The sequence below is a fragment of the Streptomyces sp. Isolate_45 genome (assembly GCF_024721315.2).
Classification (GTDB): Bacteria; Actinomycetota; Actinomycetes; order Streptomycetales; family Streptomycetaceae; genus Streptomyces.
In genome coordinates, this window is sequence record NZ_JANFAK020000002.1 from 113,132 (window position 1) to 154,739 (window position 41,608).

Here is a 41,608-nt window from a genome sequence, read left to right on the forward strand (position 1 = left end):
TGCCAGGTACCCGCGTACGAAGCCGTGCCGGCGTCGCCGAAGTCGATGCCGATTTCGGTCCCCTCCACCTTGTAGGGGCGTCCGCCCGCCTGCCAGATCAGGCTGGTCGTGGCGCCGGCGTCGCCGGTGTCGTTCGTGATGTAGAGCTTCGGGTCCGCCTTGTGCAGGGCGCGCGCCGCTTCGACGTACTCGTCCCACGTGGTGGGGACGGCGACGCCGTGCCGGTCGAAGACCTTCTTGTTGTAGAACAGTGCCATCGGCCCGGAGTCCATGGGGAGGGCGTAGATCCCCTTGCCGTACTTGACCGCGCTCCAGGGACCGGTGGTGAAGGCCTGGTCGTGGGCGGACGCGCCGTAGGGGGAGAGTTCCTCCAGGGATTTGCCGATGGCGAACTGGCCGATGGCGTAGTACTCGACCTGGGCCACGTCCGGGGCTCCCGAACCGGCGGCGACGGCGTTCTGGAGCGCGGTGTACTGCTTGTTGTTCGTGCCTGCGTTGACGAGCTCGATGTCCACCTTCGGATACTTCTTCTCGAAGTCGGCGGCCACCTTCTTCAGGGTGGGTTCCCACGCCCACACCGTCACCTTGCCCCCGGCTTCGAGCGCTGACGCCACGTCCTTCGCGGAACTGTCGGGCCCGGGGTCCGGTGACCCGCAGGAGGTGGCGCCGAGGGTCAGGGCGCACGTCGCGGCGACGGCGGCGAGGATCCGGCGGCGGCTGTTCGTTCTCATCGGTGGTGCTCCTGGTTCGGTGTGGGGATGAGGTGGACGGGGGTCGGGACGAGGGGCGGAGCCGGGCGCGTCACTCCTTGACGCTGCCGGCGGCCAGACCTGACTGCCAGTAGCGCTGGAGCAGAAGGAACACACCGACGATCGGCGCGATGGTGAGCAGCGATCCGGTGATGATGAGGTCGAAGACGGGCTCGCCCCCCGCGGTCCTGGCCTGGGCGCTCCACGCGTTCAGACCGAGAGTGAGCGGGTACCAGTCCGGATCCTTGATCATGATCAGCGGCAGGAAGTAGTTGTTCCAGGTCGCGACCATGGAGAAGAGCAGTACCGTCACCGTTCCCGGCATCAGCAGGGGCAGGGCGATCCTGAAGAAGATGCGCAGTTCGCCCGCACCGTCGATGCGGGCGGCTTCGAGCAGTTCGGGAGGCACCGCTTCGGAGGTGAACACCCACATCAGGTAGAGCCCGAAGGGCGAGATGAGGGAGGGGATGATCACCGCCCAAGGGGTGTTGGCCAGGCCCATGCCGCTGAACATCAGGAACGTGGGGACGGCGAGGGCCGTGCCGGGGACGGCCACGGCCCCGATGACGACGGCGAACACGGCTCTGCGGCCCGGGAACTCGTACACGGCCAGCGCGTATCCGCCGAGGACGGCGAGCAGCGTCGCACCGCCCGCGCCAGCGGCGACGTACAGCAGCGTGTTCATCGTCCAGCGGACGAAGGCGCCGTCGTCGTAGGCCAGTGTGCGGGAGATGTTGTCCCAGAGCTGGAAGTCCTTGCCGACCCACAGGCCGAAGGAGTCGAGGAGGTCCTCCTGGTCCTTGGTCGCGTTGATCACCAGCCATGCCAGAGGCAGGAGGGAGTAGATGAGGACCAGTCCGGTCACCAGGGTCAGCGGGATGCTGGGCCTGGGGTCGAGGGGGGTGTGGGGCCGTCGGCTGCGCCGGGGCGGTGCCGCGCGGGACGGTTCGGCGGCCGGGGGTCTGCGCGATCCGGTCGCACTGCGCTTCGGGTCCGTGCCGGAGCGGACGGTGCGCTCCCTCGTGTCCGAGGAGACACCGCTCGGGTCCGTGATCATGTGCTCAGCCCTTCCGCATGCCGCGGAGCTGGACCGCGTAGGCGATGGCCGCGGTGAAGACGCCCATGACGATGGCGATGGTCGCGGCGTAGTTGTGCTGCTGCCCGGAGAAGGCGAGCGAGTACGTGTAGAGGTTCGGGGTGTAGTCCGTCGTGATCGCGTTGGGCGCGAGGTTCTGCATGATGCTCGGCTCGTTGAACAGCTGGAAGCTGCCGATGATCGAGAAGATCGTCGCGATGACCACCGCGCTGCGGATGGCCGGCAGTTTGATCGCGGTGACGATGCGCCACTCCCCGGCACCGTCGATGGCGGCCGCTTCGTAGAGGGAGCGCGGAACCACCTTCAGGGCGGCATAGAAGATCAAGGTGTTGTAGCCGACGAACTCCCAGGTCACGACGTTGCCTATGGAGGCGAGGACCAGTGCGGGGGAGAGCGGGTCGGGCAGGGACAGGCCGAAAGCGTCGTTCACGTTGCCCACCAGGCCGAACCTGGCGCCGTAGATGAAACCCCACATCAGGCTGGCCACCACGGCCGGTACCGCGTAGGGCAGGAACACGGCCATCCTGAAAAAGGCCTTGCCGTACAGCCGGCCGCTGTCAATGGCGAGCGCGACGAGCAACGCGATCCCCAGCATGATCGGCACTTGGACGAGCAGGAACAGCCCGATCCGGGCCGACCCCTCCCAGAACCGCGCGTCGGCGAGCGCCTGGAGATAGTTGTCCGCGCCGACGAAGGAGGTGCCGCCGATGAGACGGTCGCGCATCAGGCTGAGGTAGAAGGCGTATCCGATGGGAGCCAGGAAGACGAGGGTGAACACCGCTGCGAACGGTCCGGTGAACCCCCAGCCGACGAGGGCGTTGCGACGTGTGCGGGAACGTGAACGGGGCGGGGGGACTGCTTTTGCCGGTGCCGGCAGGAGCGTCATGGTGGGTCCTTGTGTCAGTGACCTTCAGGCCCGCGACGGAGGGGAGGAGATGACGGCCTCCGGGCCGGAAATCGGCCTCGTGGGGCAGGACCTGATGAGAAATGTTTACGTAATCATCGGTAGCGCGATGGTGGCACTCCTGCCCAGGAGCGTCAAGCGTCCGGCGCCCCCTCGGCCGAAATATTGACTGCCGGACGGCGAGGCCTGTCCGACGATGCATCTTCGCGGGCAGCCGGCTGTACCCGCCGGACGCAACTCGGCTCATCACAAGTGAGGTTGGGCGCGGAAGCTCCATCCGGGCCCGTTGAGAACGATTGGCGTCCAACTGCTTGACAGGCACCGACGCGGCTTCCAGACTCGCAGCCAACCGGAGTGTTTACGTAAACATTACCGGGGTGAAACACCGAGTTCACCGGGGTCGGCGTCATCGCCGGGTCCGAAGGCGCGGGCACACCTGCCCGCGCCGCGCACCTCTCACCCGCCCGCCAGCCAGCAAGAGGTACCCATGCGACGTCACCCCCCGCACCTTTCAGCCCTGTTCGCCGTCGTGGCAGCCCTGTTCGCGAGCCTCCTCGGCGGTCTCGGCACCGCTGCGGCCTCTCCTTCCCCGGTCACCGTCATCAACGCGACGCAATTCACCGATCCTGCGGGCCGTCCCGTCCATGCCCATGGCGGAGGGGTCATCAAGGTGGACGACCACTACTACTGGTTCGGAGAGGACCGGAACCCCGACAACAGCTTTCGGTACGTTTCCGCCTACCGCTCCACCGACCTCAAGACGTGGGAGTTCCGCGGCCACGTCCTGTCCCAGGCAACCGACCCGGAGTTGGCCACCGCCAACATCGAACGCCCCAAGGTGATGTACAACCGCGCCAACGGACAGTTCGTCATGTGGATGCACAAGGAAGGCAGCGCCACCGACTACAGCGAGGCCCGTGCCGCCGTGGCCGTCTCCTCCACGGTCGACGGTGAGTATTCCTGGCGCGGGAGTTTCCGGCCGCTGGGGCACATGTCCCGGGACATCACGACCTTCGTGGACACCGACGGCACCGGCTACATGATCTCCGCCGCCAACGAGAACGCGGACCTGCACGTCTACCGGCTCACCGCGGACTACACCGGCGTCGATACCCAGGTGCAGAAGTTGTGGGCCGGTCAGTGGCGCGAGGCTCCGGCCCTGTTCAAGCGCGACGGCGTCTACTTCCTGGTGACGTCCGGCGCCACCGGCTGGTCCCCCAACCAGCAGAAGTACGGCACGGCGGACAGCATCACCGGCACCTGGAGCTCGCTGCGGGACCTGGGCGACGGCAGGACCTACGGCTCCCAGACGGCCTTCGTGCTGCCCGTCGAGGGAACGTCCGGTGCCACCGACTACCTGTACATGGGCGACCGCTGGGGCAACTCCATGGGCGGCACGGTCAACGACTCGCAGTACATCTGGCTTCCGTTGAAGTTCCCGACCAGGACCACCCTGTCCATGGACTACTACCCCCGGATCATCATCTCGACGGAAACCGGCACCGTGCGGGGCACGGGGGACTGGAGCACCCTGTCCGCCGCGCACAGCGGCAAGTGCGCCGATGCCGCCGATTGGTCGGTGGCCGAAGGCGCCACGCTGATCCAGTGGGCCTGCGCCTCGGGCAGCGTCAACCAGCAGGTGTGGTTCCAAGGCGCGGGAGACGGCACGGTACGGATCATGCTCCGCCACAGCGGGAAGTGTCTCGCGGTCCGGGAGGCGTCCCCCGATGACGGCGCCGCCGTCGTGCAGGCCACCTGCGGTGACGCGCCCGGACAGAGGTGGAGGACGGCGCAGGCCGGCCCGACCGGGACGCGGCTCGTCGCCCAGCACAGCGGCAAGTGCCTCGATGTCGCGAACCGCTCCTGGGCCGACGGCGCCCGGCTCGTCCAGTGGACGTGCAACGGCGGCGACAATCAGACGTGGCGACGCTCAGCCGTCTGACCCGTCGCGCCCGCGCCCGGGCACCGCTGGGGCCGTGTTCCACTCAGTGCGAACGCACGGCGTGGAACACGGCCCCGCACGGCCGCCGGGGCGGTCAGTCCTCGACGGGACCGAGGTCGGGCGCGTCCCGGAAGTCGACCTTTCGTTCGCGTCCGGGCGCGTGCAGTTCGAGTACGACGACCTCGTTCCCGCCCCTGCGCAGCACCGGGCCGGGTACGTACAGCGAGCGCTGGGGGCCGCGGGACCAGTAGCGGCCCAGGGCGAAGCCGTTGACCCAGGCACTGCCCTTCGTCCAGCCGTCGAGGTGGAGAAAGGTGTCGGCCGTCCGGTCCGCGTCGAAGGAGCCGCGGTAGAAGGCCGGTCCGGTCGGCGTGGCCGACCCGGTGCCGAACGGGAGGTCCTGGAGCGCGGTGAGCGGCAGGGGACGACTGGCCCATCCGTCGAGCGGGGCCCCGTTCAGCAGAACGCCGCCGAGCAGCCCCTTGCGGTCGTGGATGCCCGGGCCGTAGTTCACGCGCCCCTGGTTCTCGACGAGAACGGTCAGGACGGTGCCCGGCCGTGGGACCGTGAAGGTGAGGGAGTGCTCGTGGCTTTCCCGCTCCAGCACGCCCACGGGCTGGCCGTCGAGGAAGATCTGGGCGCGGTCGCGCACCTGCTCCACTTCGAGCAGGGCGGGTCCGGCGTCCGGCAGGTCCGCCTCGTACAGCACGAAGCCGTAGTCCTGCCCGAGTTCCTCCATCGTCAGCGGACGGTGCGAGGCGACGGCGTTCCCGAGGGCCGGCGCGGCGACCAGCAGGCCGATGTTCTCGGTGAGCTCGACCGCCTGCGGGCCGAACTTTGCGGCACGTGCGGGCGGGAACTCCGTGGGGACCGGGGCGTATTTGGCGATGACCTCGCGGAACGCGGCGAACTTCTCGGTCGGGTCGCCGGCCTCGTCGAGAGGGGCGTCGTAGTCGTAGGAGGTGACGGTCGGCCGGTAGGTGTGCTTGTCGTTGGCGCCGTTCATGAAGCCGAAGTTCGTGCCGCCGTGAAACATGTAGAAGTTCACGGAGGCCCCGGTCGCCAGCAGCTCGTCGAGTTCCTGCGACGCCTGCTCCGCACCGCGGACGACATGGTTTCCGCCCCACCGGTCGAACCAGCCGATCCAGAACTCCGCGCAGAGCAGCGGTTCGGACGGCCTGGCGGCGCGCAGGGTGGCGAGGTGTGCTGCCGACCGGCTGCCGAAATTGGCGGTGGCGAGAACTCCCGGCAGAGCCCCGCGTTCCAGGTCGGCCGGCTGGTCACAGGTGAAGAGCGGCACGTCGACGCCGTGGCGACGCAGGGAGTCGGCTAGGTGTTCCATGTAGGCGGTGTCGTCTCCGTACGCCCCGTACTCGTTCTCCACCTGCACGGCGAGCACCGGCCCGCCCCGGGTGGCGAGCCGGTCGTGCAGCGGGGGCAGAAGCCTGCCGAAGTAGTCGTCGACCGCGGTGAGGAACTTCGGGTCGCGGCTGCGCAGTCGCACGGACGGGTCGGCCAGGAGCCATGAGGGCAGGCCGCCGCCCTCCCATTCGGCGCAGATGTAGGGGCCGGGCCGCAGGAGTACGTGCAGTCCCTCGTCGGCGGCGAGTTCGAGGAACCGCGGCAGATCGAGGCCGCCGTCCATGCGGAACTCGTCGGGCTGTGGCTGGTGGAGGTTCCAAGGTACGTACGTCTCGACTGTGTTGAGCCCCATGAGACGGGCCTTGTGCAGCCGGTCGTCCCAAAGATCGGGATGGACGCGGAAATAGTGCAGTCCGCCCGAGAGGATGCGGAAGGGGTCGCCGTCGAGCCGGAACCCGTCGTCTTCGATCTGGAGAAGGGGCATGCGTGCTCCTCAACTGGGCAGGGTGCGCGGATCGCGTCATGGAACTGTCGCTATCGAATGTTTGCGTAAACATCCTTGGTGTGGCAAGTCCTCGCTGCTTGTCCGGCACGCATCGTGGATGCCACACGGCAGCAGCGGGGGATAGGTTGTCGCGCGAGTGATGCCCACGGCCGACCGGCGGGGGCAGCGTGCTCCGGGCCGGCCTACGGCTGGGTGGCGCCAAGGAGTAGCTGTCCCACGGAATCCCTCAGGACGGAGCACGCCTCGGGGTCGAGGCCGTCGTCGGAGACGAAGTAGTCGATCTCCGAGAGCGCGACGAACCGGCTGAGACCCACGACGCCCCATTTGCTGTGGTCCGCGACCACGGCAACCTGAGTGGCGCAGTCGATCAGCGCACGGTTGGTTTGTGCTTCCGCGAGGTTCGGAGTCGTCGCGCCGGCGCGTTCGGACACGCCGTGGGCGCCGATGATGAGCAGGTCCACCTGAAGGGAGCGGATCGCCTGGTCGGCGAGAGGTCCGACGAGCGAGGCCGACTTGGTGGGAGTTCCTCCGGTCAGCAGCAGTGTGGGACCCGCGGGGCCGGCCTCGGCCCCGGTGGGCCGCAGCAGCTGGGCGACCGGCAGGGAATTGGTCACCACCGTCAGACCCGCGACGTCGCGGAGCCGGGCCGCCACCGCGTAGGACGTCGTCCCGCCGGAGATGGCCACGACACTGCCCGGTTTCACGAGGGCTGCTGCCGTGTCGGCCACCGCCGACTTGGCTCGCGACTCCAGACCGGCTTTTGTTTCGAAGGGCGGTTCGTCTCCTGTCGTGACGGAGGCGCTGATGGCGCCCCCGTGCACCTTCGACAGGGAACCCGTGCGGGCGAGGACGTCGAGGTCGCGGCGAATGGTCATGTCCGAGACGCCGAGCTGTTCCACGAGATCGGCCACCCGCACGGCACCGTCACGGCGCACGATGTCCAGGATGAGTACCCGGCGCTGGGGCGCCAGGCGTGCTGACTCGGTCACCATCTCGTCCCCGTTCCTGCGCGCTGTCCGTGTTGTACGCCGCCGAAGTCACACGGCTTTCCTCACAAACGAACAGTCTACGTCGCAGGGCTACGGCCTCACCGTGTTCTCACGCGATACGCCGGGCGCCCTCGGCCGGGGAGACCGGGAACAGATACGGAGCCTGGTACCCGGCCGCGGGAAACGCTGCGATGACGGCGGCGCCGATCACTTCCACCCGGGCCTCCTCCGCCAGCACGATGACGGACCCGCCGAACCCGCCACCGGTCATGCGCGCCCCGAGCGCTCCGTGCGCCAGGGCCGTGCTCACGACGAGGTCGCTCTCCGCACAGGAGATCCGGAAGTCGTCGCGCAGCGACGCGTGGCCGTCCGTGAGGATCGGCCCCAACGCCGCCAGGTGCCCCGCCCGCAGGAGCGAGACGGCCTCGGTGACCCGCGCGTTCTCCGTCACGACGTGCCGGACCAGGGGTACCAGGTGGGCGGGGAGAGCTCTGGTCGCCCGGGGCAGGTCCGCGGGGGTGAGATCACGCAGTGCGGTCAGCCCGAGCAGCCGGGCGGCGCGTTCGCACCCGGCTCGCAAGGCCGCGTACGCGCCGTCTCCGAGGTCGTGCTTCACCCGCGTGTCGACGACCAGCAGGCTCATCCCCTGAGCCCCCGGGTCGAAGGGCACCTGCTGGTGGGTTCCGGCGCGGATGTCCAGGTGCAGGGCCGCACCGGCGGTGCAACAGGCGGAGGCCAGCTGGTCCATGGCCCCGCACGGCACGCCGGCGAAGCCGTTCTCCGCACGCTGGCCGATCAGCGCGAGGGCGGATGGACTCAGGCCCAACCCGTAGAGGTCGTTGTAGGCGAAGGCGACCGCGCACTCGAGGGCGGCGGAGGACGAAAGGCCCGCGCCTGTCGGCACCGTGCTGTCGATGTGGAGGTCGGCGCCCCCGAACCGGTGCCCGGCCTCGCGCAGCGCCCAGACGACTCCCGCCGGGTAGGCACCCCATGTGGTGACGGCTCCGGGGGTGAGTCGGTCGACGTGGAGGTCGATGACCGGGCCGTCCCCTTGGGCGCTGTGCAGCCGCAACCGGCCGTCCTGACGTTTCCGCGCGGCGACCAGGGTGTTCTGGGTGAGGGCGATGGGCAGTGCGAAGCCGTCGTTGTAGTCGGTGTGCTCGCCGATCAGGTTGACCCGGCCGGGCGCCGCCCAGATTCCCTCCGGAGAGGCGCCGTAGATGCGCCGGAAGACCTCCCTCATACGATCACCTCACGTGCGAAGGCCCAGGCGTCGGCCACGATGGCGTCCAGTTCGGTGCGGCGGGGTCGCCAGCCGAGGCGCTCGCGCGCGCGGGCGGCGGACGCGACGAGTGCCGCGGGGTCGCCGGGGCGGCGGGGGCGGACGATCTCCGGGATCGTCCGGCCCGTGACCCGTCGTACGGAGTCGATCACCTCCCGGACCGTGAAGCCCTCACCGTTGCCCAGATTGCAGATCAGGTGCTCGCCCGGGCGGGCTGCCTCCAGGGCCAGCAGGTGGGCCTCGGCGAGATCGGCGACGTGAATGTAGTCGCGTACGCAGGTGCCGTCGCGCGTGGCGTAGTCGTCGCCGTGGACGTCGATGTGTGGGCGCCGCCCCAGGGCGACCTGGAGGGTGAGCGGGATCAGGTGCGACTCGGGTTCGTGGCGCTCGCCGTGTCCCGCGTGGGCACCCGCGACATTGAAGTACCGAAGGGACACGGCGGCGAGTCCGTGGGCGGCGGCCTCGCCGGTGATCAGATGGTCGACGGCGAGTTTGGTCGCGCCGTAGGGGCTGGTGGGTGCTGTCCGTGCGTCCTCCGCGATCGGTACCTGCTCGGGTTCGCCATAGACCGCAGCTGTGGAGGAGAACACCAGAGTGCGCACGTCCGCGTGCCGCATGGCGGCCATCAGCGCCAGCGAACCGGTCACGTTGTTGCGCCAGTACTTGTCCGGGTCGCGCACGGACTCGGCCACCTGCGAGGAGCCGGCGAAGTGCAGGACCGCGGTGTAGTCGGCGGTCAGGACGGAGACGGCATGCCCGAGACCGCCCCGGACGAACTCGGCGCCCGCGGGGACGGCTTGGGGCGCGCCGGTCGACAGGTCGTCGAGCACCGTCACGCGGTGGCCGGCTTCGAGGAGGTGGGCCACGACCACGCTGCCGATGTAGCCGGCGCCTCCGGTCACGAGGTATCGGTTCATGAGGCGACCTCTCGCAGTCGTGCGGCTGCGGCCTCCGGGGCGATGTCGTTGACGAAGGAGTCCATGCCGGATTCGACGCCGGCGAGGAACTTGAGCTTGCCCGCCGACCGGCGCACCGTGAACAGCTCCAAGTGCAGCGCCAGTTCCCGACCGCCGGTCTTCGGCGCCTGGTGCCAGGCGGAGATGTAGGGGGTGGGGGCCGTCCGAGCGGGCTCCCCGTCCTGGTGGAACAGCCGGTCGAACCTGCGCAGCAGCTCCAGGTACATCCCGGGGAACTCCGCTCGTTCGGCCTCCGCGAGCTGGGTGAGGTCGGGGACGCGGCGATGGGGGTAGAGGTGCACTTCGTAAGGCCAGCGGGCGGCGTAGGGGACGAACGCCGTCCAGTGCTTCCCCGTCAGGACCACGCGCGAGGTGGCGGCCCGGGCCTCCGCCAGCAGGTCCTCGAAGAGGTTCCCGCCGGTGACGGCCCGGTGGGTACCGGCCACGGCGATCATCTTGGCGGTCCGCGGCGGGACGAAGGAGAAAGCGTAGACCTGCCCGTGCGGGTGCGCGAGGGTCACGCCGATCTCCGCGCCGCGATTTTCGAAGCAGTAGACCTGCTCGACGCCGTCGCGGGAAGACAACCGCTCGGTGCGGTCCGTCCAGGCGTCGAGTACCAGCCGGGCGCGGTCCTCGGTCAGCTCGGCGAAGCTCGCGCCGTGCTCCGGAGTGAAGCAGACGACTTCGCAGCGTCCGAACCGCCCCGCCAGCGAGGGGAAGCGGTTCTCGAAGACGGCCACCTCGTAGTCCGCCGCCGGTATCTCGCTGTGGCGCCCGTTCCCCGATGGGCACAGGGGGCACGCGTCGGTCGGCGGATGGTGGACGCGTCCCTGGCGGTGCGAGGCGATCGTGACCCAGTCTCCGGTCGCCAGATCCAGGCGCAGCTCCGGATGACTGTCGACGGACACGAGGGCGCGCCGGTCGACCGTGTCGCGTTCGGCGCTCTCGTCGAGGTCGTAGTAGATCAGCTCGCGGCCGTCCGCGAGCTTCGTCGAGGTTCTCTTCACGGAAACGTGCCCGTCTCTCGGAGTACGGTACGGCGCTGTCGCGAGCCATACGTCGACAAGAGTAAACAGAAAACAACTAAAGTCAACGCGTTGTGTGTCGGGTGGGCGCCCGGCGATGTGCGTGGCGGGTTGAGCCCGGCGCGTGGCGCCGTCGCATCAGGCCGAATGCGCCGCCGGCCAGGCCTGCGGCGTCGCCCACCGCGCGCCCCCTGACGAGGCCGATCCGACCTGTGACTCGCCGGGCCGGGCGGACGGGAGATGGAGGGGGTCCTGTGGGGGTGGGGCACTCCATCACGATGCAGGGCAAGCTCTCGTCCTCGGCCACGTCGTACACCACGACCATGTGGGGTGGGCGATCCGGGCCGCGCTGCGCGCCTCGCGGCGTGTGCGGATCGTGTCGTCCGGCACGTGCGGAGGTGCATGGAGCACCTCCAGCGCCACCTGGCGTGCCGAGGAACTCGTCGTCGGCACGCCGGACGGTTCCCATGCCGCCGCGGCCGACTTGCTGCACCAACCGGTAGCGGCCGGCCACGAGCCGTCCTTGTTCCGACACCATTGCCGTTCCCCACTTTCCAGTTGCTCGACCGTACGGCGGACCATAACGCGACGCCGAATACGCGGCCGAGTGGTGCTGGAGCATGCATTCGAGGCCGGATTCCGGCTCGCCACAATTACTTGACACACCTGATGTGTGGTCAAATTTGCGACACCCCGTCACATGAGCGCAGAAATGCGACTTTGGGATCGGAATGATTTCGGGGCATCGGCGCGCATGGCGTCGGCTCGATACTGGTGAAGGCGGACGATGGGCCGGGCCAAGACCTCCGTACTGTTGGTCGAGGCCGACCTACGGTCACGCGCGGCCACATCGCTCTCCCCCGGCGCAACGGGTACGAGGTCCACGCGGCCGGCGACGGCGACGAGGGGTTGGTCCGCTTCAGGGAACTGCGCCCTGACGTAGCCGTCGTGGATGTCGCCCTGCCCGGCCTCGACGGAGTCGGCCCGCTGCAGCGCATCCGCACCGAGAGTCAAACACCGGTGCTGTTGACCTCAGTGCGGACCGATCCCGTGGACGTCGTGCTGGGGGCTTGAGGCGGGCGCCGACGACTACGTCACGAAGCCCTTGGACATACCGATCATCGTGGCGCGGATCCGGTGCGCGCTGCGTCGCGCCGCCCGTTGCCCGACGGCGCAGACATCGTCCCGGACGGCGGCGACGGTATTGGGTGACCTGCGAATCGACCTGTCAGGCCTGACGGTGCGGCGACAACAGGATCGTTGACGTGCACGTGCGGTGGTTGCGCCACAAGATCGGTCAGGAGCACATCGTCACCGTCCGCGGGTTCGGCTACCGCTTCGAGCACTGACGGGCGGTCTCACCGGGCATCCGCCGATCGTAGCCTCACGTCCCCCGAGTCTCCGCCAGGATCAGCCGGCCGACCTGTTCGCCGAGGACCGTGCGCGCCTGCTCGGCGAGTCCGTCGTCGGAGACGAAGTAGTCGATCTCGGACAGATCGGCGAACCGACTCAGTCCGACGACGCCCCACTTGCTGTGATCGGCCACAACGGCCAGCCGGGTCGCGGCGGAGATCAGCGTGCGGTTGGTCTCCGCCTCCGCGAGGTTCGGGGTGGTCACCCCGGCACGCTCGGAAACGCCGTGCGCGCCGACGATGACGAGGTCGACCTGCAGCGAGCGGATCGCCTGGTCCGCCAATGGACCCACGAGGGAGGCGGATTTGGTGGGGGCTCCACCCGTGACCAGCAGGGTCGGGGCGGAGGAGCCGTCCTCCGCCCCGAACGACCGCAGCAGCTCGGCAACCGGCAGGGAATTGGTCACCACGGTCAGGTTCGCGATGTCGCGCAGCCGGTGGGCGACGGCGTACGTCGTCGTTCCACCGGAGATCGCCACGACACTTCCGGGCTGCACCAGTTGGGCGGCCGCTTCGGCGACCGCGGCCTTGGCCGCCGACTGGAGGGTGGATTTGGTCTCGAACCCGGGCTCGTCGCCCGTGGTGCCCGACGTACTCACCGCCCCGCCGTGCACCTTCTCGACCGCGCCGGCCCTCGCGAGCACGTCCAGGTCGCGGCGGATGGTCATGTCGGACACCCCGAGCTGCTCCACGAGCGCGGCAACGCGCACCGCTCCCTTGCGGCGCACGGTATCGAGGATGACTTCTCGCCGCTGGGCCGCCAGCGGTGCCGACTCGGTCACAGTCCCACCCAAAGATCTCTAGCACATTCCAGACAGAGATCAATTGTACACCGCATCCAATGGGGGCGGGCGAGTGGTCCACAGGACCTCCGCCGAACCTTCTTGCGGGATGGTGGATTTGCCCGGTTGGCTATCCGATCCCCAGCCCGGTTTACCGTCCCCCTCTATTCTCCGCGTGTGCACATATGCCGAATGGCGAGGGCGCGTACTGAAATACCTGATCCAGATTCCCCTCGCGCTCCGTGTGATTGATCGCGTTTCAGGCATGCGGCTTTTCCGCGCCGGGCCGGGGCCCCCCCCCCCCCCCCCCCCCCCCCCCCCCCCCCCCCCCCCCCCCCCCCCCCCCCCCCCCCCCCCCCCCCCCCCCCCGCGGATCGCGCCGTACTGCCGTCGTGCCCGCCCGCGTCAGTGGGGCAGGCCGACAGCCCGTTCGCCGCTGCGGCGTTGCTGGATGACGACGGCGGCAACGAGGAGGGCGCCCTGGGCGACGTTCTGCCAGAAGGTGTTGATGCCCTCGACGGTCAGCCCGTTCTCCAAGGCGCCGAGCAGGGCCACCGCCAGAAGCGTGCCGCCGATACCGCCCTTGCCGCCCTTGAGGGCGCATCCACCCAGCGCGGCCGCCGTGATGGCCTTGAGTTCGAGGCCCTCGCTTCCCGAGACGGGCTGCCCGGAGCCGGTCCGCGCGGTCAGCAGGATGCCCGCGACCGCCGCGACCACGCCGATGAGCGCGTAGACGGCCACCAGGTACTTGTTGATGTTGATGCCCGCAAGGCGCGCCGCGGTGTCGTTGCCGCCGATCGCGTAGATGTTGCGACCGATGTCGGTGTACTTGAGCATGATGTGCACCGCCAGCGCCACGACCACAAGGATCCAGATCATCACCGGCACCCCGGCGATCTTTCCTCGGCCCAGGAACACGAAGAGGGGATCGTTGAGTACGTAGCCCTGCGCGCGGCCGTCGGAGACGAGCTGGGCCACGCCCTTGTAGGCCGCCAGGCCCGCGAGCGTCGCGATGGTGGGGTTGACCCTGCCGTAGACGATGGCGACACCGTTGACCACGCCGACGAGGATGCCGACTCCGACCGCGGCGGCCATCCCTAGGTAGGGGTTGGACCCGCCGGACGTGAAGACCATCGCGCTCACGACGGAAGCCAGGCCGGCCTGGGAGCCGACGGATATGTCGAGGCCACCACAGATGATCACGACCGTCTGCACGATCGCGAGCAGCCCGGTGATCGTCACCGCCTCGCCGATGACCTGGATGTTGGCGAGGCTGAGGTAGTTGTCGTTCAGGAACCCGAACAGGGCCAGGACGAGGACGAGGGCGCCGATCAGGCTGAGGTTCTGCCCGCCGAGCGAGGAGAGCAGGGCTCCTCCGGTCTTCCGCGCCGGAGCGGGAAGGTTGTCGGTGGCGGCCGGCGTCTGGGTGGTGGTCATCGAGCGTCTCCATCGGCGGAGTCAGTGAGCGGTCGGTCGGATGCGACGGGGGCGAGATCGTCTGCCATGGCGAGGTTGAGGATGGCTTCCTCGCTGGCTTCCGAGCGGCCCAGTTCGCCGGTGATGCGACCGTTCTGCATCACGACGATCCGGTCGGCGAGGCCCAGGACCTCGGGGAGTTCGGAGGAGATCACCAGCAGGGCGACCCCCTCCCGGGCGAGGTCGGCGATGATGCGGTAGATCTCGGCCTTGGCACCGATGTCGATCCCGCGCGTCGGCTCGTCCAGGATCAGGACCTTGGGTTTGCGCAGCAGCCAGCGGGCGAGCACGACCTTCTGCTGGTTGCCGCCCGACAGTTTGCGCACTTCGTGTTCGATCGAGGGGGTGCGCACCCGGAGCCTGTCGGAGAAGTCCTGTGCCACCGCCTTCTCCTGGCGGCTCCGGACGAAGCGCCAGCGGCGCAGCCGGTCCAGGCTGACCAGGGAGGTGTTTTCCCGGATGGAGCGGTGGAGGAACAGGGCCTGGGCCTTGCGCTCCTCAGGGGCGAGTCCGATGCTCGCGCGGATCGCGTCCCGGGGGCTGCGCAGACGTAGGGGGCGACCGTTCACGGAGACGCGACCCGAACGGATGGGCCGGTCGCCGGCGAGGGCGAGGGCGAGCTCGGAGCGCCCGGCCCCCATCAGCCCGGCCAGGGCGACCACCTCGCCGGCACGGACGTGGAGGTCGATACCGCTGACGTCGTCCGTGGTGACACCTTCCAGCTCCAGAACCACCTCGTCGCGGGCGACGTCCTGCCGCACGAACAGGGAGGACAGGTCACGGCCCACCATCAGGCGGACGACCTCCCCCTCGTTGGTGTCACGGGCTTCCAGCACGCCGGCGACCGTGCCGTCGCGCAGGACGGCGATGCGGTCGGCGAGACGGAAGATCTCCTTCATGCGGTGGGAGACGTAGATGACGGCGATGCCCTGGTCCCGGAGCCGGTCGATCAGGCCGAAGAGCGCTTCGACCTCGTTCTCCGAGAGGGAGGAGGTGGGCTCGTCGAAGGCGATGACCTTGGCCTCGCCGGTCAGCGCCCGCAGGATCTCCACCAACTGGCGCTGTGCGGGAGTGAGTTCGGATCCGAGTTGATCCGGATGGATGACCTTCTCGAATCCGAGCCGGGCCAGGTCCGCGGTGATGCGGCGGCGCAGCTCCGCCCGGTCGAGGCGGCGCAGGGTGGTGCGCGGCAGGGCCCCCGCGTACACGTTCTCGGCGACCGAGACGTGCGGGATGATCTCGGGCTCCTGCGGGATGATGCGTATCCCGGCCTTGTGGGCGTCGTGCGGCGACGGCAGGGTCCGCGGGCGCCCGTCCCAGAGGATGCTTCCCTCGGTGGGCTGATGGTCACCGGTGAGGATCTTCAACAGCGTCGACTTGCCCGCTCCGTTCTCGCCCATGAGGGCGGTCACCCGGCCCCGGGGGAAGGTGAGCGTGACGCCGCTGAGCGCCTGCACCGCACCGAACCGTTTGGTGATGTTCTCGACGGAGATCTCTTCGCCGGGATCCCGGGCGGGGACGGGTGGCTCTGTACCGGCTGTGGTCATGGGGGCCTCGCAAGCTGGGGTTACGTGGGGCGTTCGTGCCGGCGACGCTGCTGCTCGGCGGCGGCGGCGGTGGTCTGGACGGGTGGCGGGTACGGTCGCCGTTGCGGTGGCCGTACCCGTCCTGGCCGCGGAGCGGGCTCAGCCGCAGGTGAGGCCCGTGTCCTTCCAGTTGGAGGCGTCGACCATCTTGGTCGGGGCGAAGGCTTCCTTCGGGAAGTCCTTGCCGTTCTTGAGCTTGTCGTAGATCGTCTGCACCGCCAGGGCCCCTACGTCGCGGCCGTTGATGAAGAGGGCGGCCTTCATGCCGGACGGCTTGCCGGAACTCCAGTTCTTGCAGGCGAGGTAGGCGCCGAGGCCGACACCGATCACGTTGTCGGCCGTGAAGCCCGCGTTCTCCAGGGCGGTGACCCCGCCCTGGACGTTCTCGTCGTTGCAGCCCCAGACCACCCAGTGCTTCACGGAGGCGTTGGCGGTGATCGTCGCGGCGATCTTGTCCTGGGCGCCCGTCGGGGAGTTGTCGGTCGGCACGTCGATGTTCTGCACCGGTGCGCCCGCGGCCTCCGCGAACGCCTTCTTCGAAGCGTTGACACGGTCGGTGCACACGGTGACGTCCTGCTTCCAGGCCGATATCGTCCGCGTCTCCGCCGGGTTCCAGCCGGCCTTCTTGAATTCCTCGGCGGCACGCTTGCCGACGTCGCCGCCCATCTGCTGGCCACTGAACCCGATGCGGGGCACCAGGTCCTCCGCGCCGCAGGCGGAGGGGTCCGGGCCGGTGCTGCAGATCTGGTCGTCCGATGTCAGGAGGGCCACCTTGCCGGTCTTCGCCAGCTGTACGACCTGCGGGCCCACGGCCGGGTCGGGAACGACCAGGATCAGCCCGTTGCTCTTCTGTGAGATCGCCGCCTGGGCCTCGCTCACCGTCTTGTTCGCGTCGTTGCCCAGGTTCACCACCTTCAGGTCGATCCCGAGCTCACTCGCCTTCGCCTTCGCACCGGCGGCCTCGCCGATGAAGTACTCCTGGTCGCCCTGCTTCTGCAGATAGGTCAGGGAGATCTTCCCGTCGACCTTGCCGACGTCCGCGGTGCCGCCCGTCGTTTCCTGACCACTGGAACACGAGGACAGGACGAGCATCGTGGCCAGGCCCAGTGCCGCGGCTGCTACCGGGCGGTGGTGGTGGTGAGTGAGCATGTCGATCCCTTTGCTTGAACGGGTCGCACCGGGCGACCAGTGGGGCACGTGCGATGGGGTGGGGTTCGGTCCGGCCGCTGTCGTGAGCGCCGCCCGGGGCTGGAGGTCCCTGGAGACTCGGAGGAGGGGGTGTCCGGCCTCGGCCGGTGAGCCCCCTGGCGGACGAACCCTCTGCGGGTGAATCCGCCGCAGTCAGTCGTTTTCAAACTTGATGCAACAGAGAAAAGCGCCGTTTCCGCCATAAGTCAACAGTGTGAACCGAGGGTTTCGGATTGATGCACCGCTGTGACCTCCAGGGTCGGCCTGGATGGACGGGGTCCACCTCCCATTGACTGCCTGGGTAAAGCCGTCGAAGGGCAGGGTGGAGGGTTTACCTCATGGCGCCGCCGCAGGTGTGGACCTGGCAGGGGAACCTGTTTGATTTCTGTGGGAACATGGATGAATCTGTTTGGCTATCGAGTCGAAGGGGCTTGCGCAGTGGGCTCGTTCCAGTGCTGCTCCGCCGCCGGCCCGGTGCGACCGAAGGCGACGGGCGCTCCGGGCTCGCCGTTCGCGGACGTCACCGCGTAGCCCGGTGCGATCCGAGGCTTGATGCGTCCTGCCGCATCGATGGAGAACACCAGGTTGTTCCCCTCCGCCCGGCCGAATGCCGAGCACGACCAGATGCCCACGCCGTCCCCAGCGGAACCGCGGGCGTCCAGGCAGTAGCTCGGGTTGGCGGCATTGCGCAGGAGTCCCCTCTCGTCCAGACGCCACTGCTGGACCGGTGCTCCGGCACTGCAACGTGCGGTGATCACGTCGACGCCATTGGCGAAGGTGCCCCCGCGGACATCCAGACACAGACCCGTTGCGGAATTGACGGCCGGGCCGAACGACGAGGCCCTGAAAGGTTGAACGGGATCGGCCGTCGCGCTCTCCGTGGCGAGGGTGGGGCTGGGCGTGGGCCTGTCACTGGGCGACGGGCCCGTCGTGGACGGCGACATGCTGGGGGAGGGAGCACGTGAGGCGGGTGCGGAGGGCCGCGATCTGCTCACCGACGGGGCAGGCGTGCCGCCGGCGCCCGCACTGACGCCGGCTCGCGGTGGCTGCTCCTTGGCCACAGCGGGCGGTTCGGGCCCCCAGGCCGCGGGGACGCCGGCGGCGAGCGCCGTCGTCGTGATCAGGACCGCCGCCGCACCGAGTGAAATGCGCCCGGCGGGCCACCGTTTGAAGGCGGACGGTTTCCGGTTGTGCGAGGTCGGTTGCGGCACGCCTCCGGCCGCAGTCGTGACCGGGAGGGACAGCGTGTTCTCGGTGTCCGGGGGCGAGTCCGTGCGGCTTGCCGCGGAGAGGTGGAGCGGGCCGGCAGGACCCAGCAGGGAGCTTGCCAGCAAGGGACCAGGGGCGTCGCAGAGGGCGACCAGGCCGCGCAGAGCCGCCGCGCACCCTGGGCATCCGTCGACATGGCGCGCCAGGTCGGGGTTCTCCCGCACGTCCGCGCGCCCCGCGGCGGCATCCAGCATGCGTGCGAACGCGGGACAGTGCGGAGCGTGCCGAGCCTGCAGGTGAACACGCAGGAAGGCGTCCCGGCACGCGGCCAACGCCCGGCGAGCGAGGTCCGGTATGGCGTCGGGCCGGTCACCGGTGATCGTCGCGACGTGCTCGTCCGGCTCCTGTTCGACGATGGAGTGCCACAGGACGGCCTGCGTGCGCGGCGCCAGGGTTATGAAGCCCTCGCGGACGAACGACCGGAGACCCGGAGCCGGCGGGACATGGGCGGGATCGGTCGAGGCCCCCGGCGTGACATCGGCCGGAGGCCCGGCCTGTTCGTCCGGTCCCGCCCCGCCGGGAGGGCGCGGGGTGGGAGACGTGGTCCCGGACACCAGCGCCAGCAATGACAGTCGAGGAGGCTGGTGCGGGGCGTCGGTCGTTTCGGCCAGCATGTCGAGGAACTGGTCCATCGCGCGGTCCGCGGCCCGTTGGGCGGACATCGGATCGCTGCCCGCCGCCGCCGTTCGGGCGAAGGCGGAGACCCTCGGGCCATGACGCCGGCGCAGCTCGGTCGCGGCCGACGGGGCGGCCGAGTCCGCGGTGCGGATGACGTCACACAGTTGCTGGTCGGTCAATCGACCAACGGAAGGATGATTCGTCGACACGTGGGACATCCTGGGTGGGAGGGAAAGTCGCCCTATTGTTCAGGACACGACGTGCCTATCGATAGCTCTTTCCGGCGAGAAATCGAGAAAAATGTCCTCGGAAAGAGTGGATGAGTTTTTCTGGGCAGGGTGGTTCTCCGGAGTTCCTTGTAGGCGGCGAACTCCGGTCTCAATTTCAACCGCCCCTGGACAGGTGGCGGGCGCGGTTGTCGACAGGGGCGACCTCGAATTCACGCGCGCCCACGCCGGAACGGGGCAACATTGATCGCACCGGCCGGCGCGTTGCGATGTGACCCCTTGCAGCGAACAGAATCGGACATACGCGCAAGGAAGTCAACGTCGAGATCTTGCTCCATCGACGGCGGTGCCCGGCTTTATCATCAGGCTGACAAGGGACAGGTCGGTCCGCCCTATTGACGGAAGTTCGAACAGTTCAAAGCGCAGGTGCTACGCGTCTGCACTGCGCCGATCGGCCGGATCCCCTTCTCCGGGCCACTTCCGGAAGGCAGCTCCAGGAGGTGAACTTCGCCTGCACCCCGGTCGCGTGTAGTCGATCGTTATCAACTGGGCCCCGACCGGGCTGGATTCAGAAGCTCTGCACACAGTAGATTCTCCGTTCATTCCCTCCTTCACGCACGGTCGTCCCGAGGTCGGCGATGATCAGGTCACCCTTGACGTACGGGCCCGACAATTCAAGACGCGTACGACGTAGCGCGCCGAGGGGCCATTCTGCATTTCCCGGAACAGCCGACTGGAGTTTGGTGAGCACCCCCTTCTGCCCCCGATGCGGTGACCCCTTGCGCTGTGCCTGTGGCATCGAGCACCACGACGTGAGCGCGGGGTGGCCCGCTGCCCCGGCGCGGTTCGACCGCGACTGGGTCAGGCCGTACATCGCCCCGCACGAACCCGCGCCGGGGGACGCGGCGAGCACCATGAACACCGCCACGGTGTGGGTCACGGCGCAGGTCGCGTACGAGAGCGGCCCGCCGCCCGGCGGGGACGCCTTCGGACAGCCCGTTGTCATGAGCAGTTCGGCGGGCCACCGGGCGCGCCGACCCGCGAAGCAGCGTCGACCGCTGCGCGTCACCGCGGCCCTCGCCACCCTGATCGGCTCCGCGGCCATCGCGGGGGCGTATGCCTTCGCCCGAAGCCAGGACACCGGGGAGGCGACGGCGCACGCCCCCGCGAGCCGGCTCGACGTACTCGATGTGGAGGAGGAGCCAAGCACGCCACCCGAGGCGTCCGGGCCCCCCGGTCCGCTCCCGGACCTTCCCCGGGGCACACCGCCGGTAACCGGGAACAGTCCGGTGCGTACACCGTCTTCGGCGGTCCCGTCCGTGCCCACCACGGGCACACCCACCGCCATGAACGAAGAGCCGGCTGCCGGACAACAGTCCGGCGGTCCGAGCACCGTCCCTCCCGCGTCGCCGACGGCGCCCGCCGAGCAGCCGACACTGCGCCGGCACGACACGGGTCCCCAAGTCGTCGATCTGCAGCGGCGCCTCGCGCAGCTGGGTTTGTGGACCCTGCCCCAGCGAGGCCGCTACGACCGGCACCTCGACGACGCGGTTCGGGGCTTCCAGGCGAAGTACGGCGTCCGCGGCGACCCGCCGGGGGTCTACGGCCCGGCCACTCGAAGGCAGCTGGAGTCCTTGGCCTCCTGACGCTCGGCCGACTGCTGGGTCCGGACCGCGCGGGGACTCAACGCCTCACCATTCGGCGAGGGAGCCGTCGGCCCGCCGCCAGATCGGGTTGCGCCAGCGATGGCCGGTCTCGGCGGCGCGTTCGACGGCCTTCTCGTCGACATCGATACCCAGGCCGGGTGCGGTGAGCAGGCCGACGTGGCCGTCCTCATAGCGGAAGACCGACCGGTCGGTGAGGTAGTCCAACAGGTCCGACCCGGCGTTGTAGTGGATGCCGAGGCTCTGCTCCTGGATCAACAGGTTGGGTGTGGCGAAGCCGACCTGCAGGCAGGCGGCCAGCGCGATCGGGCCGAGCGGACAGTGCGGCGCCAGGGAGACGTCGTGGGCCTCCGCCATCGCCGCGATGCGCCGCACCTCCGAGATCCCACCGGCGTGCGAGAGGTCGGGCTGGGCCACGGCGATCCCCTGCTGGAGCACCGGCTTGAAGTCCCACCGGGAATACAGTCGTTCGCCGGTGGCGATGGGGATGCTGGTGGACCGCACGACCTCGCCGATGTGGGCGCTCATCTCGGGAACCACCGGCTCCTCGACGAAGAACGGCAGATACGGCTCCAGCAAGGGAAGCACCCGCCGTGCCATGGGGAGGGTGAGCCGGCCGTGGAAGTCCACGGCGATGTCGAAGCCGTCGCCGACCTCCGAGCGGACGCTCTCCACCCGTTCGACGATGTCCCGGACGGCCTGCGGCGTGTCGATCAGTTCCAGCTGGGGCGAGGCGTTCATCTTGATGGCCGTGAAGCCCTCGGCCTTGCGGGCGGCGGCCTGCTCCGCGACGTCGGTCGGTCGGTCCCCGCCGATCCAGCTGTACACCCGTGCCCGGTCGCGGACGTTGCCACCGAGCAGTTGCCACACCGGCACGCCCAGCGCCTTGCCCGCGATGTCCCACAGCGCCTGGTCGATGCCCGCGACCGCGCTGGACAGCACGGGGCCGCCGCGGTAGAAGCCGCCTTTCGTGAGGACCTGCCAGTGGTCCTCGATGCGCATCGGGTCCTGGCCCACGAGATAGTCGGAGAGTTCCTCGATGGCGGCCGCGACCGTGTGCGCCCGGCCCTCGACGACCGGTTCGCCCCAGCCGGTGATGCCCTCGTCGGTGTCCACGCGCAGGAAGCACCAGCGGGGGGCGACGAGGTAGGTCCTCAGAGAGGTGATCTTCACTTGGACTCCTTCTTCACGGTCCAGCCGCCGTCCACGGTCAGGTTCGTGCCGGTGATGTACGAGGCGTCGTCGGACGCGAGGAAGGCGACGGCGGCCGCCACTTCCTCGGGGAGGCCGAGCCGCCCGAGGGCGGTGGCACGGGCGGAGAGCAGACGGCCCTCCTCGTCCACGTCCTGCCAGTTCTCCGTGAGGATGGGGCCGGGCAGTACGGAGTTGAACCGCACCTCCGGTCCGTACTCGACCGCGAGTTGGCGGACGAGCGCGCACATGCCCCCCTTCGCTGCCGCGTAGGCCGGATAGCCCGGCAGACCGCACAGCGCGTGCACGCTGGACGTGGCCACGAAGGAGCCGCGGGCGGCGCGCAGGTCGTCGAGGAAGGTCCGTACGGCCAGGTAGGGCGCCTTGAGGTTGACGGCCATGTCACGGTCCCAGTCGCCGGCGGACAGTTCGTGGGCGGGCGCGGGCGTGTGGGTGAAGGCGTTGCTGTGCACGACGGCCACCGGGCCGAACATCGTGTGCGTGCGGCCCTTCAGGCTGCGCCAGTCCTGTTCGGAGGAGACGTCGCACGGCACGAACTCCGCGCGGCCCCCGTCGTCGCGGATCTTCCGCGCGAGTGCGGTGCCCGCCGCCTCGTCGATATCGGCGAGGACGACGGCGGCCCCTTCGGCGGCCAGACGTACGGCGCTGGCTGCGCCGATGCCGGACGAGGCGCCGGTGACGACAGCGGTTCGCCCTGTGAATCGGTTCATGGCTGGTCTTTCGTGGGTGGAGTGGGGGAGTGGGCTGGGGGTGACCGGGACTCTCACGTCAGCGAGTGACGTCCGCACCGTGGAGCAGGTCCAGTTCTGCACGCCGGGGCAGGCCCTCCCAGTCGCCGGCCGCGGCCACCGCGAAGGCGCCGCACGTCGCGGCGAGCAGGAGCCGGCCCGGGAGGTCGGTGCCGTCGAGGAGTCCGGCGAGGTATCCGGCGACGAAGGCGTCACCCGCGCCGATCGGATCCACCAGGGTGACCGGCAGGATGTCCTGGACGGCCTCGCCGCCGCGCGTGACCGCAAGGGCCCCTCGGGCGCCGAGTTTCACGACCGCTTCGCGCGGGCCGAGGTCGAGTAGGGTGCGCCCCATGTCGGCGGATTCGGCCTCGGGAACGACCAGCGAGGCCTCGTCGGGACCGGCGAAGACGATGTCCGCGCGGCTGACGAGGTGGGTCAGTTCGGCGGTGGCCTCCTCCCGGGTCCACAGCCGGGCCCGGTAGTTGAGGTCCAGGCTGACCGTGACGCCGGCGGCGCGGGCGAGCTCGACGGCCCGCCGTACGGCGGCCCGCGGCCCGTCGCCGAGAGCGGGGGTGATGCCGGTGACGTGCAGGATCCGGGCCTGGGCGATGAGTTCGGGGTCGATGTCCTCGGGGTCCAGGCGGGCGCCCGCGAGTCCGCGCCGGTAGTAGGTGACACGGGTGTGGTCGGGTGTGCGGCGCTCGCGCAGCATGAGCCCGGTCGGCGCGGCCTCGTCGACGCGTGCGCGAGTGACGTCGACGGCCTCACCGCGCAGTCCGGCGAGGATCATCGTGCCTGCGCTGTCGGCCCCGACCCGCCCGGTCCAGGACGCGGCGTGGCCGAGACGGCTGACGCCGATGGCGACCGTGGCCTCGGCCCCCGCGAACCCCAGGCGGAGCGAAGTGCCGGAGGCGAGCGGGCCGGGCCGGTCGGCCGCCAGGACAGCCATGGCTTCGCCGAGGGTGACGAGCGCGGTCATGAGCGGATGCCGTCCAGCAGTGTGGCGGCGCGTTCTCGCAGCGCCTCCAGGTCACCGCCCTCGCAGGCGTCTCCGATCAGCGGGCTGCCCATGCCCAGGGCGCGCGCACCCGCTGCGAGATAGGCGGGGGCCTGGTCGAGCTCGATGCCACCCGTGGGAACGAGCGGGACGTGCGGCAGGGGTGCCCGAACGGCCCGCAGGTACTCCGGGCCGCCGACCGAGGCGGGAAAGAGCTTGACCATCGTGGCGCCCTCTCGCCAGGCCGCCACGATCTCGCTCGGCGTCAGGGCGCCGGGGAGCACCGGAACTCCGAGACGGCGGGCCTCTCGAATGACGTCCAGGCAGGCGGCCGGCGTGATGAGGTAGGTGGCGCCGGCTTCCACGGCGCGCATCGCGTCGGACGGGGTCATGACGGTGCCCGCGCCGAGGGCGATGGCGGCCGGCTTGGACTCGGCGTACTCACGCAGCGCGTGCAGGACTCCCGGGGTGGTGAGCGTGAACTCCATGGCCCGGATACCCGCTTCGTGGAGGGCGTCGGCGGTGGCGGCGAAGTGGCGGGGAGATCGGGAACGCAGGATCGCTATCACGGGGGCGACGGCGAGCGCGGGGACCAGGGGGTTGGGGGTCATGCGGAACCTCGGGGGTCGTTTGAGGTGGTGGATGAGCCGGGGGATTGCGTCGGATCGTCGGCGAAGGGCGGGACCGGCAGGCCGGTGGCACCGGGCCGGCAGATGAAGATCCGGCCGGCGTGCGGCTCCGCCGCGAGCTGTTCGGCCGTCAGCCCGTCGGCCGCGGTGGTGATCATCAGGAGATCCAGATCCGGGCCGGCGAAGGCGCAGCTGGAGACCTGTGAGGCGGGAACCGTCACCACGGCGTGGAGTGCGCCGTCGGAGGTGTAGGCCCTGACCTGCCCGGCTCCCCACACCGCCACCCAGACCCGGCCCTCGGTGTCGACCGACAGGCCGTCCGGCAGGCCGGCGGGGCCGATGTCGGCGAAGGGGCGGCGGGCCGAGAGGGCACCGGTGGCGGGGTCGTGGTCGAAGACGTCGACGCGGCGCGTAGGGCTGTCCGCGTAGTACAGCAGCCGGCCGTCGGGGCTCCAGCCGAGGCCGTTGGAGATGGTGACCGGGCTCAGCAGGGACGTCACGGTGCCGTCGGGGTCGAGGCGGTAGAGGGTGCCCGCGCCCCGGGTCGCGTCGTGGGCCATGGTGCCGGCCAGCAGTCGGCCGGCGGGGTCGCACTTGGCGTCGTTGAACCGTCGCGGCGTGCCGTCGTCGGGGATGACGGGGGCGGCGAACGGAGTGACCACACCGGCGTCGTCCACCCGGAGGAAGGACGTCCCGGCGGCCGCCAGGAACCCGCCGGACGCGCACGGCGCGACCGCCCCGACGGTCCGGTCGAGGCTGAGGGTCGTCCCGGGGCCGAGATCCGGCAGACCGCTGTCGTCGTCACGGTCCACCAGACGAGCCCGGTGGACGAGGCCCGCCGTGATGTCCACCCACAGCAAGTCACCGTGTCCGGCATGCCAGACAGGGCCCTCGGTCAGGCGTCCCGGCAAGGGCGCGCACGGCAGTGCCGTCAAGTGCATGGTGTCGCTCCTCTCTGATGCGACGAAACTCTAAGAGTTCTTCTAACCCATGTAAATACTCATCGTCCAACGCATGGAATAAGCTCGACCTCCAGTACGACAACGGCCGCTGCCCACACGGAAGGACGCAGCCCATGGCGAAACGCACCGCCCAGGACATCCGCCGCCGCAATCGGTTCGACGCGCTGCGGTGCGTCTTCGCCGCCCCCGGCCCGGTGAGCCGGCAGGAGATCGCCGCGGCGACCGGCCTGTCCTTCGCGACCGTGGCCAACCTCGTCGCCGAGCTGCTGGAGGCGGGAGTCCTCCGCGAGGCCGGCCACGAGGACTCCAAGGGCGGGCGCCCGCGGGCCCGCCTCGCGGTCAACGCGGAGCGCGGTGCGCTGGTCGGGATCGACGTGGCGGAGACATCCGTCCAGGTCGAGCTGTTCGACCTGGCGCTGACGGTGCTGCGCAGCGTGCGGCTGCCGCTGCCGCAGACCGACGTTCGTCCGGACGACGTGGTCGACGCGATCGTGACGGGGGTCGAAGGCCTCTCGGACGCCACGGGCGCGGCTCCGCGCATCCTCGGTGCGGGCGTCAGCGTCCCCGGCCTGGTGGAGCGCGAGGGCGGCGTGTCCGTCTTCTCGCCCTATTGGTCCTGGCGCGACGTACCGCTGCGCTCCCTGCTCGCCGAGCGCCTCCCGATGCCCCTGTACCTGGACAACCCGCTCAAGGCCGGCACCGTCGCAGAGATGTGGTTCGGCGCCGGACGCGAGGTCGACGACCTCGTCGTCCTGACCCTCCGGGCAGGCGTCGGCGCGGGCATCGCCGTTGACGGAGCGCTCTACCGGGGTGCCACCAACAGCGCCGGGGAGTGGGGTCACACGTGCCTGGTCCGCGGCGGCCGGGAGTGCAGGTGCGGCAGGCAGGGCTGCGTCGAGGCCTACGTCAGCACCCGCGGCATCGCCCGCACAGTAAGGGAGCTGGACGCGGAAAGCCCCCTGCTGGACGCCGACGAGGACACCGTCACCACCAATGTCGCCCGCGCCGCGGCGGAGGGCGACGCCGTGGCCACCGAAGCCGTGGCGCGGACCGCCCGCTACCTGGGGGAGGCCGCGGCCGATCTCCTCAACCTGTTCAATCCGCAGGCCCTGGTGCTGGGCGGCTGGGTGGCGGACCGGCTCGGCGAGCCGCTGCTGCGGCAGACCCGCGACGTCATCGCGGCGCACGCGCTACCGGCGACGCTCCAGGCGCTCACGTTCCAGTTGAGCACCGTGCCGGACAACCCGGTGAGCCTCGGAGCCGCCACCTTCGCCCTGGAGGGCTTCCTGGACGACCGCGAGACCTTCGGAACCGTGGCGGCGGGACGCCGTGCCGCCAGGGAGGCGAAAGCCCGCACGTCCTGAGGGCGGCCCGGCACCCGGCCGCTCAGCCGGCCGGCGCCGCCGTGCTCTCGCGCACCACCAGGACGGGCGCCACCGAAGCCTGGCGCGGGCCGCCCGTCCCGCCGTCGATCTGCTCCAGGAGCAGGGTGACGCAGTGGCGGCCCACGGCGTCGAAGTCCTGCCGGACGGTGGTGAGGGGGGCGGGGAAGAACGCGGCCTCGGGAACGTCGTCGAAGCCGGTCACGCTCACGTCCTGGGGCACGCGCCGGCCCGCCTCCTGCAGCGCGCGCATGACGCCGAGGGCCATCTGGTCGTTGGCGGCGAAGATCGCGGTCACCTCAGGGCGGGCGGCCAGCTCACGTCCGGCGCGGTACCCCGATGCCGCCGACCAGTCACCGTAGACGAGCGGAGGTACGACCGTGCCCGCGTCCTTGAGCGAGCGGTGCCACGCCTCGGCCCGGCGGCGCGCCGCGTACGAGTCGCGGGGCCCCGCGACGTGCCAGACCGTTCGGTGGCCGAGGCCCAGCAGGTGCGCCACCACGCTACGGGTGCCCTCGGCCTGGTCGATGTCGACGTTGGCGTAGCGGTGGCCGGTGTCCCCGTCGGCGAAGACCACGGGGACGGCGGACGGCAGTCGGAGTTCGGGGGTGTCCAGGATCTGCGACTCGATGAGGATGATGCCGTCCACCGACTGGACCATCAGCTGCTGGAACGCCTGGCGCACGGCCGCTTCGGTCTGTGCCCGGGCCCCCATGAAGTTCACGAACAGGTCGGCTTCGCGGGCGGCGTCGGAGATGGCGGCGAAGGTCCTGGCGTTGCCGTAGGCGCTGATGTCGAAACTGATGACGCCCAGCGTGCCGAAGCGCCCGGTGACCAGCGCTCGGGCGGCCGTGTTGGGCCGGTACCCGAGCATCTTCATCGCGGCCAGCACCCGCTCGCGCGTGGACGCGTCGACGTTCTCCCGGTTGTTGGCCACGCGCGAGACCGTCTGCGATGAGACTCCCGCCATGGCGGCGACGTCGGCCATGGAGGGCGACTGGCGCAGCGGACGGGACCTCGGTGTTCTTGCTCCGACCTCGCGCGGCATGTGAACCGGACCTCCGAACCCCTGCCCCAGGCCGACTGCGTGGGCGCATTCCTTACGGATGGTAGCGCTGCGCGCCGAGGGGGGTGCGTTCCGTGCTACTCGCCGGTTCTCTTGACACGCCTGGCCACCGCTTCGACACTCTCCCCCACCGCACGATGTTCACGTAAACATCACACCAGGGTGGGCGGGGACCCGCGTTGGGCCGCTCCGACGCGGCGCACTCCTCAGGTTCCTTCACTTCCCCTGAACCCGTACCGGCTCACGACAGGAGATCAGCCGTGCACGTCTTCAGAAGAACGCCCCCGGACACCACCCGTCGCCACATGCGCAGGCAAACCATCCTCACCACCTCGCTCGCGGCCGTCGTCGCACTCCTCGTGGGGGGCGCGGCGTTACCTCCGGCCGCAGCTGCCGCCGTGCAGCCGGCACCGGTCCCTGTCCGCCTCGATCCCGGGTACCAGCAGGCCCCGTTCGAGGGGTGGGGCACCGCACTCGCATGGTTCGCCAACGTCACGGGCGGCTGGCCCGACGCCCAGCGCAACCGGCTCGCCGACGCCCTCTACGGCGCCGAAGGGCTCGGCCTCACCATCGCCCGCTACAACATCGGCGGTGGCGACAGCCCGGAGACCGCGCCCTACATGCGCGCCGGGGCTGCCGTACCCGGTCACTGGAGCCGGTCCGGCACCCAGCTGCCCGATGCCTGGGACCCGGACAACCCCGGTCACTGGGACCCGTACGCCGACGGCAACCAGCGTTGGTGGCTCAGGGCGGCCAAAGCCCGGGGCGCCGACACCTTCGAGGCGTTCTCGAACTCACCGCCGTACTTCATGACCAACAGCGGGCGTGTGAGCGGGGCGGTGAACCCCATGGACGACAACCTGCGTTCCGATCAGTACGAGCGCTTCGCCGCCTACCTCGCCGGGTCTCTGCAGCGAGTGCAGAACAGCACGGGCCTCACCTTCGCCTCCGTGTCGCCCGTCAACGAACCGGGCACCGCCTACTGGCGCGCGGGCGGACGCCAGGAAGGCTCGCACTGGGCCCCCGAGTCCCAGGCCCGCATGATCGGGGCACTGCGCGCCGAGCTCGACCGCAGTGGGATGCGAACACGGATCGCGGCGATGGACGAGACGGACCCGGACATGTTCCGTGCCAATTGGGACGGTTACGGCAACACCGTCCGCTCCTCCATCGGACGGCTCAACACCCACACCTACGGGACGGGCGGACGCAGCGGGGCACGGGACATCGCCAAGGGCGCGCACACGCCTCTGTGGATGTCGGAGGTGGACCTCGGTGGCACCGTCCCGCAGAGCTTTACCCACATGAGTCCGGCCCTCGACCTCGCGGAGCGCATCACCGACGACCTCACGCAGCTCGAACCCCGGGCATGGGTGCTGTGGCAGGCCGTCGAGGACTACGAGAACATGACCCCGGCCCACGAGGACTCCAACTGGGGTTTGATTCAAACCGACTTCACCCCGGCCGACGCGTCGAAGGAGCCATTGCGCAAGAACAAGAAGTACTGGGCGATGGCTCAGTACAGCCGATTCATCAGGCCCGGCTCCCGCGTCATCGGCACGGACGACGACCACACTCTGGCTGCCATGCGCCCCGGCGGGCAGGGTGCGGTCGTGGTGCACACCAACCCCACGGGCTCGGCCCGTACGATCGAGCTGGATCTCACCGGCTTCCGGGAGGTCTCCTCCGCGCCGGTCCAGCGCTACACCACGGACGCGACCCGCGACGTTCACCGGGAATCCGACGTCCCCATCAGCGGCAAGCGCCTCACCGTGACCCTCGCCGCCCATTCGGTCACGACCCTTGTCGTACCGGGCGCGTCCGGGGTCGACCCCGAGAAGGCGGCCCCCGCGGCCGGTTCCGTGCTTCTGGTCAACGACCACAGCGGGCTCGCCCTCACCGCCGCCGCGGCCGGAGCCGACAGCGCACTCGTCCAGCGTCCCCCGAGCCGGCTCGACACCACACAGCAGTGGACCCTCATGAGGTCGTTGCCCGGTGACTGGAGCAGCACGGCCTCGTACCGCCTGACGAACGCGGGCAGCGGCCAAGCCCTCGCTGTCGTGGGCGGCGAACTCACCCTCCTTCCACCGGGCCCGTCCGAGCAGCAGCAGTGGATGCTGTCCACCTCCGGCAACGGACACCACACCGTGATCAACAGCGCGACCGGCACCCTCCTCGACGTCACCGGCGCCTCCACCGCCGTAGACGCTCCGGTCGGCATCTACCGACCCAATACGGGGCGCAACCAATCCTGGACCTTCCGCGCGGACCCGGTGGCCGGGTAGTAGCAACGACGGATTCGGCCGCGTTGCCGGAGGCGAACCCCGCGGTCCGCCTCCGGGCGCGCCGGGCGCGCCGTGACGGTGTCGGGGGAGGTGTTGCCCGGCATTCACGCGCCGGCCGCATTGGTTGCGTAAACATACGGGGTCTCGTCCACGGGGCCGGCCCGCGTGCGCGCCCCACATCAGCGTAAGGACCACACATTCATGAAACGCAGGTCTCTGATCACCTCGGCGGCGGGCGCAATCACCCTTGGCGCCACGACCTCGACGCCGGCCGGGGCGCAGCCGCTCGGCCACCCTCCTACCACGCCGCTGAGCACGTTCAACGTCATCAGCGACATTCAGGGGGACCTGGGTGACTTGACCGTCGCCCTGAGGGACATCGCGGCCACCGCCCCGAACGGTGCGGGAATCGCCGTGGCGGGCGACATCACGCCGCGCGGTTACGACTTCGAATACGCGGCGGTGCGGCAGGTACTGGAGCGAGGTCCCCGCCCGCGCGAGATCGCCTGGGCCATCGGCAACCACGAGTTCTACGTCCCCAAGTACGCCGATCCGCAGACGCTCGCCCTGGCCACTTGGCCCAACGGCGCCACCGAGGACTCCCTGTTCCGAAGCTTCTACCGGTTCGCCGGGCGCAGCGCCGTGTACGCGGAGACGACGTTCGGCGGCATACCCGTCCTGACCATCGGAACCGAGCGCTACATGCACTACCAGGACCCCAAACTTTGGGACGAAGTGTGGCTGAGCGAGGCGCAGTTGTCGTGGCTTGACGAGCGACTACGGTACTGGGCAGGACGTCGCAAACCGGTGATGGTGGTCGCCCACCACCCTCTGCCGGACACGGTGTCGGGGACACGCAACAAGCTCTACATGAGCGATTACCTCCAGGCCGACGCACTGCTCGACCTGCTGGGTCGCCACCGGGACGTGTTCCTCTTCAGCGGGCACACGCACTGGAACCTGGCCCTGTCCGACTGGTACGTGCGCCGGGTCGTGCCCGGCACTGCCAACCTGGACGGGTTCTCGGTGGTCAACACCGGCGCCGTACAGACCGGCTTCACCGATAACGGACAGGGCGGCGAGAACACGGTCCCCGGAGTCTTCAACCAGGGCCTCCAAGTCGAGGTGCACCGGGACCGCGTCGTCGTCAAGGCGCGCGACTTCGCGGCAGGGCGCTGGCTCAAGCAGGTCTCCGTCCCCCTGGCCACCAGGATCTGACGAGCCGCGGCGTCCGGGCAACCTTCGCACGCGTTCGCCCCTCTCACCCTCCGACCCCTGTCCATGCGGCCGCCGGCATCGCGAAAGTGCCGAACCTCCATACGGATAGGTGGACTTGGGCGGCGAGTGCGCCCGGACGGCGGAGTGCCCAGGGCGGGTGACTCTCAGCTCGAAGGTCCTGCACAAGCTGTCATATTTCTTCACAAGCTGTTGACATTCGCGCAATGGGCGGGCCACTCTCTGGGCACAAATGTTGGTTCACGCGCAAATATGTTGCTTCCTGTGCGGGTGGGGGTGGGACCCTTCACTCGCACAGGCGCTGCGGACGCGCGGTGACATCGAGGATCTGCATTGAGAAGAGTGAGATCCGCACTCGTAGGCCTGAGCCTGCTCCTCCCCGTCCTGGGCGGGGCGCCTGCGGCGCTCGCCGCACCCGTCACTACCGAGTCCGGCACGCAGTTCCCGGACACGGCGGGGCAAGGAGTGCAGGCGCACGGCGGTGGAGTGCTCAAAGTCGGCGACCACTACTACTGGTTCGGCGAGGACCGGGGCGAGGACAACAAGTTCCGCTACGTCTCGGCCTACCGTTCCAAGGACCTGAAGAACTGGGAACCTCGCGGGCACGCCCTGACCCAGGAGGCCGACCCGGAGATCCGTTCCGCGGTGATCGAGCGGCCGAAGGTCCTCTACAACGAGAAGACCAAGCAGTTCGTGATGTGGATGCACAAGGAGGCGGACGACTCCTACGCCGAGGCGCGGGCCGCGGTGGCGGTCTCCTCGACGGTGGACGGTCCGTACGAATGGAAGGGCTCCTTCCGTCCGAAGGACGCCTCGGGCGCCGAGCACATGTCCCGAGACATCACGGTGTACGAGGACAAGGCTGCCGGCAAGGCCTACATGATCTCCGCCGCCAACCACAACGCCGATCTGCACATCTATGAGCTCACCGACGACTACACGCAGGTGAAGGCTCTGGTGGCGAACCCGTGGCCCGGTCAGCACCGTGAGTCGCCGGCGGTGTTCAAGCGCGGAGACGTGTACTTCATGCTCACCTCCGGGACGAGCTACTGGGACCCGAACCAGCAGAAGTACGCCACGGCCACCAGCCTCGCCGGACCGTGGTCGCCGATGAAGGACGTCGGGAACCGCGACGGCCACCACTCGCAAACGACGTTCGTCCTGCCGGTGGAAGGTACCGAAACCACATCCTTCCTCTACATGGGGGACCGTTGGGCGGGAGTGTGGTCCAACCCGAACCGCGTCAACGACTCGAAGTACGTATGGCTCCCACTGGAGTTCCCAACGGCCACGACCATGACTCTTCCGTGGTACCCCCAGGTCGCGATCGACACGCAGACGGGCCGCATATCCGGCACCGGCGGCGACCCCCTCCGCACGATGACCGGCAAGCAGAGCGGCGCCTGTGCGACCGTGACGGACAGCCTCTCCGACAACCAGGTGCCGGTGACCCAGGAGAAGTGCACCGGCGGACTGAACAGCCAATGGCGGTTCACCGACAACAGCAACGGGTACGTCCGCATCCTTGCCCAGCACAGCGGCAAGTGCCTCGACGTCGCCGACAGGTCGATGGCCGACGGGGCCGAGGTCAAGCAATACGACTGCGGCTGGGGAGACAACCAGCGCTGGCGCTTCGAGACCGTCTCCGACGGCTACGTCCGGATCGTCGCCCAGCACAGCAGCAAGTGCCTCGCCGCCCAGGGCGGATCCACCGCGGCCGGGGCCAGGATCGTCCAGTCGGAGTGCGACGGGTCGGCCGGCCAGGCGTGGAGGGTAGCCGCCGCGGCGGATCCGGCCGACCCCACCGATCCCACCGACCCGCCCGCCCCCGGAACGGCGGACCAGCAGCTCACCACCTCGGTCAGCGCGGGTGTGCTCACCATGTCCACCACGGCGGACCCCGTCCGACTGCCGCCGGTCGACTTCGGAGCCGGGGGCACCTCGGCAGGCCGCCTCAACACGGCGGCCGTCAAGGACTTCCGCGGCGGGACGGCAGGCTGGTCACTGACGGGCAAGGTCACAGACTTCACCGGATCGCGCGGAAAGATCGATGGGGGCCGGCTCTCCTGGACGCCCACGTGCACCACCAAGCCCGACAGCCCCAGCTCCTGCACGGCGGGAAGCCCGGGAACCGTCGGAAAGGGCGGCGCGACCCTGGCCCAGGCCCCCGCCGGTGACTTGACCGGCGGAGAGTTCACCGCCGACGCCGCCGTCTCCCTGAACATCCCGAAGTACACGCCCGTCGGCGACTACGTCGGAACGCTCACCCTTACCCTCCTCTGACCGCGCGCGTGTGCCGGACGCCGCCATGCGTCCGGCACACGGCGCCCCAGAAAGCTGAAGAGCCATGCGTACAGCCTCCGTCGCCTTCCTTGTCCTTGTCCTGGCGGCCCTCTGCCCCGCACCGGCCGCAGCGGCGGACAACGGTGAATGGTCGGTCAGGCCCGCGGACTCCGCGATCACGCCGCGGGCGGCGTTCCAGTTCCCCGCCACCCCCGGCACGACACTCTCCGACCGCGCGGTTGTCACCAACACCACGGACGGCGCCCTGACCTTCCGCCTCTACGTCGCCGATGCCCACAACACGGAGCGCGACGGCGGACTCGCCGTGCGCGGGATCGAGGAGACCCAACGGGACGTGGGCGCCTGGGGAAAGCCCGAGCGGGATGTCATCACCGTCCCGGCCCGTTCTGCGCTGACGGTCGGCATCACCCTTCGCATCCCCTCCGACGCCTCGCCGGGTGATCACGTCGGGGCCCTCGTCGCTGTCGACGAGCGCGTGCGCCCGGGGGCGGGCTCCCACGTGGGCGTCCAGCGCGGAGTCGGAGCAAGGATCTACCTGCGCATCGACGGGCAGCGCCAACCCGGCGTCGCCGTCGAGGACGTCCGGTTCACGGCACAGAACCCCTGGATGCCGTGGACGGGCGGCAGCAAGTCGACCGTCGTGTACACCCTTCACAACACGGGCAACGAGACCCTCGCTCCCGTCGTGTCCGTTCGCGTGGGCGGGGTGTACGTGGGAGGGCCCGCCGAACGGCAGTTGACGGGAGTGCCGTCGGAACTGCTTCCGGGCCGGAAAGTGCGGCTCTCCGCATCGTGGTCCGGCGCACCCTTCGCCGGCCGGGGCGACGTCACCGTCACGGCGACGGCGGACAGCCTGAGCGGTTCTGCGTCCGACCGCTTTCTGGAGGTGCCGTGGCTTCTCGTAGGAGGTCTGGCACTCGTGTCCGCATCCGGGCTGCTGATGCTTCGGCGCAGGCGCAAGGCGGTCCTGACGGCGCGGTCCGCCGACCGCGAGTGACCCCGACCCCGACGTCGGGCCCCTGAGATCGAGCCGTTGTGTGGCCGAAGGTGCTCCTGTAGGAGTTCCGAAAGGGCCAGGTCCGCGCACGCCGCAACGCACGGGCAGGCCGGACGGGCGCAACGGGGCCGCTTGACACCGGACAGCGGCGCCATCAACCTACCGAGGTGAGCGATTATGTGGATATGCGTTTGATTCTGATTGAATCTCTGCGTCTTCGCGCCTCGCCGCCCGTTTGGTCCTGACGTCCTCGATCGATCTTCAGGAGACAGACCATGAGCAAGGTTTCACCACCTCAACGCCGCGCCCTTGCAGTCGTGACGGCGCTGCTCGGCATCACGCTGGGCCTGACAGGCCCGGCGGGTGCGACCACCACCGGCCGCGCGGCCGGCAGTTCAGCAGCCGACACGCTGGTGAGCAGGGCCGGTACCACCGTCACCGTCACCGCCGCCGTTGGCCTCGGCAACACCATCTCGGTGTGGCGGGACGGGGACACGATCCGGGTCAGGGACACCGGCGACACGGTGACCGCCTTCGGCGGGTGCACCACGGTCGGCGCCTACGAAGCCGTCTGCCGGGACGCCGGCGACCTCACCGAGCTAGTCGTCAACGCGGGTGACCAGGCCGACGAGGTTACGTCCTTCCTGGCGAGTCCGGGAGTGACCCTCATCGGTGGGGCCGGCGACGACCGCCTCTACGGCGGCAGCGCCAACGACACGCTGGAGGGCAACGAAGGCTCCGACTTCCTCGCCGGGGGAGACGGCAACGACACCCTCATCGGCGCAAGTGGCCCGGACCGGCTCTTCGGCGGCCCGGGCAACGACTCGATCGAGGGCCGGAGCGGCGCCGACCTCGTCAACGCCGGGGCAGGAAACGACGTGGTGAGCGGCGGCAACGGCAACGACCACGTGATCGCCGGCAGCGGCAACGATTACGTGGAGGGCGGCGCGGGCCAGGACAGCCTCGACGCCGTCGACGGAGTCGGCGGCAACGACCACGTACTGGGGGGCGCGCAGAGCGACACCTGCCGGGCCGACCTGGGCGACAGCGTCACCGACTGCCCGTGACCGGCCTCCGGGAGCGGCGCGAAGACCTGCCCGCGCCGGCCGTGCCCATGACGAAGGAGACATACACCATGACCATGCGCCCCCTCCACGCACTGCTCGCGACGGCAGCCCTCGTCTGCGCCGCGAGCGGTGTCACGTCCGCCTCGGCGGCGGCGGCGCCGCTCGCGGCCGGGTCCCGGCATCTCGTGGGCGCCACGGTGGTCGAGATGTCCAGAGGAACACTGCTGGTCACGGCCGGCCAGGGCGTCGCCAACGAGATCACCGTCCGCCGTGAGGGCAGTGTCGTCATCGTGTCGGACACGGCGGCCGAGGTACGAGCCGGAACTGCCTGTGAGTCGCGCTCACCGGGAAGCGCGGCGTGCCCGCTCCCCACGGTCGTGCAGGCGCACGGCCAGGACGGTGACGACTCCATCACGGTCTCCCCGAACCTCGACGCTCCCGCCACCCTCTACGGGGGCAGCGGCAAGGACACGCTGAGCGGCGGCCCGCACGCCGATCGGCTGGTCGGAGACGAACCGCCCGGGTTCCTCGGCTCCGCGGCGGCCACTCCGGGCAACGACACCATCAACGGAGGACCGGGCAACGACACCATCTTCGGGCTGGGGGGCAACGACACGATCAGCGGTGGGCCGGGGAACGACACCCTCAACGGGAACGAGGGCAATGACACCCTCAACGGGAACACCGGTAACGACTCCCTGACCGGAGAGGCCGGCAACGACACCCTGAACGGTGACGAGGGCATCGATACCCTCGTCACCACCGACGGCATCAACGGCAACGACAGCCTCGACGGGGGCATCGGATTCGACACCTGCACCCGCGACCCCGGCGACCCGATGGTCAACTGCCCCTGACCTGCTGTGCATCGGCCGTCACTGCGAATCCTTCGGGTGTGAGGGCCGAAGCGGCCCTCACATCGGCCGGGACATCCCGGCCGGTGCGGCCGACAACTCCGCACAGACCCGGTGGCCGGTGGCCGTCGGTCCGGCGCCCCAGGCGCTGCTCAGTACGTCCACCAGCAACAGTCCGCGGCCCGTGCAGTTCTCGACGTTGAGTGGATGGGTGCGGGAGCGGGGGGGCGAAGCCCGGGCCGGAGTCCTCGACTTCCAGCCGCACCACCCGTGCGCCGGTGCCGAGATCCCGCAGGGCCAGGGTGATCCGGGCAGCGGTTCCGCCGTGGCGCACGGCATTGGTGGCCAGTTCGGTCGCGATCAGGATCAGGTCGTCGGTAAGGCTGTGCAGGTGCCATCCGGCGAGCCTTGCCACGATCCAGGTACGCAGCATGCGGGGCCCTGATGTCGGCGGCGAGTTCGTAGTGGCGGGCGCACGCCGCGAGACCGCGGGATCGGCGGGCGGCCGGAGTGACGGGGACGATGCGAGGCATGAGGACTCCTCGGCTCGCGGGGGTTGGGGGGATCGGCAGGCAGCGTTCAGTGATTCCGTGGGCTGGTTCCGGCGACGGCCTGTGACGGCCACCTGCGTCCGGCCCGGCCCGGCACGGACCCGCCGGGCCGGGCCGGACACAGGTGGCCGTCAGGCCGGACCGGTCGGTGCGGTGACCGTTACCTCGCGCAGCGGGATCAGCCTGATCGGTTCCGCCAGGAGGTCTGCGAACCGGGCCGAGAAGGCCAGGAAGTGGGGCGTGGCCATGTGGAGGTCGAGTGCTTCCTGGTCGGCCCAGGTCTCGCGTACGTAGAAGGTGCCGGGATCCTCCAGTAGTTCGAACAGCGTGTAGTCGAAGCAGCCCGGCTCGGCACGGGACGGTTCGACCAGTGCGGACAGGGCTTCCTGCAGTGCCTCGCGTCGCGTCGGCTTCGCCCGAACACGAGCGAGGGCGACAAGCGGGTGGGGCTGGGGGGACATGGCCTCTCCTGGGGTCGGGCGGTGCGGTGTGTGGGGTCCGATGGGTCGGCTCAGAAGCCGGTGAGGGTGATCTTGCCGATGGCGCTGCCGGATTCCAGGATCCGGTGGGTCTCCCGCAGGTGGGCCGCGTTGACCCTGCCGAGGTCCGTGGTGGCGGTTGTCACGAGGGCACCGCGGTCCACGGGCCCGGCGACGCGGGTGAGGATGTGGAGCTGCCGTGCCCGGCCCGGGGTCCGGTACAGCGACCGGGTGAACTCAACGGGTCCGAAGTCGTCGATGGCCACGATCCCGCCGAAGGGCTGGAGCATGTCCGCGTGGGCGGCGAGGTTGCGGTCCGTGCCGACCGTGCTGAAGACGTGGTCCAGGCCGCCGGGTGCCACCTCGGCCACCTGCTGCGGCAGCGGACGGTGGTGGTCGACGGTGTGCGCCACACCCATCCGGCGTGCGAACTCGACGCTCTCCGGTCGCGAGGCGGTGCCGATCACCGTCAGGTCGGTGAGCGCGCCTGCCATCTGCGCCACCATGACGCCGACGCCGACGCCGACGCCGACGCCGACGCCGACGCCGACGCCGACGCCGACGCCGACGCCGACGCCGACGCCGACGCCGACGCCGACGCCGACGCCGACGGCGGCCGCGGTCACCAGCAACGTGCCGGTCTCCCGCCGGACTTCTTGCTCGCTCAGGCCGAGCCGTTCGAACAGGCCCTCCCAGGCTGTGAGGGAAGTCAGCGGCAGGGCCGCGGCGTTCGTGAAGGAAGGGGTGGCCGGCTTGGGCCCGACGACGCTCTCGTCGACGACGTGGTACTGGGCGTTGCCGCCGGGGCGGTCGATGGCGCCGGCGTAGTAGACCTCGAAGCCGACACCGAACCGCTCGACCCGGTCGCCGACCCCGATGACGGTCCTGGCCGCGTCCCAGCCCAGCACCCTGAGCCGGCCGCCCGGGCGTCGTCGCGGCGCACCTTGTAGTCGACCGGGTTGACCGCTACGGCCTCCACCCGGATGAGCAGGTCGTGCGGGCGCGGCCTCGGCACGGGCAGCTCGACGTCCACCAAGCTCTCTTCGTCCTCCACCGGCAGGCTCGTGCGGTGGGCGACCGCCCGCATCGTCTCGTTCGGCAACTCGTTGATCTCGCTTCCTCTCACGGTGGTCTCCTTCTCCGGCCGCCCGCCCGGTGCCGAGTCAGTGCCGGCGACGGCGACGGCCGGGGGTGTCCGGTGGTCGGCGGCGACAACCTCGGCCCCACGTGTCGTCGGTGGCGCGCCCGAATCACCCAGGCGCGCCTGGTTCGTAGTCATCGGCAGAGCCCGATGGTGGAGGTCGCTCATCGTGCCCCTATTGCAATGCTCCCGGCTCCTGCCCGGGACCCGGTAGGAGTGCCAACCGGGGATCCGGCGGCCCGTTCCGGACGGTACCCCTGGGGGTGCAGTAACCTGCAAGGGAGGCTACTTCCCAATGGAAAGTGCCCAGGTGGAAGCCGTTGAGGAGAGAGGGAGGGCCATGGCCAGGGGCTGCACGTCGGAGCGGCACGACCAGCACGACGTCTACGCGGCGCAGTGCCCGTGCCGCGAGGTGCTCGACCTGCTGGCCAACAAGTGGTCCGCGCTGGCCATCGGAGCCATGGGGACGGACCGCAGCGCTTCGGTGCTCTGCTGCGCCGTCTAGAGGGCGTCAGCCCGAAGGTCCTGACGAACACGCTGCGCCGCCTGGAGGAGAAGGGGTTCGTCGACCGGACCGTGTACCCGGCGGTGCCGCTGCATGTCGAGTACGCACTCACGGCGCTCGGCCATAGCGTGGCGGAGCCCTTGACGCAGTTGCGGGACTGGGTTGAGAACCACCTCGACGAGATCCAGGGTCTCCATGCGTCCTGAGCGTCGCTGGGCGTGCCCGCTCCAGCCGGCTCCGCCGGGACGGACTCTCGTCGCTGCGCCGTGAGGCGTCGGTGAGACTGTTTTTACGCGCGCGACACACTATGTTCGCGTAAACATGGGACGCTTTTCCCGGCGCCCTCCTGGTAGCGGCTCATGAACGTCCCGACATGTCCGTTGCGGACACCTCGTGGCGGCCACCCCCCGGAGTGATGTGCCAAACCCCTGTCGTGCACCACTTACGAGGAGGACCCTCGTGTTCGTGATGCGTCATATCCGTCCGCACTTAGCCGGCATCGCCGCGACCGCAGCTCTGTCCGTCGCGCTCGGCACCGCCTTCGCGCTTCCCGCGTCGGCGGCGGGAAGCGTCGCAGTGGCTCAAGGCGTCATCGAGAACGCCGGAGCCGCCGGGACCGTTCCCGGCAGCTACATCATCACCTTGAAGGACTCCGTCGCCCGCTCCGCGACCCCCGGTGGCAAGGCCGTGGCCGAGCGGTACGGCGCGAGGATCGATCGAACCTACTCCGCCGCCCTCAACGGCTACTCCGCCGAGCTCTCCGAGGCCCAGGCCAGGAAACTCGCGGCCGACCCGGCGGTGAAGTCCGTGGTGCAGAACAGCGTCGTCGCCATCGACGGTCGAGCCACCCAGCCGGACCCTCCGTCCTGGGGCCTGGACCGCATCGACCAGCGGACGCTGCCTCTCAATCAGAGCTACAGTCACCCGGATCAGGCCGGTGAGGGTGTGACCGCCTACATCATCGACACCGGCGTACGGATCAGTCACAGCGACTTCGGTGGTCGCGCCTCGGACGGCTTCGACGCCATCGACAAGGACAACACGGCCCAGGACGGAAACGGCCACGGTACTCACGTCGCCGGCACCGTCGCGGGCTCCCTGTACGGCGTGGCCAAGAAGGCCGGGATCGTCGGCGTTCGGGTCCTCGACGACTCCGGATCCGGTACCGTCGCGCAGGTCGTCGCGGGCATCGACTGGGTGACGCAGAACGCTGTCAAGCCGGCCGTGGCCAATATGTCGCTCGGCGGCCGCGCCAACTCCGCACTCGATACCGCGGTGCGCAATTCCATCGCATCCGGAATCACATACGCGGTCGCGGCGGGTAACGAGTACACGGACGCGAGCACCAGGTCCCCGGCGCGCGTCGCCGAAGCTCTCACCGTCGGAGCCACCAACAGCAGCGACGGCAAGGCCTCCTACTCCAACTACGGCAGCATCCTGGATGTGTTCGCGCCGGGCTCCTCCATCGTCTCGGCGTGGAACTCCGACGACCACGCCTCGGAAGAGATCTCGGGAACGTCGATGGCGGCCCCTCACGTCACGGGCGCCGCGGCGCTCCACCTATCGCAGCACCCACGAAGCTCCCCGGCGGAGGTTGCCGAGGGCCTCGTCGCCGCTGCCACCCCCGACGTCGTGGCCGGCCCCGGATCCGGCTCCCCGAACCTGCTCCTGTACGCGGGTGACGGCACCACCCCGCCGAACCCGGGCAACCGCTTCGAGAACTCGCACGACTACCCGATCGTCGACAACTCCACCGTCGAGTCGCCGATCACAGTCTCCGGCATCACCGGCAACGCTCCGACCGCGCTGCGCGTGCCCGTCGAGATCAGGCACACCTGGGTCGGTGACCTGCGGGTCGACCTCGTAGCCCCGGACGGCACCGTCTACAACCTGCGCAACCACACCGGGGGCAGCGATGACGACATCGTCCGGACCTACCAGGTGGACGCCTCGGCCGTAGTGGCGGAGGGGGTGTGGAAGCTCAGGGTCACGGACCTCGGCACCGGAGACACGGGGAGGATCGACTCCTGGGCTCTCCTGTTCTAAGGGACGGGGAGGGGGCTGGAGCTGACGGCATCCGCTGACCAGCAGTGAACAGAGCAGGGGGGGGGGGGGGGGGGGGGGGGGGGGGGGGGGGGGGGGGGGGGGGGGGGGGGGGGGGGGGGGGGGGGGGGGGGG

General features: G+C 69.9%; 33 protein-coding genes and 4 pseudogenes (1 of these 37 only partly in view). 14 read left to right on the top strand and 23 right to left on the bottom strand.

Annotated elements, in window-relative coordinates; all coding sequences use genetic code 11:
- The 3 genes from NOD94_RS01485 to NOD94_RS01495 form a co-directional block, all read right to left on the bottom strand.
- Nucleotides 1-731 carry the 5' portion of a sugar ABC transporter substrate-binding protein gene (locus NOD94_RS01485; protein WP_281203813.1) on the bottom strand. 601 nt of this gene lie to the left of the window's left edge, so only the first 731 of its 1,332 coding nucleotides appear in the window; its start codon is at nucleotides 729-731; its stop codon lies off the left edge, out of view.
- A gap of 70 nt (nucleotides 732-801) precedes the next feature.
- A complete protein-coding gene (locus NOD94_RS01490) occupies nucleotides 802-1,806 on the bottom strand; it encodes a carbohydrate ABC transporter permease (RefSeq protein WP_281203814.1) in 1,005 nt (334 codons plus the stop codon).
- 4 nt (nucleotides 1,807-1,810) lie between these two features.
- Nucleotides 1,811-2,731 (bottom strand): sugar ABC transporter permease, encoded by a 921-nt coding sequence (locus tag NOD94_RS01495; protein ID WP_281203815.1) that lies wholly within the window; start codon nucleotides 2,729-2,731, stop codon nucleotides 1,811-1,813.
- Between the two features lie 505 nt (nucleotides 2,732-3,236).
- On the opposite strand from NOD94_RS01495, the gene NOD94_RS01500 reads away from it, so the two are divergent.
- Nucleotides 3,237-4,691, top strand: coding sequence for an RICIN domain-containing protein (locus tag NOD94_RS01500; protein ID WP_281203816.1), 1,455 nt, complete (start codon nucleotides 3,237-3,239; stop codon nucleotides 4,689-4,691).
- Nucleotides 4,692-4,785: 94 nt separating this feature from the next.
- Here the strand turns inward: NOD94_RS01500 and NOD94_RS01505 are convergent, their stop codons facing one another.
- The 6 genes and pseudogenes from NOD94_RS01505 to NOD94_RS01530 all read right to left on the bottom strand — a co-directional run.
- On the bottom strand, nucleotides 4,786-6,537 hold the full coding sequence (locus NOD94_RS01505; protein ID WP_281203817.1) for a glycoside hydrolase family 35 protein: 1,752 nt from the start codon (nucleotides 6,535-6,537) through the stop codon (nucleotides 4,786-4,788).
- Between the two features lie 203 nt (nucleotides 6,538-6,740).
- Complete coding sequence (locus NOD94_RS01510) at nucleotides 6,741-7,550, bottom strand: DeoR/GlpR family DNA-binding transcription regulator (protein ID WP_281203818.1); 810 nt, start codon at nucleotides 7,548-7,550, stop codon at nucleotides 6,741-6,743.
- A 106-nt stretch (nucleotides 7,551-7,656) separates the two neighbouring features.
- Complete coding sequence (galK, locus tag NOD94_RS01515) at nucleotides 7,657-8,790, bottom strand: galactokinase (protein ID WP_281203819.1); 1,134 nt, start codon at nucleotides 8,788-8,790, stop codon at nucleotides 7,657-7,659.
- On the bottom strand, nucleotides 8,787-9,746 hold the full coding sequence (galE, locus tag NOD94_RS01520; RefSeq protein ID WP_281203820.1) for a UDP-glucose 4-epimerase GalE: 960 nt from the start codon (nucleotides 9,744-9,746) through the stop codon (nucleotides 8,787-8,789). The genes galK and galE overlap by 4 nt, the downstream gene beginning before the upstream one ends.
- Entirely contained in the window at nucleotides 9,743-10,792 is a 1,050-nt protein-coding gene (gene galT, locus NOD94_RS01525) for a galactose-1-phosphate uridylyltransferase (RefSeq protein WP_281203821.1), read from the bottom strand. Before galT ends, galE begins: the two co-directional genes overlap by 4 nt.
- A 286-nt stretch (nucleotides 10,793-11,078) precedes the next feature.
- Nucleotides 11,079-11,348 (bottom strand): annotated as a pseudogene (locus NOD94_RS01530) (serine/threonine protein kinase); the annotation flags it as partial.
- A 249-nt stretch (nucleotides 11,349-11,597) separates the two neighbouring features.
- Here NOD94_RS01530 and NOD94_RS01535 point away from each other — a divergent pair.
- Nucleotides 11,598-12,159 (top strand): annotated as a pseudogene (locus NOD94_RS01535) (response regulator transcription factor).
- A gap of 35 nt (nucleotides 12,160-12,194) precedes the next feature.
- On the opposite strand, the gene NOD94_RS01540 reads toward NOD94_RS01535, so the two are convergent.
- The 5 genes from NOD94_RS01540 to NOD94_RS01560 all read right to left on the bottom strand — a co-directional run bounded on the left by NOD94_RS01540 (nucleotide 12,195) and on the right by NOD94_RS01560 (nucleotide 19,155).
- Nucleotides 12,195-13,004 (bottom strand): DeoR/GlpR family DNA-binding transcription regulator, encoded by an 810-nt coding sequence (locus NOD94_RS01540; RefSeq protein WP_281203822.1) that lies wholly within the window; start codon nucleotides 13,002-13,004, stop codon nucleotides 12,195-12,197.
- Nucleotides 13,005-13,409: 405 nt separating this feature from the next.
- Entirely contained in the window at nucleotides 13,410-14,441 is a 1,032-nt protein-coding gene (locus NOD94_RS01545) for an ABC transporter permease (RefSeq protein WP_281203823.1), read from the bottom strand.
- Nucleotides 14,438-16,027, bottom strand: a complete 1,590-nt coding sequence (locus NOD94_RS01550) for a sugar ABC transporter ATP-binding protein (RefSeq protein ID WP_281203824.1) — start codon at nucleotides 16,025-16,027, stop codon at nucleotides 14,438-14,440. The genes NOD94_RS01545 and NOD94_RS01550 overlap by 4 nt, the downstream gene beginning before the upstream one ends.
- Nucleotides 16,028-16,165: 138 nt before the next feature.
- Nucleotides 16,166-17,215, bottom strand: a complete 1,050-nt coding sequence (locus tag NOD94_RS01555; RefSeq protein ID WP_281203825.1) for a substrate-binding domain-containing protein — start codon at nucleotides 17,213-17,215, stop codon at nucleotides 16,166-16,168.
- A 452-nt stretch (nucleotides 17,216-17,667) separates the two neighbouring features.
- A complete protein-coding gene (locus NOD94_RS01560; RefSeq protein WP_281203826.1) occupies nucleotides 17,668-19,155 on the bottom strand; it encodes a ricin-type beta-trefoil lectin domain protein in 1,488 nt (495 codons plus the stop codon).
- A 1,025-nt stretch (nucleotides 19,156-20,180) separates the two neighbouring features.
- On the opposite strand from NOD94_RS01560, the gene NOD94_RS01565 reads away from it, so the two are divergent.
- Nucleotides 20,181-21,014 (top strand): peptidoglycan-binding domain-containing protein, encoded by an 834-nt coding sequence (locus NOD94_RS01565; protein ID WP_281203827.1) that lies wholly within the window; start codon nucleotides 20,181-20,183, stop codon nucleotides 21,012-21,014.
- 45 nt (nucleotides 21,015-21,059) lie between these two features.
- Here the strand turns inward: NOD94_RS01565 and dgoD are convergent, their stop codons facing one another.
- Genes dgoD through NOD94_RS01590 form a run of 5 tightly spaced genes read right to left on the bottom strand, consistent with a single transcriptional unit; the run spans nucleotide 21,060 to nucleotide 25,542 of the window.
- Complete coding sequence (gene dgoD / locus NOD94_RS01570) at nucleotides 21,060-22,205, bottom strand: galactonate dehydratase (RefSeq protein ID WP_281203828.1); 1,146 nt, start codon at nucleotides 22,203-22,205, stop codon at nucleotides 21,060-21,062.
- The gene (locus NOD94_RS01575) at nucleotides 22,202-22,954 is read right to left on the bottom strand and encodes an SDR family NAD(P)-dependent oxidoreductase (RefSeq protein ID WP_281203829.1); all 753 of its coding nucleotides are present in this window, start codon (nucleotides 22,952-22,954) and stop codon (nucleotides 22,202-22,204) included. Before NOD94_RS01575 ends, dgoD begins: the two co-directional genes overlap by 4 nt.
- Nucleotides 22,955-23,012: 58 nt before the next feature.
- A complete protein-coding gene (locus NOD94_RS01580; RefSeq protein ID WP_281203830.1) occupies nucleotides 23,013-23,954 on the bottom strand; it encodes a sugar kinase in 942 nt (313 codons plus the stop codon).
- Nucleotides 23,951-24,583, bottom strand: coding sequence for a bifunctional 4-hydroxy-2-oxoglutarate aldolase/2-dehydro-3-deoxy-phosphogluconate aldolase (locus NOD94_RS01585; protein WP_281203831.1), 633 nt, complete (start codon nucleotides 24,581-24,583; stop codon nucleotides 23,951-23,953). The genes NOD94_RS01580 and NOD94_RS01585 overlap by 4 nt, the downstream gene beginning before the upstream one ends.
- Nucleotides 24,580-25,542 (bottom strand): SMP-30/gluconolactonase/LRE family protein, encoded by a 963-nt coding sequence (locus NOD94_RS01590; protein ID WP_281203832.1) that lies wholly within the window; start codon nucleotides 25,540-25,542, stop codon nucleotides 24,580-24,582. Before NOD94_RS01590 ends, NOD94_RS01585 begins: the two co-directional genes overlap by 4 nt.
- 134 nt (nucleotides 25,543-25,676) lie before the next feature.
- On the opposite strand from NOD94_RS01590, the gene NOD94_RS01595 reads away from it, so the two are divergent.
- A complete protein-coding gene (locus NOD94_RS01595; protein WP_281203833.1) occupies nucleotides 25,677-26,927 on the top strand; it encodes an ROK family transcriptional regulator in 1,251 nt (416 codons plus the stop codon).
- 22 nt (nucleotides 26,928-26,949) lie between these two features.
- Here the strand turns inward: NOD94_RS01595 and NOD94_RS01600 are convergent, their stop codons facing one another.
- Nucleotides 26,950-27,933, bottom strand: a complete 984-nt coding sequence (locus NOD94_RS01600; RefSeq protein WP_281203834.1) for a LacI family DNA-binding transcriptional regulator — start codon at nucleotides 27,931-27,933, stop codon at nucleotides 26,950-26,952.
- A 383-nt stretch (nucleotides 27,934-28,316) separates the two neighbouring features.
- On the opposite strand from NOD94_RS01600, the gene NOD94_RS01605 reads away from it, so the two are divergent.
- From NOD94_RS01605 to NOD94_RS01635, 7 genes and pseudogenes are all read left to right on the top strand, one after another.
- Nucleotides 28,317-30,296, top strand: coding sequence for a glycoside hydrolase (locus NOD94_RS01605; protein ID WP_281203835.1), 1,980 nt, complete (start codon nucleotides 28,317-28,319; stop codon nucleotides 30,294-30,296).
- A gap of 201 nt (nucleotides 30,297-30,497) precedes the next feature.
- Nucleotides 30,498-31,514, top strand: a complete 1,017-nt coding sequence (locus tag NOD94_RS01610) for a DUF4073 domain-containing protein (protein WP_281203836.1) — start codon at nucleotides 30,498-30,500, stop codon at nucleotides 31,512-31,514.
- A 504-nt stretch (nucleotides 31,515-32,018) separates the two neighbouring features.
- A pseudogene (locus NOD94_RS01615) lies at nucleotides 32,019-33,308 on the top strand (RICIN domain-containing protein); the annotation flags it as partial.
- A gap of 60 nt (nucleotides 33,309-33,368) precedes the next feature.
- Nucleotides 33,369-33,815 (top strand): annotated as a pseudogene (locus NOD94_RS01620) (beta-xylosidase); the annotation flags it as partial.
- Between the two features lie 64 nt (nucleotides 33,816-33,879).
- Complete coding sequence (locus tag NOD94_RS01625) at nucleotides 33,880-34,833, top strand: LPXTG cell wall anchor domain-containing protein (protein ID WP_281203837.1); 954 nt, start codon at nucleotides 33,880-33,882, stop codon at nucleotides 34,831-34,833.
- 275 nt (nucleotides 34,834-35,108) lie between these two features.
- The gene (locus tag NOD94_RS01630; protein WP_281203838.1) at nucleotides 35,109-35,900 is read left to right on the top strand and encodes a calcium-binding protein; all 792 of its coding nucleotides are present in this window, start codon (nucleotides 35,109-35,111) and stop codon (nucleotides 35,898-35,900) included.
- A gap of 68 nt (nucleotides 35,901-35,968) precedes the next feature.
- Nucleotides 35,969-36,757 carry a calcium-binding protein gene (locus tag NOD94_RS01635; RefSeq protein ID WP_281203839.1) on the top strand — a complete coding sequence of 263 codons (789 nt, stop codon included), beginning with the start codon at nucleotides 35,969-35,971 and terminating at the stop codon, nucleotides 36,755-36,757.
- Here NOD94_RS01635 and NOD94_RS01640 read toward each other — a convergent pair.
- The 3 genes from NOD94_RS01640 to NOD94_RS01650 all read right to left on the bottom strand — a co-directional run bounded on the left by NOD94_RS01640 (nucleotide 36,744) and on the right by NOD94_RS01650 (nucleotide 38,692).
- Nucleotides 36,744-37,187, bottom strand: coding sequence for an ATP-binding protein (locus NOD94_RS01640; RefSeq protein ID WP_281203840.1), 444 nt, complete (start codon nucleotides 37,185-37,187; stop codon nucleotides 36,744-36,746). The two genes, NOD94_RS01635 and NOD94_RS01640, sit on opposite strands and share 14 nt — an antisense overlap.
- A 249-nt stretch (nucleotides 37,188-37,436) precedes the next feature.
- Entirely contained in the window at nucleotides 37,437-37,766 is a 330-nt protein-coding gene (locus tag NOD94_RS01645) for a putative quinol monooxygenase (protein WP_281203841.1), read from the bottom strand.
- A gap of 50 nt (nucleotides 37,767-37,816) precedes the next feature.
- Nucleotides 37,817-38,692, bottom strand: coding sequence for a zinc-binding dehydrogenase (locus NOD94_RS01650; protein WP_281203842.1), 876 nt, complete (start codon nucleotides 38,690-38,692; stop codon nucleotides 37,817-37,819).
- Between the two features lie 528 nt (nucleotides 38,693-39,220).
- Between NOD94_RS01650 and NOD94_RS01655 the strand changes: the two genes are divergently transcribed.
- The 3 genes from NOD94_RS01655 to NOD94_RS01665 all read left to right on the top strand — a co-directional run bounded on the left by NOD94_RS01655 (nucleotide 39,221) and on the right by NOD94_RS01665 (nucleotide 41,476).
- Nucleotides 39,221-39,430 carry a hypothetical protein gene (locus tag NOD94_RS01655; RefSeq protein WP_281203843.1) on the top strand — a complete coding sequence of 70 codons (210 nt, stop codon included), beginning with the start codon at nucleotides 39,221-39,223 and terminating at the stop codon, nucleotides 39,428-39,430.
- Nucleotides 39,361-39,636: a helix-turn-helix domain-containing protein gene (locus NOD94_RS01660; protein WP_281203844.1), complete on the top strand. Its 276-nt coding sequence runs from the start codon at nucleotides 39,361-39,363 to the stop codon at nucleotides 39,634-39,636. The genes NOD94_RS01655 and NOD94_RS01660 overlap by 70 nt, the downstream gene beginning before the upstream one ends.
- 262 nt (nucleotides 39,637-39,898) lie before the next feature.
- On the top strand, nucleotides 39,899-41,476 hold the full coding sequence (locus tag NOD94_RS01665; protein ID WP_281203860.1) for a S8 family peptidase: 1,578 nt from the start codon (nucleotides 39,899-39,901) through the stop codon (nucleotides 41,474-41,476).
- Nucleotides 41,477-41,608: the final 132 nt, after the last annotated feature.

Coding starts and splice junctions, on each gene's coding strand:
- NOD94_RS01490 (WP_281203814.1), bottom strand. CDS start 1,806: ATGATCACGGACCCGAGCGGTGTCTCCTCGGACACGAGGGAGCGCACC.
- NOD94_RS01495 (WP_281203815.1), bottom strand. CDS start 2,731: ATGACGCTCCTGCCGGCACCGGCAAAAGCAGTCCCCCCGCCCCGTTCA.
- NOD94_RS01500 (WP_281203816.1), top strand. CDS start 3,237: ATGCGACGTCACCCCCCGCACCTTTCAGCCCTGTTCGCCGTCGTGGCA.
- NOD94_RS01505 (WP_281203817.1), bottom strand. CDS start 6,537: ATGCCCCTTCTCCAGATCGAAGACGACGGGTTCCGGCTCGACGGCGAC.
- NOD94_RS01510 (WP_281203818.1), bottom strand. CDS start 7,550: ATGGTGACCGAGTCAGCACGCCTGGCGCCCCAGCGCCGGGTACTCATC.
- galK (WP_281203819.1), bottom strand. CDS start 8,790: ATGAGGGAGGTCTTCCGGCGCATCTACGGCGCCTCTCCGGAGGGAATC.
- galE (WP_281203820.1), bottom strand. CDS start 9,746: ATGAACCGATACCTCGTGACCGGAGGCGCCGGCTACATCGGCAGCGTG.
- NOD94_RS01545 (WP_281203823.1), bottom strand. CDS start 14,441: ATGACCACCACCCAGACGCCGGCCGCCACCGACAACCTTCCCGCTCCG.
- NOD94_RS01550 (WP_281203824.1), bottom strand. CDS start 16,027: ATGACCACAGCCGGTACAGAGCCACCCGTCCCCGCCCGGGATCCCGGC.
- NOD94_RS01555 (WP_281203825.1), bottom strand. CDS start 17,215: ATGCTCACTCACCACCACCACCGCCCGGTAGCAGCCGCGGCACTGGGC.
- NOD94_RS01560 (WP_281203826.1), bottom strand. CDS start 19,155: ATGGACCAGTTCCTCGACATGCTGGCCGAAACGACCGACGCCCCGCAC.
- NOD94_RS01575 (WP_281203829.1), bottom strand. CDS start 22,954: ATGAACCGATTCACAGGGCGAACCGCTGTCGTCACCGGCGCCTCGTCC.
- NOD94_RS01580 (WP_281203830.1), bottom strand. CDS start 23,954: ATGACCGCGCTCGTCACCCTCGGCGAAGCCATGGCTGTCCTGGCGGCC.
- NOD94_RS01585 (WP_281203831.1), bottom strand. CDS start 24,583: ATGACCCCCAACCCCCTGGTCCCCGCGCTCGCCGTCGCCCCCGTGATA.
- NOD94_RS01590 (WP_281203832.1), bottom strand. CDS start 25,542: ATGCACTTGACGGCACTGCCGTGCGCGCCCTTGCCGGGACGCCTGACC.
- NOD94_RS01595 (WP_281203833.1), top strand. CDS start 25,677: ATGGCGAAACGCACCGCCCAGGACATCCGCCGCCGCAATCGGTTCGAC.
- NOD94_RS01600 (WP_281203834.1), bottom strand. CDS start 27,933: ATGGCCGACGTCGCCGCCATGGCGGGAGTCTCATCGCAGACGGTCTCG.
- NOD94_RS01605 (WP_281203835.1), top strand. CDS start 28,317: ATGCGCAGGCAAACCATCCTCACCACCTCGCTCGCGGCCGTCGTCGCA.
- NOD94_RS01610 (WP_281203836.1), top strand. CDS start 30,498: ATGAAACGCAGGTCTCTGATCACCTCGGCGGCGGGCGCAATCACCCTT.
- NOD94_RS01625 (WP_281203837.1), top strand. CDS start 33,880: ATGCGTACAGCCTCCGTCGCCTTCCTTGTCCTTGTCCTGGCGGCCCTC.
- NOD94_RS01630 (WP_281203838.1), top strand. CDS start 35,109: ATGAGCAAGGTTTCACCACCTCAACGCCGCGCCCTTGCAGTCGTGACG.
- NOD94_RS01635 (WP_281203839.1), top strand. CDS start 35,969: ATGACCATGCGCCCCCTCCACGCACTGCTCGCGACGGCAGCCCTCGTC.
- NOD94_RS01640 (WP_281203840.1), bottom strand. CDS start 37,187: ATGCTGCGTACCTGGATCGTGGCAAGGCTCGCCGGATGGCACCTGCAC.
- NOD94_RS01645 (WP_281203841.1), bottom strand. CDS start 37,766: ATGTCCCCCCAGCCCCACCCGCTTGTCGCCCTCGCTCGTGTTCGGGCG.
- NOD94_RS01655 (WP_281203843.1), top strand. CDS start 39,221: ATGGAAAGTGCCCAGGTGGAAGCCGTTGAGGAGAGAGGGAGGGCCATG.
- NOD94_RS01665 (WP_281203860.1), top strand. CDS start 39,899: ATGCGTCATATCCGTCCGCACTTAGCCGGCATCGCCGCGACCGCAGCT.